General features: G+C 59.9%; 40 protein-coding genes (1 of these 40 cut by a window edge). 24 read left to right on the top strand and 16 right to left on the bottom strand.

What is annotated here, in order from left to right; all coding sequences use genetic code 11:
- From tolA to RVY79_RS09550, 5 genes are all read left to right on the top strand, one after another.
- Positions 1–576 (top strand): cell envelope integrity protein TolA (gene tolA / locus RVY79_RS09570; RefSeq protein WP_317463895.1); only part of this gene is annotated, 576 nt, incomplete at its 5' end.
- Positions 576–1,862 (top strand): Tol-Pal system beta propeller repeat protein TolB, encoded by a 1,287-nt coding sequence (tolB, locus tag RVY79_RS09565; RefSeq protein ID WP_317463894.1) that lies wholly within the window; start codon positions 576–578, stop codon positions 1,860–1,862. The genes tolA and tolB, both read left to right, overlap by 1 nt.
- A 42-nt stretch (positions 1,863–1,904) precedes the next feature.
- A complete protein-coding gene (pal, locus tag RVY79_RS09560) occupies positions 1,905–2,441 on the top strand; it encodes a peptidoglycan-associated lipoprotein Pal (protein ID WP_317463893.1) in 537 nt (178 codons plus the stop codon).
- Positions 2,442–2,459: 18 nt separating this feature from the next.
- Entirely contained in the window at positions 2,460–3,230 is a 771-nt protein-coding gene (gene ybgF, locus RVY79_RS09555; RefSeq protein ID WP_317463892.1) for a tol-pal system protein YbgF, read from the top strand.
- A gap of 23 nt (positions 3,231–3,253) precedes the next feature.
- Positions 3,254–4,033, top strand: a complete 780-nt coding sequence (locus tag RVY79_RS09550) for a YciK family oxidoreductase (RefSeq protein ID WP_317463891.1) — start codon at positions 3,254–3,256, stop codon at positions 4,031–4,033.
- A 9-nt stretch (positions 4,034–4,042) separates the two neighbouring features.
- Here RVY79_RS09550 and RVY79_RS09545 read toward each other — a convergent pair whose 3' ends face one another.
- Both RVY79_RS09545 and ubiG read right to left on the bottom strand, forming a co-directional pair.
- Entirely contained in the window at positions 4,043–4,732 is a 690-nt protein-coding gene (locus tag RVY79_RS09545; RefSeq protein WP_317463890.1) for an HAD-IA family hydrolase, read from the bottom strand.
- Positions 4,729–5,466 carry a bifunctional 2-polyprenyl-6-hydroxyphenol methylase/3-demethylubiquinol 3-O-methyltransferase UbiG gene (ubiG, locus tag RVY79_RS09540; RefSeq protein WP_317463889.1) on the bottom strand — a complete coding sequence of 246 codons (738 nt, stop codon included), beginning with the start codon at positions 5,464–5,466 and terminating at the stop codon, positions 4,729–4,731. The genes RVY79_RS09545 and ubiG overlap by 4 nt, the downstream gene beginning before the upstream one ends.
- 281 nt (positions 5,467–5,747) lie before the next feature.
- On the opposite strand from ubiG, the gene galU reads away from it, so the two are divergent.
- Complete coding sequence (gene galU, locus RVY79_RS09535) at positions 5,748–6,635, top strand: UTP--glucose-1-phosphate uridylyltransferase GalU (RefSeq protein WP_317463888.1); 888 nt, start codon at positions 5,748–5,750, stop codon at positions 6,633–6,635.
- A gap of 4 nt (positions 6,636–6,639) precedes the next feature.
- Positions 6,640–7,932, top strand: coding sequence for a nucleotide sugar dehydrogenase (locus tag RVY79_RS09530; protein ID WP_317463887.1), 1,293 nt, complete (start codon positions 6,640–6,642; stop codon positions 7,930–7,932).
- Between the two features lie 70 nt (positions 7,933–8,002).
- On the opposite strand, the gene RVY79_RS09525 is transcribed toward RVY79_RS09530, so the two are convergent.
- Positions 8,003–8,584: a superoxide dismutase gene (locus RVY79_RS09525; RefSeq protein ID WP_317463886.1), complete on the bottom strand. Its 582-nt coding sequence runs from the start codon at positions 8,582–8,584 to the stop codon at positions 8,003–8,005.
- A 159-nt stretch (positions 8,585–8,743) separates the two neighbouring features.
- Between RVY79_RS09525 and RVY79_RS09520 the strand changes: the two genes are divergently transcribed.
- From RVY79_RS09520 to RVY79_RS09510, 3 genes are all read left to right on the top strand, one after another.
- Complete coding sequence (locus RVY79_RS09520) at positions 8,744–9,526, top strand: hypothetical protein (RefSeq protein WP_317463885.1); 783 nt, start codon at positions 8,744–8,746, stop codon at positions 9,524–9,526.
- 135 nt (positions 9,527–9,661) lie between these two features.
- Positions 9,662–11,488 carry an autotransporter assembly complex family protein gene (locus RVY79_RS09515; RefSeq protein ID WP_317463884.1) on the top strand — a complete coding sequence of 609 codons (1,827 nt, stop codon included), beginning with the start codon at positions 9,662–9,664 and terminating at the stop codon, positions 11,486–11,488.
- Entirely contained in the window at positions 11,452–15,483 is a 4,032-nt protein-coding gene (locus RVY79_RS09510; RefSeq protein ID WP_317463883.1) for a translocation/assembly module TamB domain-containing protein, read from the top strand. Before RVY79_RS09515 ends, RVY79_RS09510 begins: the two co-directional genes overlap by 37 nt.
- On the opposite strand, the gene RVY79_RS09505 is transcribed toward RVY79_RS09510, so the two are convergent.
- Positions 15,452–15,934, bottom strand: a complete 483-nt coding sequence (locus RVY79_RS09505; RefSeq protein ID WP_317463882.1) for a YchJ family protein — start codon at positions 15,932–15,934, stop codon at positions 15,452–15,454. The two genes, RVY79_RS09510 and RVY79_RS09505, sit on opposite strands and share 32 nt — an antisense overlap.
- 14 nt (positions 15,935–15,948) lie before the next feature.
- On the opposite strand from RVY79_RS09505, the gene msrA reads away from it, so the two are divergent.
- A complete protein-coding gene (msrA, locus tag RVY79_RS09500; RefSeq protein WP_317463881.1) occupies positions 15,949–16,584 on the top strand; it encodes a peptide-methionine (S)-S-oxide reductase MsrA in 636 nt (211 codons plus the stop codon).
- Between the two features lie 26 nt (positions 16,585–16,610).
- Here msrA and RVY79_RS09495 read toward each other — a convergent pair whose 3' ends face one another.
- The 8 genes from RVY79_RS09495 to can all read right to left on the bottom strand — a co-directional run bounded on the left by RVY79_RS09495 (position 16,611) and on the right by can (position 25,398).
- Entirely contained in the window at positions 16,611–17,639 is a 1,029-nt protein-coding gene (locus RVY79_RS09495) for a hydrolase (RefSeq protein WP_317463880.1), read from the bottom strand.
- Between the two features lie 143 nt (positions 17,640–17,782).
- Entirely contained in the window at positions 17,783–18,700 is a 918-nt protein-coding gene (locus RVY79_RS09490; RefSeq protein ID WP_317463879.1) for a LysR family transcriptional regulator, read from the bottom strand.
- Between the two features lie 99 nt (positions 18,701–18,799).
- Positions 18,800–19,861: an oligopeptide/dipeptide ABC transporter ATP-binding protein gene (locus tag RVY79_RS09485; RefSeq protein ID WP_317463878.1), complete on the bottom strand. Its 1,062-nt coding sequence runs from the start codon at positions 19,859–19,861 to the stop codon at positions 18,800–18,802.
- Entirely contained in the window at positions 19,858–20,892 is a 1,035-nt protein-coding gene (locus RVY79_RS09480) for an ABC transporter ATP-binding protein (RefSeq protein ID WP_317463877.1), read from the bottom strand. The genes RVY79_RS09485 and RVY79_RS09480 overlap by 4 nt, the downstream gene beginning before the upstream one ends.
- A 4-nt stretch (positions 20,893–20,896) precedes the next feature.
- The gene (locus RVY79_RS09475; RefSeq protein WP_317463876.1) at positions 20,897–21,844 is read right to left on the bottom strand and encodes an ABC transporter permease; all 948 of its coding nucleotides are present in this window, start codon (positions 21,842–21,844) and stop codon (positions 20,897–20,899) included.
- Positions 21,841–22,887, bottom strand: a complete 1,047-nt coding sequence (locus tag RVY79_RS09470; RefSeq protein WP_317463875.1) for an ABC transporter permease — start codon at positions 22,885–22,887, stop codon at positions 21,841–21,843. Before RVY79_RS09470 ends, RVY79_RS09475 begins: the two co-directional genes overlap by 4 nt.
- 134 nt (positions 22,888–23,021) lie before the next feature.
- Positions 23,022–24,611 (bottom strand): ABC transporter substrate-binding protein, encoded by a 1,590-nt coding sequence (locus RVY79_RS09465; RefSeq protein ID WP_317463874.1) that lies wholly within the window; start codon positions 24,609–24,611, stop codon positions 23,022–23,024.
- Positions 24,612–24,759: 148 nt separating this feature from the next.
- Positions 24,760–25,398, bottom strand: coding sequence for a carbonate dehydratase (gene can / locus RVY79_RS09460; RefSeq protein WP_317463873.1), 639 nt, complete (start codon positions 25,396–25,398; stop codon positions 24,760–24,762).
- Positions 25,399–25,527: 129 nt separating this feature from the next.
- Here can and gorA point away from each other — a divergent pair, with 129 nt between their 5' ends.
- From gorA to yidD, 7 genes are all read left to right on the top strand, one after another.
- Positions 25,528–26,892: a glutathione-disulfide reductase gene (gene gorA / locus RVY79_RS09455; RefSeq protein ID WP_317463872.1), complete on the top strand. Its 1,365-nt coding sequence runs from the start codon at positions 25,528–25,530 to the stop codon at positions 26,890–26,892.
- 281 nt (positions 26,893–27,173) lie between these two features.
- Complete coding sequence (gene ectA, locus RVY79_RS09450) at positions 27,174–27,752, top strand: diaminobutyrate acetyltransferase (RefSeq protein WP_317463871.1); 579 nt, start codon at positions 27,174–27,176, stop codon at positions 27,750–27,752.
- Between the two features lie 20 nt (positions 27,753–27,772).
- Complete coding sequence (ectB, locus tag RVY79_RS09445) at positions 27,773–29,044, top strand: diaminobutyrate--2-oxoglutarate transaminase (RefSeq protein ID WP_317463870.1); 1,272 nt, start codon at positions 27,773–27,775, stop codon at positions 29,042–29,044.
- Positions 29,045–29,162: 118 nt separating this feature from the next.
- Complete coding sequence (locus tag RVY79_RS09440) at positions 29,163–29,558, top strand: ectoine synthase (protein WP_133696102.1); 396 nt, start codon at positions 29,163–29,165, stop codon at positions 29,556–29,558.
- 242 nt (positions 29,559–29,800) lie between these two features.
- Positions 29,801–30,250 (top strand): transcriptional repressor, encoded by a 450-nt coding sequence (locus RVY79_RS09435; RefSeq protein WP_317463918.1) that lies wholly within the window; start codon positions 29,801–29,803, stop codon positions 30,248–30,250.
- Positions 30,251–30,279: 29 nt separating this feature from the next.
- Positions 30,280–30,720, top strand: coding sequence for a phosphoribosyl-AMP cyclohydrolase (gene hisI / locus RVY79_RS09430; protein ID WP_317463869.1), 441 nt, complete (start codon positions 30,280–30,282; stop codon positions 30,718–30,720).
- Between the two features lie 2 nt (positions 30,721–30,722).
- On the top strand, positions 30,723–31,019 hold the full coding sequence (gene yidD, locus RVY79_RS09425) for a membrane protein insertion efficiency factor YidD (protein ID WP_317463868.1): 297 nt from the start codon (positions 30,723–30,725) through the stop codon (positions 31,017–31,019).
- Positions 31,020–31,062: 43 nt separating this feature from the next.
- Here yidD and RVY79_RS09420 read toward each other — a convergent pair whose 3' ends face one another.
- Both RVY79_RS09420 and RVY79_RS09415 read right to left on the bottom strand, forming a co-directional pair.
- On the bottom strand, positions 31,063–31,473 hold the full coding sequence (locus RVY79_RS09420) for a SufE family protein (RefSeq protein ID WP_317463867.1): 411 nt from the start codon (positions 31,471–31,473) through the stop codon (positions 31,063–31,065).
- A 27-nt stretch (positions 31,474–31,500) separates the two neighbouring features.
- Positions 31,501–32,736, bottom strand: a complete 1,236-nt coding sequence (locus tag RVY79_RS09415; RefSeq protein WP_317463866.1) for a tyrosine-type recombinase/integrase — start codon at positions 32,734–32,736, stop codon at positions 31,501–31,503.
- A gap of 212 nt (positions 32,737–32,948) precedes the next feature.
- On the opposite strand from RVY79_RS09415, the gene RVY79_RS09410 reads away from it, so the two are divergent.
- Positions 32,949–33,914 (top strand): DNA-binding protein, encoded by a 966-nt coding sequence (locus RVY79_RS09410; protein ID WP_317463865.1) that lies wholly within the window; start codon positions 32,949–32,951, stop codon positions 33,912–33,914.
- Positions 33,915–34,033: 119 nt separating this feature from the next.
- Here the strand turns inward: RVY79_RS09410 and nfuA are convergent, their stop codons facing one another.
- Complete coding sequence (nfuA, locus tag RVY79_RS09405; RefSeq protein ID WP_317463864.1) at positions 34,034–34,624, bottom strand: Fe-S biogenesis protein NfuA; 591 nt, start codon at positions 34,622–34,624, stop codon at positions 34,034–34,036.
- Between the two features lie 215 nt (positions 34,625–34,839).
- Here nfuA and metH point away from each other — a divergent pair, with 215 nt between their 5' ends.
- From metH to RVY79_RS09385, 4 genes are all read left to right on the top strand, one after another.
- Positions 34,840–38,577 (top strand): methionine synthase, encoded by a 3,738-nt coding sequence (metH, locus tag RVY79_RS09400; protein ID WP_317463863.1) that lies wholly within the window; start codon positions 34,840–34,842, stop codon positions 38,575–38,577.
- 74 nt (positions 38,578–38,651) lie between these two features.
- Complete coding sequence (locus RVY79_RS09395; RefSeq protein ID WP_317463862.1) at positions 38,652–39,968, top strand: MATE family efflux transporter; 1,317 nt, start codon at positions 38,652–38,654, stop codon at positions 39,966–39,968.
- Positions 39,969–40,092: 124 nt separating this feature from the next.
- Complete coding sequence (locus RVY79_RS09390) at positions 40,093–41,745, top strand: nitrite/sulfite reductase (RefSeq protein WP_317463861.1); 1,653 nt, start codon at positions 40,093–40,095, stop codon at positions 41,743–41,745.
- The gene (locus RVY79_RS09385; protein WP_317463860.1) at positions 41,738–42,235 is read left to right on the top strand and encodes a DUF934 domain-containing protein; all 498 of its coding nucleotides are present in this window, start codon (positions 41,738–41,740) and stop codon (positions 42,233–42,235) included. The genes RVY79_RS09390 and RVY79_RS09385 overlap by 8 nt, the downstream gene beginning before the upstream one ends.
- Before the next feature lie 95 nt (positions 42,236–42,330).
- Here the strand turns inward: RVY79_RS09385 and smrA are convergent, their stop codons facing one another.
- Positions 42,331–42,924: a DNA endonuclease SmrA gene (gene smrA / locus RVY79_RS09380; protein WP_317463859.1), complete on the bottom strand. Its 594-nt coding sequence runs from the start codon at positions 42,922–42,924 to the stop codon at positions 42,331–42,333.
- 160 nt (positions 42,925–43,084) lie between these two features.
- Here smrA and RVY79_RS09375 point away from each other — a divergent pair, with 160 nt between their 5' ends.
- A protein-coding gene (locus RVY79_RS09375; RefSeq protein ID WP_317463858.1) for a gamma-glutamylcyclotransferase family protein crosses the window boundary here: on the top strand, positions 43,085–43,217 show its start. It continues 287 nt past the right edge of the window; 133 of the gene's 420 nt are visible here — the first part of the coding sequence; its start codon is at positions 43,085–43,087; its stop codon lies beyond the right edge, outside the window.

Genomic DNA, 43,217 nt, shown 5'->3' with positions numbered 1-43,217 from the left:
CAGGCGGAAGCCGAGGCTGAGCGGAAACGCCAGGCGGAAGCCGAGGCTGAGCGGAAACGCCAGGCGGAAGCCGAGGCTGAGCGGAAACGCCAGGCGGAAGCCGAGGCCGAGCGGAAACGCCAGGCGGAAGCCGAGGCCGAACGGAAACGCCAGGCGGAAGCCGAGGCCGAACGGAAGCGTCAGGCGGAACTCGCTGAACGGGCAGCACGCGCGAACAATTCATCACTGGAAAACATGATCAGTGATGAGAAACAAGCCATTGCCAATGCCGAGCAAGCGAGAGAAGCCGCCAATGGCTTCAAGAATCTAGTGCGTCGCTACGTCGAACAGAGCTGGAATTTACCCTCCAGTATATCGTCGGACCTGCGTGCCATCGTGCAAATTCAATTACTGCCCACAGGCGAGCTGGTAAGCGCCACGATCATACAAAGCAGTGGCAATGCCACTTTTGACCGTTCTGCTCTCAATGCCGTCGAAAAAGCATCGCCCTTCCGTGAAATGAGCAGGCTCGAGGCTTCGGTAAGAGACCAGTTCCGTGAATTCAATCTGGACTTCAACCCAGAGGACATCCGCTGATGAAACGACTCAATCTTTGGGCAGCTGCATTGCTGCTGATGTTATGCACCAGCATGGCGCATGCCGAGCTGACCATCGAAATCACCCAGGGAAGCGACCAGGCCATCCCCATTGCCATCGTGCCGATGGAAGGAGGAGATGCGTTGCCGGAAAAGGTTTCGCGCATTATCGCCAATGATCTGGAACGAAGCGGTCGTTTCGATCCATTGTCGCGTGAATCCCTGATTTCAAACCCCAGCAGTAGCGATGATGTCTACTATCAAGACTGGCAGCAGTTGGGTAGTGATTACCTGGTGGTGGGCAAGGTCGAGAAACAGAATGGCCAATATCGCATCCAGTACGAGCTTCTGAACGTCAATGGCGAAGACCGCATGCTCGGCGAAGTCGTGACGTCCTCATCTGAGGAATTACGTGACAGTGCTCACTACATAAGCAATCAGATCTTCGAGAAAATCACCGGCATCCGTGGTGCCTTCTCGACGAGTATCGCTTATGTCAGGGCCAACGGCGTCGCTGACAACATCAAGTACACCTTGAACATCGCCGACGCCGATGGCCACAACAATCAAGTGATCCTCTCCTCGGACGAGCCTATCTTGTCGCCTGCCTGGTCACCCGACGGTCAGAAGTTGGCCTATGTGTCATTTGAAACTGGACGCTCCGCCATCTACGTGCAGAACATCGCCACCGGGCAGCGTGTGCGCCTGACGTCCTTCGAAGGCATCAATGGCGCGCCGGCTTGGTCACCGGACGGGCGCAAGCTGGCGATGTCGCTATCCAAGGATGGTCAGCCGGAAATCTATGTCATGGATGTCGCCTCGCGGGATATCAAGCGTCTGACACATAGCGAGGCGATCGACACCGAGCCCGAGTGGGCCCCGAGTGGGCGTAGCCTGATCTTCACTTCTGACCGGAGTGGTAACCCGCAGATCTACCGTTATAATTTAAGTAACGATCAGCCCCAGAGGATCACCTTCACCGGCAGCTACAATTCACGTGGCCGCTTCAGCCCGGACGGCGATACGATTTTCATGGTGACACGTGATGAGCAGGGCTTTCATATTGCGCGTCAGAACCTGGAAACCGATCGCATGACGATTCTTACCGATTCCAACTGGGATGAATCCCCCAGTGTCGCGCCGAATGGCACCATGGTAATCTTCGCCACGCAAGAAGGGACCCGTGGTGTGCTGGGACTGGTGTCTGCGGATGGTAGTGCATCCTTCCGTTTGCCATCGCCGGACGGTGATGTACGTTCACCCGCATGGTCACCTTTTCTGGACTAGCACCGCGTTAGCGTCATTTGACTTCCAAACAAGGAGAGAACAATGCAATTCAAACCATACGCCCAAGGGCTCGCCGTCGCCGTTTCACTCGCCGTTCTCGCGGGTTGCTCCAGCACTGGGGGAACTCAAGATGGCAGCATGGACGGCACCTCCGGAATGGGGGCAGGTACGGGGAGTGGCACAGCCTCTAGCCAAGGGATGGAAAGCGGGCAGGGCGTCTCGGGTAGCGAAATGGGCGATCGTAATGCGATTCCCGAACAGCGCACCATCTATTTTGCTTTCGACCGCGATACCATCCGTCCCGAGTTTGAACCGATACTCGAAGCGCATGCTCAATATCTCAAGAGCCATCCCAATACCCAAGTCGTTCTGGAAGGGCATGCCGACGAACGCGGTACCCGCGAATACAACCTCGGGTTGGGTGAGCGTCGTGCGCAAGCCGTGGAACAATATCTCAGTGTGGAAGGTGTCTCATCATCACAGGTCGAAATCGTCAGCTACGGTGAAGAGCGCCCTGCGGTACGTGGTCACAATGAAGAGTCATACGCCCAGAATCGTCGTGTCGTCTTTGACTACTAAACGTCGCCGGAGTCAGATATGAAACACAGTCTGAAAAGACTGTGCGGCACGGGAGCCCTGGTGCTCCCGTTGTCCGTATGGGCTCAGCCCTCGGTCGATGACTTGACCGATCAGTCCAGCAGCCTCTATAGCCAAACCGCCGTGCAACAAGAATCGGGCGGCGGCAATCTGGCCTTGTTCAATAAATTGCAGGATAACCAGCGCGAAATTAAACAATTGCGCGGTCAGCTCGAGGAATTGCGCTATCAACTCGAGCAAGAGAAGAAACTCTCGCAAGAGCGCTATCTGAATCTCGAGAAGCGCCTTGATGCCATGGCTTCGCGGCAACGTGAGGCGAGTGTCGATAGCGATGCCGCCAAATCGGTCACTGGCGGCGCTACTGACAATAGTAGCTCTGAAAATCAGGCAAGCGATCAAGGGCGGAATGCCTATCAAGCCGCCTTCCGAAAAGTGCAGGCACGCGATTTCGATGCCGCCATAAAAGCCTTTAAAGACTTCGTCAATGCGTACCCGAACTCCGATCTACGCCCCAACGCGCACTATTGGTTAGGTGAGCTGTATTCGGCACAGTCGCAATTGGATGCAGCCGCCCAGGCTTTCCAGACGGTCATTGATGACTATCCCGACAGCAATAAGGTCGCGGATGCTCTCTACAAGCTGGGATTGCTCAAGGCGCGCCAAGGTCATCCCGATGCAAGCAAGGAACTCCTGAACCGCGTCCGTAGCGACTATCCTGATAGCAATGCGGCTGATATGGCCCAAGATTTTCTCAACCAATCGGGCAATTGATGCGCCAAGATGGGGGATGACGCATGGAATGTCATATCGATTATCATCCGCCCGCGAACCTGCTCGAGGGGCGTGTCATCCTCGTCACCGGTGCGGGGGCGGGCATCGGGCGCGCTGCCGCGCGGTCTTTTGCTGAACACGGTGCTACGCTTGTCCTGGTCGGGCGTACGCTGGCCAAGCTCGAAGCGGTCTACGATGAAATCGAAACCGCCGGTGGCCCCCAACCCGCGATTTTCCCGCTCAACTTCGAGGGTTCGACGCTCAAGGAATATCGTGATCTGGCCGAGACGCTGGAGCGCGAATTCGGTCGCCTCGACGGCCTCCTTCATAACGCCGGTCTACTTGGCGAGTTGACGCCCTTCGCGCATTACGATCCGGAGCTTTGGGCGCGGGTGATGCACGTCAATGTCACCGGCCCCATATGGATGACACAGGCCTTGCTGCCATTGCTCGAAGCCTCACCGGACGCCTCGGTGGTGCTGACTTCCTCGAGCGTCGGGCGCAAGGGACGCGCGCACTGGGGAGCATATTCGGTTTCGAAATTCGCGACGGAAGGCTTCATGCAGATGCTGGCCGCTGAACTCGAGCCTTCCACCTCGATACGCGTGAACACCCTCAACCCCGGGGCGACGCGCACCGCCATGCGACAACGGGCATATCCTGACGAAGATCCGGCGACGCTACGCACGCCGCTGGACATCATGCCGACTTACTTGTGGTTGATGGGCCCTGCCAGTCGTGGACGTACGGGCCAGGCATTCGATGCCCAGCCACCCAAGGGCGCTGTGTCGGCATCCGTGTAAGCAGTGTCGTCAACCTGGTCGGCAAGCGGCTTCGTCTTCGCCGGGCCAAAGCGCCTGCGTCAGGCTTTCGGGCGTCTCGAACCAACGATCCACCGGCCAGGTGTCGGGCGTTGCCTCATCGCTGATGTAGCCATAACGTACCGCGACGGCGTGCATGCCCGCCGCCTGCGCCGCCTGCATGTCACGCAGATGGTCACCGATGTACCAGCAATCGCCTGGCGCGACGCCGAGGCGTCGCGCCGCCTCGAGTAGCGGCGCGGGATCGGGTTTGTTGAGAGGCAGGTCATCTGCAGCCAGCAATACGCCATGTGTCAGACCGAGTGCTTCTACCAAGGGCGCGGCATAAGCGCGCGGTTTGTTGGTCACGATCCCCCAGGGACGCTGTGTTCGGTCCCAGGCTTCGAGCAGGGGCGTCAGCCCGGGGAATACACGACTATGCACCGCGATGTTACGGCCGTAGGTCTCGAGCAGGTAACGCCGGGCCTCGCCATGATCGGCATGCGAGGGGGCCAACCCGAGCGCCAGCTCCACCAGAGCGCTGCCGCCGTTCGAGACCTGTGCGCGAATGGCTTCATAAGGCAATGGCGCGAGTCCGTGATGGGTTCGCAAGGCATTGGTGGCATGCGCCAGATCAGGCGCCGTGTCGACGAGCGTACCATCGAGGTCGAAAATCAGCGCCGCCGGTCGGGCATGGCTCATGGCGCTTCTCCCGCCCCCATCCATTCCGGTGTGCAGTGCATCATGTAATTCACGGACACATCGTTGGCGACCAGGCGATAGCGTTTGGTCACGGGGTTGTAGGTCAGGCCGGTCTGACGGCGCACGCGCAATCCGGCGTCACGGCACCAGGCCGATAACTCCGCCGGGCGAATGAACTTGTTGTAGGTGTGCGTGCCGCGGGGCAATAGCTGCAGGACGTACTCGGCACCGAGGATCGCGAACATGTACGCCTTGGGGTTGCGATTGATGGTCGAGAAGAACAAGTGGCCACCGGGTTTGACCAGTGCCGCACACGCCCGCACGATCGCCGCTGGATCGGGCACGTGCTCGAGCATTTCCAGGCAGGTGACGACGTCGAACTCACCAGGGTGCTGGACCGCCATTTCCTCGGCGCTGATCTGGCGGTAGTCGACTGATACCTCGCTTTCCTGCTGGTGCAGGCGCGCGACGGCAAGCGGCGCCTCTCCCATGTCGATGCCTGTGACCTGAGCCCCGCGATGCGCCATCGCCTCGCTGAGAATGCCGCCACCGCACCCCACATCGATGGCGGTCTTGCCGGCCAGATTGGCCTGCTCATCGATGAAGTTCAGGCGCAGCGGGTTAATCTCATGCAGCGGCTTGAACTCGCTTTCAGGGTCCCACCAGCGGCTGGCAAGCGCCTCGAACTTGGCGATCTCGGCATGATCCACGTTGTTACCGAACGTCTCGCTCATGGGCTGTCCTCTTGGAGAGATGATCGCACCGATGCCTTGGTACGCATCTCGAAATCTGGATGTCTTTATGTGTCGTCATGTACCGGCACATCGATCATACGCATTCTACAATGTTACGCGCAGATGTTGAGAGGCGAGTTTTGCTGGCCTCGATAGGCAAGACAGCGCGAACCTCTTTGCCTGAAGACCGTCAAAGGAATGCCGAATCGGTGACGCCGTCGTGCTTTTCACTATGGCATACTGCCGACACTCGACCCTAGAACGCTAAGGAAGGACTCCTCATGATCAAGAAGGCCGTACTCCCCGTCGCTGGACTTGGCACCCGTTGCCTCCCAGCCTCCAAGGCCATTCCCAAGGAAATGATCACTATCGTCGACAAACCGGTCATTCAGTACGTCGTCGAAGAGGCCGTGGCCGCCGGCATCAAGGAAATCGTGCTGGTGACGCATTCCAGCAAAAGCGCCATCGAGAACCATTTCGACAAGAACTTCGAGCTCGAGTCGATGCTCGAGGCCAAGGGCAAGGATGAATTGCTCGCACAAGTGCGCAACATCGTTCCCGAAGACGTGAGCATCATTGCCGTGCGCCAGCCGGTCGCTCTGGGGCTGGGGCACGCCGTACTATGCGCGCAGTCGGTGATCGGCGACGACCCGTTTGCCGTGCTGCTGCCCGATGTCCTGGTAGACGCCGGCGATCTATCGCAGAACGATCTGGCCGGCATGGTCGCCGCCTACGAAAGGAGCAGCCAGGCACAGATCATGGTCGAGAATGTGCCACAAGAAATGACTCACAAGTATGGAATCGTGGCCCTCGAGGGCGAGGCACCGGCCCCCGGCGATAGCGCGCCGCTGACCGGCATGGTCGAAAAACCCAAGGCGGGGGAGGCGCCTTCCAGCCTGGCGGTGATCGGGCGTTATTTGCTGCCGGCGGCGATCTTTCCGCTGCTCGCCGAAACCAAGCCTGGCGCAGGGAATGAGATCCAGCTGACCGATGCCCTCGAGACCTTGCGCCAGCAGCAGGGCGCCGAGGCCTATCGCATGCGCGGCAACACCTACGATTGCGGGCACCAGTTGGGCTACCTGGAAGCCACGCTGGCCCTTGCCAAGCGCCATCCCCAGTATGGAGAAGGATTCCGTTCCCTGTTGAGCCGTTACGCAAACGAGGGCTGAGACCATGCGCGTGAACGTGTATGGAAGCGAGCTATCGGCGGCCGTGGCGGCGGCAGCGCTCTCCTCGGTGGGGCACCAGGTCGACTGGTGCCCGCATCCCGAGATGCCCTGGCAACGTCTGGAACATGCCGAATGGCTGCTTCGCGAACCGGGACTCAAGTCCCAGATCGATGCAGGATGTCGCTCGGGTCTGCTGCGCCTGACCGAGACGCCCACGCGGGAAGATGTCGACATTCATTGGCTGGCGTTAGCCCCGGATCAACGCGATGCTGCCGAAGCCTATGTGGCCGATATTCCGGCAGCGCAAAGCACCCCGCTGGTAGTCGTCAATAATTCCACATTTCCGGTCGGCCACACCGAACGCCTAGAGGCGCTGCTAGGCCACGCCGGCCAATCAGCCGTCGCCTTGCCGGACATGCTGGAAGAAGGCCGTGCCTGGGAGACCTTCACCCGTCCGGCACGCTGGTTGCTCGGTAGCGAAGATAGTCAGGCCACCGCCCAGGTACGCGAGCTGCTACGCGCGTTCAACCGCCGTCAGGACGTTTTTCAGCTCATGCCGCGTCGCGCTGCGGAGCTCGCCAAACTGGCGATCATCGGCATGTTGGCGACACGCATCAGCTACATGAACGAGTTGGCCGGCCTGGCCGACTCGCTGGATGTCGATGTCGAACACGTCCGCCTGGGAATGGGCGCCGATAGCCGTATCGGTTTCGAGTACCTGTATCCCGGCTGTGGCTTCGGTGGCCCCAGCTTCTCACGTGATCTCATGCGGCTGGCCGATGTCCAGCATGCCTCCGGTCGCGAGTCACTATTGCTCGAGCATGTCCTCGACATCAACGAACAGAAAAAAGAGACGTTGTTCCGTAAATTCTGGCATCACTTCCATGGCCAGCTTTTCGAGCGCCGGGTGGCAATCTGGGGTGCGGCATTCAAGCCCGGCACCACGCGCATCGACCAAGCGCCGGTGCTGACCTTGCTCGATGCATTGCTGGCGCAAGGTGTGCATGTCAGCATTCACGACCCCGAGGCGTTGCCGGCACTGCGTGAGCTCTACGAGCAGCATCCTCGTGTCCGTTTTTGCGACGATGATTTCTATGCCGCTTGCGAGGGGGCGGATGCTCTGATGCTGGTCACTGAGTGGAAATGCTACTGGAACCCCAATTGGCGTCGGCTGAGCGAGCTCATGGCCACGCCGTTAATCCTGGATGGCCGCAATATCTTCGATCCCGATTATGTCGCGTCACGTGGCTTGATCTATCGTGGTATCGGTCGGCGGGCGGATCCGGCCAACGTCTGAACGACACACGCCCCATCAACGTGGGGCGTGCATGATACGTGTCGATAGCACCGCTTATCTCGACGGGCGATCAATCATCGAAGTTCTGGGCAATGAAGTCCCAGTTGATGACGTTCCACACGGCATCCAGGTATTTTAGACGAGCATTGCGATAATCGATGTAGTAGGCATGCTCCCAGACATCGATGGTCATCAGCGGCGTCTGGCCGTGCGCGATGGGACAGTCGGCATCGTCAGTGTTGCGGATGTCCACGCCGCCGTCCGCGGTCTTGATCAGCCAGGTCCAACCAGAGCCGAAGTTGCCTGCCGCCTTGGCATTGAACGTTTCCTTGAACTGCTCGAAAGAACCGAACGTCGCCGTGATAGCATCGCCCAGCGCGCCCTTGGGCTCGCCGCCACCCTGAGGGGAGAGGCAGTGCCAATAGAAGGTGTGGTTCCATACTTGGGCCGCCTGATTGAACATGACACCGGAAGCCGACTGAATGATTTCCTCCAGTGACTTGCTTTCGTCAGCGCTGCCTTGGATGAGTTCGTTGAGCTTGTCGACGTAGGCTTGATGGTGCTTGCCGTAATGATACTCCAGGGTTTCGGCGGAGATATGCGGTTCGAGCGCATTTTTCTCATACGGCAAGGCGGGCAGTTCGAATGCCATGGTGTTCTCCTTTTATCGTGGTAAACCTTACAATGCCAAGCATCTGCGTCCTCAACGGCGCCCGGTATCCTAGCACCGGCCCCGATAAGCGCCAATTTCACCACGCTCGTGTGATGCGCCTGGGTATTGACAAACAATGTAGCGAGACGAGAGCCGAGCATGTCTGAACGATCCGAAGGAACACGTCAGGAACCGCGTATCGTGCCTGAGCGCGATACCGACCCGATCGCCGAGGGACACCTCGACGATCGGCCACGTCGTCGCAGCAGCGGCACACGGCGTCGACGCTCCCGCGTCTGGCCGCTGTGGTGCTTGACGCTGCTTCTCTTCGTTGCCCTGGCTGGGGTCATCAATGTTTACTGGCAGGATCGCCAAGCTTGGCAGGTCCGGCTTTCCAATCTCGAGGCACGTCAAAGCACCTTCATGGACCGTCTCGAGGCCACCGGCAGTTCCCTGGACGCCTCCGGTGACAGCTTGCGTTCCGAACTGGACCGGTTGAGATCTGAACTGGGCGCTTCCCGCGCCGTGATCGGCAACCTGGAAAACAAGGTTGCCAAGCTGGAGGCGGGCACGGGGTCGAGCGACGCCCTGGCCTCGTTGCGTGAGACGCAAGACATGCAGCAAACGCTTATCGGTGCCCTGCAAGCCTCACTCAAGGCTCTGGAAAGTACCAGTGAGGATGCGCGTGCCACCTTGTCATCACGCTTGGAATCGCTTTCCGCGCGCCAGCAAGAATTCGACGCGCGGCTTTCCACACAGGGTGAAACACTTGACGCCCTGCAAAAGAACTTCGACGATCTGAGCGCACGTCTAGCGTCGCTATCCGGCGATCATGACAAGGTGGCCAGTGAGGTCGCTGCCGTTAAGCGTAACCTGAGGGAACTTCGTCAAGGGCAGGTGGCTCTCAATGCCAGTGTTGAAGCGCTTTCCACTTCTCAGTAATACCCACGCTAACTAACCACGCGATCTCTCGACAAGGATTGAGTCATTGAAAAGCAGCCGAGATCAACGCCCGAGGTTTATTGCCCCGTCGCGGGTGGACGTTGTCGATCCGCATCGCCAGGGAGGCTGACGTCGATGCGCCATTCCATGACACGGCGCATCCTGTGGGGCGCGACATTGAGTCTCGTCGCGTCTGGTGCCCATGCGCTGGATGCCTCTGTAGAAGGGCTCGAAGGGCCTGCCGCCGAGAATGTCATCACCTTCCTACGCTCGGTCGACACTCAGAACATCAGCGAGGAACGCTTGGATAGCGAGGTCCGTGATCGCACTCAGCGTGCACTGCGTGCCTTCGGCTATTACTCGCCGCAGATTGACACGGCATATCCCGACGGAACGTTCGATGCCGATGCCGTGATCACCATCGACCCCGGTCCACGGACGCACATCACACAGCTCGACGTGGGGATCGATGGCGATGCTTCTGATGATCGCGTCTTCCAGCAGGCGCTCGATCAAGTGCCGCTCGAAGAGGGCGACGCTCTGCGTCATGACCGTTACGAAAGCACCAAGAGCCGTTTTTCCACGTTGGCGCTCGAGCGTGGTTACTTCGATGCCGGCTTTACCCAGCAGCGAATGGAAGTACGCCCCTGGGAAGCTAGTGCCCGTATTTTCCTGAGGATGGACAGCGGGCCGCGTTATCATTTCGGCGATATCCATTTCTCAGGAAGCCAGATCGAAGAAGCTCGTCTACGCCAAATGTTGCCATTTGCAGAAGGTGATCCCTACCTGGCCGGACAACTCGCTGAGTACAACCAGCGTCTGGGCGAAACCGACTGGTTTCGCGGCATCGCCGTGCGACCGAATATCGACAGTGAAGGGCGCGGTGCGAAAAGTGGCCAGTGGTGGCAAGAAGCCACCGGGCGTCCCTCTTCCTTGATCAGTGGGCCGGGCGTTGCCGCCGTACGCCAACTCCATGACCAACAGCGCACCGACGTGCCGGTCGACGTCGACCTGATTCCCGCCGACCGTCACCAGTTCGAGACGGGGATCGGCTATGCCACCGACGTGGGGCCCCGCGTTCAATTCAGTTGGGAAATGCCCTGGCTCAATGATCGTGGCCACAGCTTGTCGAACGCCTTGTACCTTTCGGGCCCCGAGCAACGTTTCAACGGTGAGTATCTGATCCCGCTGGAAGACCCGCTGCGCGATAGCTACCGCCTTGGCTATGGTCTGCGCAAACTCGACAACGAGGACACGCAGAGTCTGGAGAGTTCGATCGAGCTGGCACGGCGTTGGGAATTCGACAACGACTGGGTGCAAGAACTTTATTTTCGCACCACCTACGAGGACTTCACCCAGGCGGATCAGGACGAACAAGTCTTGCTGCTTTATCCGGGCATCAGTTGGGCCCGTACCCGCACGCGGCAGCCCAATTTTCCTATGTGGGGCGATCGTCAACGGCTGGCGTTGGAGATCTCCGATCCCGCATGGGGATCGGACGCACGTTTTGTGCGCACTACGTTCGATTCGCAATGGATTCGCTCGCTGGGGCAGGACAACCGCTTCGTCGGCCGTGTGAGTGGTGGCGCCATCGCCACCGACACTTTCGACATGGTTCCGCCGTCGCTGCGCTTCTTCGCCGGGGGCGATCAAAGCGTGCGCGGTTATGACTACGAGAGCCTGTCGCCGGAAAACGAAGACGGCGAACTGCTGGGCGGTCAGCATATGCTGGCCGCCAGCATCGAGTACCAACGTCGGGTCACCGGCAACTGGTGGGGTGCAACCTTCATCGACACCGGCAACGCCTTCGACGAATGGTGGCCCAAGGAACTCAAGACCGGGGCCGGCATCGGCGTACGCTGGATCTCGCCCGTGGGGCCCGTACGCTTCGATATCGCCCATCCGTTCGACAATCAGGAGGACGCGTGGCGTCTGCACTTCTCCATCGGGCCGGAATTCTGATCCGAGCGCTGATTTACGTACCACTGTGGCTCTTGGGACTGGTGTTCTTGTTGCTCGGGGTGGCGCTGTCGCCTTGGGGGACCGCGTGGTTGGCCGATCAAGGCCAGGCACGCGGCTGGTACGAGGTCGACGAGGTAAAAGGAGCACCGCTGGACACGTTGACGTTGCGTGGCCTGCATGTCGATGTCGGCACTCTCACCATCGATGTCGAGCGCCTGCATCTGAGCTGGGCCGACGACTGTTTGCTCGACGGCAAGCTTTGTCTCCAGGGTCTGCAGGTCAAGGGAGCGCATATTGCCTTGGCCCCCAGCGAGGTCAGTGAACCTCGAGCCGACGCATCATCTGACGATGGGATGCCCGCGTTCTGGTTGCCGTTTCCCATCGAGATACGTGCCCTCGCACTCGAGGACGTACGCGTCGACCTGGCTGATGGCACGCAACTGCAATGGGATAATTTCACCACTGGCGCGCGCGTTGCCGGCAACGACCTCACATTACTCCCGACACGCTTGGAGGGGGCGCAGTTATCCTTGCCCATGAGCGAAGGACAGCGTCTGACCCAAGGGATGACATCGCCGACCATCTCCGGTGACACGATCGATGCGGCCTCACAGGCGGTGGAGAGCAGCTCTGACGCCTCTGCGCAGGGACTTGCCAACGCTGGCATCCCTGCGGCCGGTGAAGCGTCTGCACCCAATACAGAGACCACCGATGCCAAGCACCGTCTAGCATTGCCCGAGATCGACCTGCCACTCGATATTCGTGCACCCAGCGTGGTGGTAAAGGATTTCGAGCTTCAAGGTGCGACGCCGTATCACATCCAGCACGCTTCGTTATCACTGTCTGCTCACGACAGCCAGGTCGCTATCCATCGGTTGCACGTGCGTAGCGATGACGGTGAGGCGGAACTTGCCTTGAAGGCTACTCTGAGCGGCGACTACCCCCTCCATGGCAGCCTGGACACGCATATCGCGCGTCCCCCGTTGGGCGGTCAGCAGGTATCGTTGACGCTGGAGGGCTCCTTGGCCAACCTGGCGCTCGAACTCGATGCCAGTGGCCCCGTCACGGCAAGCCTGGATGCGAAGCTCGACGCCCTGGCGCCCGAGCTTCCATTCTCCCTCACGCTCAACGCCCGCGATATCGCTTGGCCCTTATCCGGCATGGACGGGCTTTCTTCATTGGCAAGTTTCGAGCCAGGGGCACTGGCAGCGTCGCAACGTTTGGCGCGTGACTCCGCCATGTATCGACTCGACGCCTTGAGTCTCGATGCTGAGGGCTCACTGGATAACTATCATGTTGCCCTCGACCTCAAGGCTAGGGGCCAAGGATTGCCTGTCAGCCACCTGACACTCGAGGGACGTGGCGACAGGACGCAATTCGCCTGGGCACCACTGACGCTGAGCGCCAAGGGGGGCACGCTCACGGGACGTGGGCACGTGGATTGGTCGTCGGCGCTGGCGGTGGAGAGCGACCTTCAACTCGACAAGCTGCCTATCGGTGCGTTCACCGAGGCCGTCGACGGGACGCTCAACGGCAAGGCGCGCATCGGCTTCGATATGCAGCCCCAAGGCTGGCGGCTGCGTATCCCCCAATTGGCTATCGACGGCACCCTACAAGGTAAAGCCCTGCGCTTGAATGCCAAGCTCCATGGCAACAGCCAGATGCAATGGACGATCGACCAGCTTAACCTGCGCCAGGGCGATAACCGCATCACCGCCGAAGGCCATATCGGGGAACGCCTGGCTCTGCACAGCCGTATCGAGGCACCGAAACTCGCTACGTTATGGCCTGGTCTAGGTGGCGCCTTGCAGGGCGAACTCGATGCCCAGGGCTCTCTCGCGTCGCCGCGTATCGACCTCAACCTGAGCGGCGAGTCGTTACGCTACCAGACACAGCAACTCCAGTCCCTGTCATTCACGGCTCATAGCGAAGGACTTGATGATCCACGCGTGAAGGCCAAGGTGAATATCGAGGGGCTTGAGGCCGGTGGACAGCGTGTCGACACCTTGTCCGCCACGCTCGAGGGGCGCTTGTCGCAGCACATGCTGGATGTCCAAGCCGAGCTGGGAGCGGGGATGCCGCTGTCTCGCGCGGCATTCACCCTCGAAGGAGGATACGACAGGACTGCGCAACGCTACCAAGGCGTGTTGGCCCCGCTCGAGCTTGCCACCGAGTACGGTGACTTTGCGCTCGATGATAGCTTGAACATCGCCGCTGATCTGGCCGCCAGTCAAGTAACGCTATCGCCGTTTTGCTTGGTCCGCGAGCAAGGTGGTCGTGTTTGCCTCACCGAACGTGCTCGCCTTTCCGCCGCGAATGGTGAGATAGCCTTGGCATTGCGTGATATTCCCATGGCGATGTTCGCCGACCGGTTGCCCACGGGATGGCGCCTGGGGGGAGAAACGCAAGGCGAGGCTATCCTGAGATGGCGTAATGCCGGTCAGTCCTGGAACGCCAAAGGGCAACTCAATAGCCAGTTGACGGTTACTGGAGAGGATGCCAGCGGTCACCCATGGCACCTTCCCGATAGCCGGCTGTCGCTGAGTTTCGACGCTACGCCGACGCGTGCCGATATGCAGCTGGCACTCGATCAAGGCGACGCGGGTCAGCTGAAACTCACGCTGGGGGTCGACGACCCGCTTGGCGAAGGCGCGCTGGAAGGGCGCTTACAAGTCGATGATATTGCCTTCACGCCGTATCGTCCGCTCGTTGAGGGACTTACCGAACTCAATGGCGTTCTCAATGGCGATGTTACGTTGGACGGCACCGTGCGCCACCCTGACTTGACAGGCCAGTTGGTCGCCGATGAGGTATCCATGCGCGGCACGGTGACCCCCGTAGCGATAAAAGATGCGCGTTTGGCGCTCGATCTCGCTGGCCAAGGAGGGCAGATCGAAGGGTTCGTGGCCGGTGAAGACGGACGGCTGAATCTGAACGGCGAGGTCGACTGGCAGGATCCCGCAGCGTGGCGCGCGCATCTTGAGGTCGAGGGCCAGAAAGACCCACTCCTGGTGAACCTGCCGCAGTTCGGAAGCCTGCGCATTGCGCCGGACCTCAGCATCGATGCCAGTCCGGAACGCCTGCGCGTGCGTGGCAATGTCGATGTTCCATGGGCACGCCTGGAGGTGGGCAAGATTCCGCCTTCCGCAGTCGCACCGAGCAGCGACGAGGTCATCATCACACGCCAAGAGGATGCCGCCCAGCAAGAAGCCGAGGCATCGGGCGAGCAGGGCGAAGCGACAGCCCAGGCACTGTCCGAAGCCGGTATGGCCCTCGACGTCAGGATCACGCTGAATCTGGGGCCGGACATTACCCTGGAGGCGTATGGCCTCACAACACAACTGGAAGGTGAGCTCGAAGTCCGGCAAGAAAGCGGACCGGTACAACTGTTCGGCAATGTCAGACTCATCGATGGTTCCTATACCGCGTTCGGGCAGGACTTGGTGATTCGTCAGGGGCAAATCCTGTTCAGTGGGCCGGCATCGCAGCCGCGCCTGCAATTCGAGGCGATTCGCAATCCCGACACCATCGAGGACAACGTGACGGCGGGGCTGCGCGTCACGGGCCCCGCTAAGAATCCTCAGTTGAGCATCTTCTCGGAACCCGCGATGTCGGAAAGCCGGGCCCTTTCCTATCTGCTCAGGGGGAGGGCGCCAGGCGATGGCGGCGGCGATGGAGCGTTGACCTCGGCATTGATCGGCCTCTCGCTGTCGCAGAGCGGCCGCGCCGTGGGTCAGCTCGGCCAGGCATTCGGAGTCGACGATTTAAGCCTCGACACCGCAGGCTCGGGCGAGGATAGTCAGGTCGTGGTCAGTGGCTATGTCTTCGAGGACTTGAAAGTTAGCTACGGTGTTGGCATTTTCTCCCCCATCGCCGAGTTGACACTGCGCTATCGTCTGATCCAGAACCTGTACCTGGAGGTCGTATCCGGCGCAGCTCAGGCACTCGACTTGATATATACCTTCAGCCTCGGGCGCAGCAGCGCTTCGCCTTGAGGCCACTGCCGCAAGGACACGCGGCATTGCGGCCGATATCGAGGCGATGCCACTGGGTGTCGCCGTCGACATAGAACCACTGGCCGGCATGAGTGACGAACCGAAAGCGGCTAGTTTCGGTAAGACGCTGAAAAAAGCCGTCGGCGTCTATGAAATCGGCACTGAACGTCACCGTGCCTTTCTCGCCTTGTTGGGTGCTGTCATGGACGATCAGCTTCAGCCAGCGTGCTCTGTTCGTGGCCAGTGAGTCACGAGTGGGGCATGTGGTGGGATCCCAGGTAGCGATCAACGCGTCGTGCGCACCGCGTGCGAAGGCGCTATAGCGTGCCCGCATCAGTGCCTCGGGCGTCTTGGCGCGGCGCGGGTCCTCGTGGACTGGCGCGCAGCATTTTTCGAAACGCTCAGGTTGCCCGCAGGGGCAGGTCTCGAGCGCTTTTTTACTCATCGTCATGCGAGATTTTTCCTATGTTGTCACAAGAATCGCTTGAGCTCCCCACACCGGCAACGGCACTCGAGGGGCGCAATACGCCCATACGTATCAGCGGCTCGCATTATGTCAATGGTCGCTCGATGTTGCCGCCGTTCCCGGAAGGGCATGAGGAAATCGTGCTGGGATTGGGATGTTTCTGGGGCGCCGAGCGTTTGTTCTGGGAAATGCCTGGGGTCTACGTGACGGCGGTGGGCTATGCCGGTGGCTATACGCCCCATCCGACCTATGAGGAAACCTGCACCGGGCGTACCGGACACGCTGAGGTTGTCCACGTCGTGTTCGACCCCATCGAAATCGGACTGCCTGAATTGCTGCGCGCATTCTGGGAGGCCCACGACCCGACTCAAGGCATGCGCCAAGGCAACGATATCGGCAGCCAATACAGAAGCGTCATCTACACCACGAACGAGCTACAGCGTCCGTTGGTCGACAAGAGCCTCCAGGAATACGATCAAGCCCTGCGCCAGCAAGACCTGGGGCATGTCACCACAGAAGTCGCGCCGCTCGAAGCCTTTTATTACGCGGAAGAGTATCACCAGCAGTACCTGGCCAAGAACCCGGCAGGGTACTGCGGCCTCAAGGGTACCGGAGTGGCCTGCCCGGTGACGTGAAGCGCCAAGCTAAAAGTCGACGAGCATCAGCCGTTGGGCCCCGCCGCCAGCGAGCGATGCGGCGCTAGATGCGCGGCCCAGCTTTCCAACTGCCAGGCGACACGCCGTGCCAACCAAGAGCTCAGTCGCCCGTGGCGTGACTCGACGAAGCCGACATGCCCGCCTTGACGGGCGATTTCCAGGCGCACGGAATCGGCCGGGGCCGGCAGCCTCGAGAACAGGTCGGCGGGCATGAAAGGGTCGTCCGCGGCATGCAGGATCAGGGTCGGTAGTTCGATGTCACCCAGCAGGCGGCCTGCAGACGCGCGACGATAATAGTCACTGGCCGATTGAAAGCCATGCAAGGGCGCCGTCACCGCGTTGTCGTATGCCCAGAACGTTTCCAGGCCCGCGAGTTGACGCACATTGAGCGCAATCGGCAATGGGCCAGCCGCCAGCTTGGTGGAGACTTTGCGCTTGAGGGCGTTGAGCAGATGGCGCTGATAAACGCGCGCAAAACCACGGTTGAGCGCATCGGCGCTGGCGGCCAGATCGAGCGGCGCGCTGATGGCGATGGCGCCGGCCAGATCGAGGCCGTCGCCGCCTTGCTCGGCTACCAGCTTGAGAAGCATGTTGCCTCCCAGCGACACGCCTGCCGCCACCTTGATGGCACGCGGATACCGCACCGCCAACTGCCCGATGACCCAGTAGGCATCTGCCGTGTCACCCGAGTGATAGGCTCGGGCAAGCCGGTTGGGGGCCTGCCCACAGCCGCGAAAGTGCATCAGCACCGCCCGCCATCCCAGTGCACTCGCCGCGCGCATCAACTCGCGTGCGTAGGGAGAGTCGAACGAACCTTCCAGACCGTGAAACAACACGAACACCGGGGCATCCGCTCGTGCGGGAGCCGGTTGGGCCCAGGCCAGCTCGACGAAGTCGCCATCGGGCAGATTAATGATTTCCGTTTCACGCGCCAGCGCGGGCAAACGGCGAACACGAGGTAACAGGGTCTGCACATGGCGATTACCCAGTCCTCGTGGTGCGCAGAAGTCGGCGGAAAACAGCGTGCGTGACATCGACGTGGCTCTTGCGAATCTATCTGTAGCTTAGGTGTTGTCTGAAAAGTCGGCGAGCGAAGGACAGACAAGGCAAAAATCGGCGAAAGAGCGGACCGGGCTGGCGCACCAGTTTACGCGTTGCGCTTGCTCGGCAAGTACATTCAAGCGTTGCCGTGCGCTTCTGCGAGCTGGTGCCATAAGTCGGGCAAGCCGGGGTGGCGTGAATCCTTGCGCGCGTACAAGCGCAGGTCGAGCGGGACATCCCAGTGTTCATCGCCGGCGCGTACCAGTTCACCGTTAGCCATCGGCGTGATGACACTGCGCTGCGGCAGCCAGCCAAGCCCATACCCCTGTATCACCAGCTCACGAATATTGGTGGCCTGTACGCTTTCGTTGAGCGAGGTGAGATAGACGGGGTCGGGCATACGTCCCAGATGTGCCGCGAGCGCCGCCGCCATCAGTCCGCGTGGATGAAAGGCGATCAACGGTTGGGGCTGGCGGCGCGTCCCCGGCAACGAGAAGCGCGGACGCCCCTCGGTATCGGGAGCGCTCACTGGAACGAGCCGCTCTTCACCCAAGGTCAGAAAGGTCAACTCACTTATTTCGAGATCGAGCGCGATCCGCCCGCGCGGCCAATAACACAAGGCCAGATCGCATTCACCGCGTTCCAGGCCATGAAGATAATCGCCGATCAACCAACTCGTGGCACGCAGGTAGGGGGATACCAACGGTGTCAGGGCATGCTGATCGAGCCAACCAGGCAAGAAGTTCGATAACAGACTCTGCGGCGCGGCGAGTAGAATGCATCTGGCTTCGTCGGCAGCAATCGATTGCAAGCGGTCACGCGTCGAGCGCACGCGCTCGGTAATCTGCTCGCAGAGCGCCAGAAACTCCTCACCGGCGGGGGTCAGGGTCAACGGCAGTGTCTGGCGGTTTATCAACGTGGTCCCCATTTCTTCCTCGAGCAGCTTGATGCGTCGCGAAAAAGTGGGTTGCGTCACGTTCTGGGCATCGGCGGCCCGGGAAAAATGGCGTTCCCTGGCCAGCACGATGAAGTCTTCGAGCCAGCGGATTTCCATCGTCAGACGCCATCCATCATCGTTGACGCCGCACGCATGCGGCGTCGCATGTCATCTTTTCGTCACGACACAAGTGACCGGGGCGATACCATAATACGCTCAGATACGACCTTCCTCGACCGCATGGCACGCCACCTGACTGCCTTGGGCCTCGATCAACTGCGGTATTTCATGTCGGCAACGGTCGTTGGCATGCGGGCAGCGTCCGTGGAAGACACAACCCGAGGGCAAGTTGACCGGAGTGGGAACTTCACCGGGGAGCTTGATATGGTCGGGTCCATCATCTTCAAGACGTGGTATCGCCGACATCAGCGCTTGAGTATAGGGGTGGCGGGGCCGATCGAACAGTGTGCGGGTTTCGGCCACCTCGCAGACCCGACCCAGATACATCACCACCACGCGGGTACCGAAGTGCTCGACAACCGCCAGGTCGTGGGTAATGAACAGATAAGTGAGATGATGGGCTTCCTGGGCGTCCATTAGCAGGTTGAGCACCTGTGCCTGGATCGACACGTCGAGCGCCGAGATCGGCTCGTCGGCGACGATGAACTCGGGTTCCACCGCCAGTGCCCGGGCGATGGCGATGCGTTGACGCTGGCCGCCCGAGAATTCGTGGCCAAAGCGCTTGCCCCATTCCGGATCGATGCCTACCGAAGCCATCACCTCGCCGATCTTGTCGAGGATCTGCTGGCGACTCCAGTCCGGATGGTGAAAACGCAGCGGCTCCTCGAGCGTCTGCTGGATGCTCATGCGCGGGTTCAGTGAGGCATAGGGATTCTGAAAGATCATCTGCATGCGCCGCCGATAGGGCAGCAACTGGCGCGGGTTGAGATCGTCGATACGCTGGCCGTCGTAGCGGATCTCGCCGGCGCTGGGGCTCAGCAGCCCCATCACCATGCGTGCCACCGTCGATTTGCCACACCCGGACTCGCCGACCACACACAGCGTCTCGCCACGCTTGACGTCGATGTCCACGCCATTGATGGCGTGGACGAACTCCTGGCGGCGCTTCAGCCTACCGCCCTCGAAACGTAGCTGCTCGAGAAAATCGCCGGAGAGCGGGAAGTGCTTCTCGAGTCCACGAATCTGCAGCAGCGTTTCGCCGGCCTGCGCCGAATCGCCATCCTGATGATGCTGAGGTTGTTGCAGCACCTTGCTCATAGGGCCTCCCGTTGTTCGCTCGCGTCGCTTTCGGACGGACGTGACTCGACAAGCTCACGCACCATGTGACAGGCGACATCACAGTTACCCGAGCGCACAAACGTCGGGATCACCTCGCGACAGTCGCGCCGACGTTCGCCGTTGGCATCGACCGAGAAACTGCAGCGTGGATGAAAGGCGCAACCGGGCGGGGTATTGGCCAGGCTGGGCATCGAGCCAGGAATCTGGTTGAGACGCTGCCCCGGCGTGGCCATCTGCGGCAGAGCATTGATCAGCCCTTGGGTGTAGGGATGCTGCGCGTCGTTGATGATTTCGCGGGTCGGTCCCTGCTCGATGACCCGACCGGCATACATCACCAGCGTACGTTGGGTGACCTGACTGACTACGCCTAGGTCGTGGGTGATCAGGATCAGCGCCACGTTGTGCTTCTCGCACAACTCCAGCAGCAGTTCCATGATCTCCGCCTGAATGGTCACGTCGAGCGCTGTGGTCGGTTCGTCGGCGACGATCACGTCAGGATCGAGCAGCAGGGCGATGGCGATGATGATGCGTTGACGCATGCCCCCTGAGAGCTCGTGGGGGTACTGATCCAGACGCCGCTCAGGTGAAGGAATGTAGACCTGGCGCAGCTTGTTGAGCGCGATCTCGCGGGCATCGCGGCTACGGATTCGGCGGTGCGCCTTGAGGCATTCGATCATCTGCTCGCCGATGGTCAACACCGGGTTGAGGGTCATCATCGGGTCCTGGAAGATCATCGAGATCTTGTTGCCGCGGATCTGCTGCAACTGGCGCGGCTTCATCGTGGTCAGTTCGCGGCCATCGAAACGGATGCTACCGTCGGCAATGTAGCCCGGTTTGGCGATCAGGTTGAGGATCGTGAACGCGGCCACCGACTTACCGGCGCCCGACTCACCGACGATGCCCAGGCGCTCGCCGCGATCCAGCGTGAAGCTGACGTCGCGCAACGCCTTGACTTCGCCCTGACGCAGAGCGAAGCGCACATCGAGATTGGAAACTTCGAGTAAAGCCATGCGATCAGCCCTTGTAGAGTCGCGGGTTCATGACGTCGCGCAGCCAGTCGCCGAGCAGATTGATCACCAGCACCAGCACGACCAGCACGCCACCCGGTATCAGCGTGATCCACCAGGAGCCCGACTGCAGATAGTCGAAACCGGACTTGATCAGCGAGCCCAGCGACGGCTGGGTTTCGGGCATGCCCAAGCCAAGGAACGACAGCGCGGCTTCCGAGATGATCGCGTTGGCGATCTGCACGGTGGAAATGACGAAGATCGGCGACAGGGTGTTGGGCAGGATGTGCCGGAACATGATGCGCTTGGCGCGAAACCCCATCACCCGCGCGGCATCGACGTACTCCTTGCTGCGCTCGGCGAGTACCGAGGCACGCACCGTGCGCGCATACTGCGGCCATTCGGCGAGGCCGATGATCAGCACCAGGATGAATACCGCGTATTCACTGTAGATGGCGCCACCGAAGCTGGCCTTGATCACCGCGCCGACGATGATCGCCACCATCAGCGTGGAGAACGATAACTGAATGTCGGCCATGCGCATCAGGAAGGCATCGACGCGTCCGCCCAGGTAACCCGCAAGCAGGCCGAAGGTTACCCCGAGCAGGGCTTGCAGGATCACCGCCCCGAAGCCGATGATCAGCGACACCCGCGCGCCGTAGAGAATCGTCGACAGCAGGTCGCGGCCCTGGGCATCGGTACCCAGCAGATATTGCGGGTCGCTGCCGTCGATCCAGAACGGCGGCAGTTCCGAGTCGAGGATGCGAATCTGCGCCAAGTCGTAGGGGTTCATCGGTGACAGCCAGGGCGCCAGGATCGCGGCCAGAACGAGGGCCACGAAAACGGCGAAACAAACTTGGGCTATCCAGTCGCGCTTGAAGCTGTAGAGCAGGTAGGAACTGCGAAAGCGAGCAAGCCGCGAGGGTGCCTTGGATGAAGTCGAGGCGGTAGTCATGCGGGCTTCCCTGTGAGTTTCACGGTGGGATTGACCAGGCCGTAGATCAGATCGACCAGCGTATTGGTGATCACGAAGATCAAGCCGACGATCATCAGGTAGGTGACGATCAGCGGGATGTCGGAGCGTTCGATGGCGTCGAGGAACATCAGCCCCACGCCCGGCCACTGAAAGACCGTTTCGGTGAGGATGGTGTAGGCAACTAGCGTGCCGATCTGCACGCCGCCCACGGTGATCACCGGCAACATGGTGTTCTTGAGGGCATGCAGGAAGTAGATGCGGCGCATGCTGATCCCCTTGGCCTTGGCGAACTTGACGTACTCTGACTGCAGCACCTCGAGCATTTCGGCACGAATCAGTCGAATGAACAGCGGCAGCATGATCGAGGCCAGCGATATCGCCGGCAACACCAGGTAACTCAGGCCTTCCAGTGAGGCGAAATTGGTGCTCCAGGTACCGAATACGTGGACCACGTCACCGCGTCCGTAGGCGGGCATGCCGCCATCGGTCGACAGTGCGCCGTTGAGCCAGCTGCCCCAGCCGGTATCGACTGGGAATGGGGTGAACTGTACGCCGATGGCGAATATCTGGATCAGCACGATGGCGGTGAGAAACACCGGTATCGAAATACCTACGATCGAGACACCCATGAACAATCGCGACAACGGCGAGCGTGGTTTGATGGCGCTATAGACGCCGATCGGCACCGAGAACAACATGATCAATAGCGTCGTGGCGAACACCAGCTCCAGGGTTGCCGGTAGGTGGCGTAGCACTACCTCAATGGTCGGCTCGCCATAAAAGTAGGAATAGCCGAAGTCGAACTGTGCGGCATTCTTGGCGAAGCGCAGATATTGCACCATGAATGGGTCGTTCAGCCCCAGTTCCTCACGCAGTTCGGCGCGCTCACTCTCGGGTACCGACTGACCGACCATCTGCTGGATGGGGTCGCCGAGGTTGTCCTGGATGGCGAAGCTGATCACGCTGATGATGAACATCACCAGGAAGGCGTGAAACAGCCGCTTGATCAGAAAGGCAATCATGGATTGCGGCCTCCGTTGGCAAGACGAAGGCGCCTGGGCGACCACCGACCGCCAGGACGCGCTTGCTTGGTTTGAAATTCGAAACGACTGACCACTCGCCGGCTCGATACCGGCGAGTGGTAGGTAGGTACGGCTTATTCCGGTTTGACGACCACGTCACCCAGGTAGGGGAAGTTCATGACGTTGAGTACCGGCTCAATCTGAACGTTGGTGTCGGCGGCCCAGGCCAGATCCTGCCAGTGCAGCGGGATGAAGGCGGCATCGTCGTAAAGACCCTTTTCCACCGCCTGGAGCATCTTGGCGCGCTTTTCGCGATCGGTCTCGAGGTTGGCCGCGGCGACCTTCTCATCGAGCGCCGGATTGCAGTAGTTGCCGGCGTTATATTGGCCGGCGCCGGTGTCAGCGTTGGGGCACTCGGTGAGGTACTGGAAGAAATTCGCCGAATCCTCGGTGTCGGCGTGCCAGCCGATCATCATCACGTCAGCGGCACGATTGTCGAATTCGGTCCAATACTGTGCCTTGGGCAGCGTCTTGAGATCCACCGTAACGTTGATTCGCGCCAGCATCGCTGCAACCGCCTGAGCGATCTGCGCATCGTTCACATAGCGATTGTTGGGCGCCATCATGGTGATGCTGAAGCCATCCGCATAACCGGCTTCTTCCATCAGTTGCTTGGCTTTTTCCAGGTCGTAGCGCGGCTCGAGATTCGGATTGTGACCATCATAGCCCTCTGGCGAGAGCTGCGCGGCCGGCGTGGCAAAGCCCTTCATCAGGCGATCGGCGATGGCTTCCTGATTGACGGCATAGGCGAAAGCCTTGCGAACCTTGGGATCTTTGAAGGCCTCGACCCGCTTCTGGTTCATCTGCAGCATGATGATGCGCGTACCCGACATGGTGACTAGCTTGACGTCTTTGGCCGCACGGACACGCTCCAGATCGTTGGGCGGTACCGGTGCGATGAAATCAACGTCACCAGAAAGCAAGGCGGCCACTCGGGTGGCGTTCTCGCTGATTGGCGTCATCACGATGCGATCGACATTGCCCGGCGACTGCTCATCCCAGTAATTGTCGAAACGCTCGAATTCAATCTTGACACCCTGCTGTCGTTCGGTGACCTGATAGGGACCAGTCCCGGAAACATGGCGCGACGCAAAGGAGTTGCCGTTCTTGACGATAGCGCTCTTATCCTTGCCACTGTCGGTCGTACCGGAATAGAACTCGCTATCCATCGGGAAGATGTAGGTAGCCAGGTTGAGCAGCAAGGGGTAGGGCTTTTGGGTGTGGAACTTGATGGTGTGCTCATCGACCACCTCGACGCGGTCGATCGGCTCGAAGATCGCCTTGAAGTCGGCGCTGCGCTTGAGGCGTTCGACGGTCCAGGCGACGTCCTTGGCGGTAAAGGCGTTACCGCTGTGGAACTCGACGCCTTCGCGGAGCTTCATCTGCAGCGTGGTGTCGTCGAGCTGCTTCCATTCGGTGGCCAGGCGCGGCTCGAACTCGAAGTCCTGAGTCCAGCGGACCAGCGGGTCGAAGATCAAATGGGAAAGCTGCAGTATTCCGCCGGAAAGTTGTTCGTGGATATCCAACGACACCGGGTCGGCGTCGTAGGCGACACGCAATGTCACGGGAGCACTATCGCTGGACGCGTCTTGTGCCAGCGCAGGCAGAGGAAGCACGACGGAAGCGCCGAGCAACGAGGCCAGGAGAGTCTTCTTGCTGATCATGTTGAAGCCCTATTGTGTATTGTTATGCGACGTGAATCGTCAGCTTCAACATAAAGAGCTTTGTGTGGCGACGACAATCGAAATCTTGATGGTCGCCATTCGTCAGATGAATAACACCGTCCTGGCCGCTTCTAATCCGTGGTCGATATCAGCGCGCGACACGGTCAAAGCGATGGATGTGCGAGGCTTCGTCGAGTTGCGATACCGTGCACTCGAGATCAGTCACGCAGCCGTCAGCCAAGCCGTAGACCCAGCCATGCACCGATAGCTTCTGTCCCCGCTGCCAGGCACGCTGCACGACTTTGGTGCGGCACAGGTTGGCCACTTGCGCACGCACGTTAAGTTCGCACATCCGGTCGACTTTCTCATCGAACGACAGTGGTGCCAGCGCTTCACGGTTGGCGCTGTACAATTCACGAACGCTGTGAAGCCAGTAATCGATCATGCCGTTATCGCCGTCGGCGATCGCAGCCCGTACGCCACCGCAGCCATAATGGCCGACCACCATGATGTGCTCGACCTGCAGCACATCGACTGCGAACTGCACCACTGACAAGGCATTCATATCATTGTGGTACAGCAGGTTCGCGACGTTGCGATGCACGAACACCTCACCCGGCGGCAAGTCGACGATCTGGTTTGCAGGTACGCGACTATCCGAACATCCGATCCATAGATAATCGGGGTTCTGCTGATGCGACAAGCGCTCGAAGAATTCCGGGTCACGTTCGCGAACGCCAGCGGCCCATTCACGATTTTGTTCCAGCAGCTTCTTGATATCGCTCATGTAAATCTCTTCATGCAAGGGGTATCCGAACAACTTTTACCCCCTGTGCTCCGAAGCGTCAATCAAGGCCCTCCCTGTGCGTTCTCTCGACTGGTATCATTCGCGCCATCGAAAAGTCAGGAGATTGACGTGGCTCAGTACGATTACGACCTATTTGTCATCGGCGCGGGCTCCGGCGGAGTACGCGCTGCACGCACGGCGGCTGCCACGGGAGCGCGCGTCGCCATTGCCGAGGACCGCTATCTGGGCGGTACCTGTGTGAATGTCGGGTGTGTGCCCAAAAAGCTTTATTCCTATGCGGCACATTTCCATGATGCCTTCGAGGATAGCGCCGGCTTCGGCTGGACGCTGCCCGAGGCACCACGCTTTGATTGGGCAACGTTGCGCGACAACAAGATCGAGGAGATCAAGCGCCTCAACGGCATCTATGGGCGCTTGCTCGAAGGCGCCGATGTCACGCTGCTCAATGGTCGCGCCCGAATTACCGGCCCGCACGGCATCGAGATCAACGGCGAGACGGTCTCTGCCGAGAAAATCCTGGTAGCGACTGGCGGCTGGCCCTGGGTTCCCGATATCGAGGGCGCGGAACACGCCGTGGACTCCAACCGCGTCTTCGACCTGGAAACCTTTCCCGAGCGCTTTCTGGTGCTTGGCGGCGGTTATATCGCGGTCGAGTTCGCCAGCATCTTCAATGGACTCGGCAGCGACGCGCATCTGGTCTATCGCGGTGAGCTTTTCCTGCGCGGCTTCGACCGTGAAGTGCGTGAATTCACCCGCGACGAGATGCAGAAGAAGGGCGTCAACCTGCACTTCGAAACCACCATCGAGCGTATCGAGCCGGTTGGCGATGCCTACCGTGTGAGCCTGACCAACGGCGAAACGCTGGAAGTGGACGTCGTACTGGCGGCCACTGGACGCCGTCCGAACCTTAGCGGCCTGGGGCTCGACGAACTGGACATCGCGCTCAACCCCAATGGTACCGTGAAGGTCGACGAGCGTTATCAAACCTCCGAACCGTCGATCCTGGCGCTGGGCGACGTAACCGGCGGCCCCGAACTCACGCCCGTGGCGCTCGCCGAGGCCATGCACCTCGTCCAGCACCATTACGGTGACGCCACGCCGCGCCCGCTGGATTACCAGGACATCGCCACGGCAGTGTTCTGTCATCCCAACATCGGCACCGTTGGCCTGAGCGAAGAAGAAGCTCGCGAACAGTGCGAAGGTGGGGTGCGCATCTATCGCACCGACTTCCGGCCCATGAAGCACACACTTTCAGGTAGCCAAGAACGTTGCCTGATGAAGCTGGTAGTAGACGACGCGACAGACCGCGTGGTCGGCGCCCACATGGTGGGCGACGATGCCGGCGAACTCATCCAGGGGATCGCCATCGCCGTGCGCGCACGCCTGACCAAGACCGACTTTGACGCCACAGTGGGCATTCACCCCACTAGTGCCGAGGAGTTCGTCACGATGCGCTCCTTGTCACGTCGCTAGCGATATGATTCAGTTTTGGATAGCAATGGGCCACTTCGGTGGCCCATTTGCATTGATACCCGAAATAAGGCCGCTCCACGCAATGCATGCATACGACTCATGATTGACTAGACTGAGAGCAGCCATGGTCACATAAGCATAGGATAGCGGCGCATCCATATACGCATATCCAGCTATAATGTGTGGTTATGAGATGGCGACATGACGATAATGCCTTATTTGATCAATGCATAAGCCGCTGTTATTATTGCGAACACATTCGCCATTAGCGAAAAATGGATATGACACCCACGACCGAGAACTTCACGCCTTCCGCCGATCTGGCGCGTCCTAGCGTCGCCGACACCGTGATTGGCAGTGCACAGAAGACTCTTTTCATCCGTAAGCCTACGACCGACGATGGGTGGGGAATCTACGAGCTCGTCAAGGCGTGTCCGCCCTTGGATGTCAACTCGGGATATGCCTATCTACTGCTCGCCACACAGTTTCGCGATACCTGTGCCGTCGCCACGGACGAAGAGGGGGAGATCGTCGGTTTCGTTTCCGGTTACGTGAAGCGCAACGCCCCGGACACCTATTTCCTGTGGCAAGTGGCCGTGGGTGATAAAGCGCGCGGAACGGGCTTGGCGCGGCGCCTCGTCGAAGCCGTACTGATGCGCTCCGGGATGCACGATGTTCGCCATCTCGAAACTACCATCACGCCCGATAATGAGGCATCGTGGGGGCTGTTCAAGCGTCTTGCCGACCGTTGGCAGGCACCGCTGAACAGCCGTGAGTATTTCTCCACGGGGCAGCTGGGTGGCGAGCACGATCCGGAAAATCTCGTCCGAATCGGCCCGTTCGAGCTGCAACGAACTTGACCCGCTTAAAGAGGCAATCTATGCAGACTGAGATTCTCGAACGTATGGAATCCGAAGTTCGGACCTATTCGCGTTCGTTTCCTACCGTTTTCACCGAAGCCAAGGGTGCCCGTTTGCACTCTGAAGACGGTAAGCAGTATATCGACTTTCTCGCGGGCGCCGGTACGCTGAACTATGGCCACAATAACCCTCAGCTCAAGCAAGCGCTGGTGGACTACATTGCGTCCGACGGCATCGTTCATGGCCTCGACATGTGGACCAAGGCCAAACGCGAATACTTGGAAGCCCTCGAAGAGGTAATCCTCAAGCCGCGTGGATTGGACTACAAAGTTCAGTTGCCGGGGCCGACAGGTACCAACGCTGTGGAAGCCGCCATTCGCATAGCGCGTAACGCCAAGGGCCGGCATAACATCGTCGCCTTCACCAATGGCTTTCACGGGGTCACCATGGGGGCGCTGGCCACCACCGGTAACCGCAAGTTCCGGGAAGCCACCGGCGGCATCCCGATGCAGGGCGGAAGCTTCATGCCCTTCGATGGCTACATGGGCGAAGGTACCGACACCCTGGGCTATTTCGAAAAGCTGCTGGGTGACAACTCCAGCGGTCTCGATATTCCCGCCGCCGTGATCGTCGAGACGGTGCAGGGCGAGGGCGGTATCAATCCGGCTAGCATTCCGTGGTTGCAGCGTCTGGAAAAGATCTGCCGTGCCCACGACATACTGCTGATCGTCGACGATATCCAGGCGGGCTGCGGTCGTACCGGCAAGTTCTTCAGTTTCGAGCATGCCGACATCACACCGGACATCGTCACCAACTCCAAGTCACTATCAGGCTACGGACTGCCATTCGCACACGTGCTGATGCGCCCGGAGCTGGATATTTGGAAGCCCGGCCAATACAACGGCACGTTCCGCGGGTTCAGCCTTGCTCTCGTGACAGCCGCCGCTGCAATGCGTCACTTCTGGAGTGACGATACGCTAGCGCGTGATGTTCAGCGCAAAGGCGGCATTGTCGAAGAGCGTTTCCAGAAGATTGCCGCCTTCATGACCGAGAAAGGGCATGCGGCCAGCGAGCGTGGACGTGGCCTGATGCGCGGTCTGGATGTCGGTGATGGCGATATGGCCGATGAAATAACGGCCCAAGCATTCAAGAATGGTCTGATCATCGAAACGTCGGGGCATTCCGGACAGGTCGTCAAGTGCCTGTGCCCGCTGACCATCTCTGACGAAGACCTCAATGAAGGCTTGGATATCCTTGAAAAAAGCGTCAAGGAAGTCTTCGGTCAAGCCTGAGCGCGTAATTCGCTAGTCCACTAAGTAAGTTGTCATCGTCACATGCGTTACAGTGGACATTGGATGCGGCCCGCGAGATCGCGGGCCCTGTATTGAGCCCCATGGAGGACTGCGCTACATGATCGTTCGCAACCTGGAAGAGTGTCGCAAGACCGAGCGCTTCGTCGAAGCCGAAAACGGCAACTGGGATAGCACACGCCTAGTGCTGGCCGATGACAACGTCGGCTTCTCCTTCAACATCACCCGAATTCATCCGGGTACCGAGACCCATATCCACTACAAGCATCACTTCGAAGCCGTGTTCTGCTACGAAGGTGAAGGTGAAGTCGAAACGCTGGCTGACGGTAAGATTCATCCCATCAAGGCTGGCGACATGTATCTTCTCGACCAGCATGATGAGCATTTGCTACGCGGCAAGGAAAAAGGCATGACCGTCGCATGCGTGTTCAATCCCGCCTTGACTGGGCGTGAAGTGCACCGCGAAGACGGTTCCTACGCACCGGTCGATGAGTGATCGTGTAGTCTAAGAAGTCCGTGAAAACGCTGCCATGAATAGGCAGCGTTTTCTTTTGTGAGTGAGATGGATAGCATTTAAAGGACAATGGGTAGCGCTGGTAATTGTCTCGTCTTGGGTGCATCGTGAGTTCGCATAATATATATTATGTTAAATACGGCCTGTGAAAGACGGAGTGCGTCTGGCCCCGTCCCGGGCAACGGCGTAGAATGCTCCGCACTACCGAGACCGATGGTGTTGCGATGCTCGACTCCCATGCGCTACTGACTCAGGCGGAACGCCAGTGCCACAAGCACGGTGCGCGCTTCACCCCGATACGGCGGCGTGTTCTGGAAATGATCGCCACTTCGCCTGGCGGCCTCAAGGCCTATGACCTGCTCGATCGTCTCGCCACAGAGCATGCCTCGGCGCGTCCCCCGACCATCTATCGCGCGCTGGAGTTTCTTATCGAGCAAGGCTTGGTACATCGTATCGAGTCGCTCAATGCCTATGTCGCCTGTCCCTGTCCCGAGCACGCGCATGGTTTCCAGCTGCTGATATGCCGTTCTTGCGGGCGGGTTGAAGAATTGCACCTCGACGACGTCAACGAGCAACTGACTCAAGTAGCTCGCCAACAAGGCTACCGGATCGAGCGGCAAACCATCGAACTGCTGGGCTTGTGTACGTCCTGCACCGAGCAGGCGTCCGCTTAACTCATCCAACGCCAAGACGACGACACGCCATGACTGATCTCTTCAAGCAACTCGAGCCGGCCACGCAAGGCACGCGCGAAGCGACAAGCGCTCTGCTCGATGACGCGCGTTGGAACGATGACGGGCTGATCCCCGCCATTGCGCAGCAACATGAGAGCGGCGAAGTATTGATGATGGCGTGGATGAACCGGGCCGCGCTGGAGGAAACGCTAGCCACAGGGCGTGTCTGCTACTGGTCGCGCTCGCGCGGCAAGCCGTGGCGCAAGGGCGAATCCTCCGGGCAGGTTCAACGCCTGGTGGCGGTACATCTCGACTGCGATGGCGATACCCTGCTGCTGAGCGTCGATCAGCAAGGTCCCGCATGCCACACCGGGCGACGCAGTTGCTTCTACATCGCGCTGGGTCAGGAGGCGGCGGAAATCGACAGCGCCCCGCTGATGGACCCTGCCGAGCTGTACGGCCAACGTTAGCCATGCGACTTCTCGGCAAGTGCTTTTCCGGCCTCATGATCGGCCTGCTGCGCGGCTATCAATACGTCATCAGCCCCCTGCTCGGCCCGCGCTGCCGCTTCTGGCCCAGTTGTTCGCAATACGCCGTGGAAGCCATTCAGTTTCATGGCCCCTTGAGGGGCGGTTGGCTGGCGCTCAAACGGATCTTGAAATGCCATCCCGGCCATCCCGGCGGCATTGACTTCGTGCCCCCCAGGCACGGCTGCTGCCATTCTCGGTCTGATCACGAGCGTCTAGATACGCAGCGTGATACACACTGAGCCCCGCTGGCTTCCCGCTAGTCGGGACTACGTAGCACTACGCCTAGGCGGCTTGTTTGGCCACCGTGTAGATGCGATCAAGCATGGCATGTAGTCCGTTGCTGCGCGTCGGTGACAGATGCTTGTCGAGCCCCAGCTCTGCCAGGAAGTCCGGCGGCGTCGCCTGAATCTCACTGGGCGGCCGATCGTTGTAGATCCGCAGCAGAACGGCGATCAACCCTGATACGATGGCGGCGTCGGAGGTTGCATCGAAATGCAGCCGGCCATCCTCCAGGCGGTCGTGAATCCAGACATTGGACTGACAGCCCTGAATCTTGGTGTCGTCGCTTTTCAACGACTCAGGGAATGCCGGCAACTGTTTGCCCATGTCGATGATGTACTGGTAGCGATCCATCCAGTTATCGAATATGGCGAACTCATCGACCAATTCGGCTTGTGCTTCGCGTGCTGTCATGCGCCCTCCTCGCAATTCGTTTGCCCATTATAACGTGCCATCGCCATGCGTGTCGGCGTCCGTGAGTCGGTGATACGCCAATTGACGATGCCACTCTTCGGCCTCGGCATGTAGATAGCGCGCAGTGGTATCCAGGCGTGCATGGCGGGCGGTACGCGCCAGATAGCGCAACTCCACACCGGCCTGCGCCTGATGCGTCAAGGCGGTGTGGCGCAGCCAATGGGGCGTGGCCTTTTGTAACGGCGCGCGTGTGGACTCGGGCAAGTCTTCAAGAGCTTGGTAACCCGCTCGAAATGTCTCACGAATCAGCCGATAGAGTTGGTTATCCCCTACCCCGCGCCGGCCATCCAGCGCGCGCAGCAACGGCGTAGTGTCGTCGGGTTCAGGCTGCGGCGACAAGCCCAGCGTCATCCGCCACTCCGCGAGCAGTGTCATCAAGTCCGGTGGCGCCGGCACCTCGGCAAGTTTGTCTCCCTTTCCCAGGACTCGCCACCACCAGCGCCCTTCACGCTGGACGAAATCGCCCATGCGCGCCTGAGCCATCTCGCCGAGTCGCGGTGCCAGCAGGTAAGCAAAGCCGAACAAGAAACGACGCCGCGCCCAACGATAATAGGCGCCATTACCGGCCTGCGGTGAAGGCGGCGTTTGCAACCACGCCCAGAAGGGCTGCCATAGCGTTCGCTCGAGATAACGCTCGAGGCGTCCGCTACGATTGTCCATGCGCCGACGCTTGTCACGCATCAGCCGAAACGGATTGTGTTCGAGCCATCCCGCTTCGACCAGCCAGGCGAACATGCCTTGCAGAATGACCAAAGACTGACGTCGACTGGCCGCCGATAACGGCTGCCGGAATGGCCGCCAATCCAAATCGGCACGTGGACGCGACGGCCCTACCCAGCGTGATGCCGGTTGTGGGTCGGCCAGGAATCGTTCGTAAGCATCCAGTGTGCCACGGCGCACGTCTCCCAACCCTTCACCACGCTGCTGAAGCCACAACAGCAAGCGCTCGGCTTCCTTGCGATAGGCGCGCCATGTCTGGGGGCTCGACTGGAATTCGTGCAACCAGAGTGCAATGGCGTCGACATCGGTACGGGCCGAGATATGCGCACTATGCCTCGCGCGCTGGCCCTCGATCTCACCTCCACTCTCTCCTGGCGTCGCTTCTGGTGGCGCCATGGCGACACTGGTTTCGAGGGCGACGATCGCCTCGAGCCGTTCTTCCTGCTGGTGTTCTTTCGGCTTCTGCCCGCGCTCGTCCTGCATGACGCCTGATGCCTTCTCTGTGTCTATTGCCGAGCAGTGTCCGGTGTTACGCTCAAAAATTCAAGATAATGCGCGTAATCTTGAATTTATAGCCAATTCCATAATGTATTTTACGTATTACGTTTAATGTAATATTGCCATTTACGAGTAACGAGGTATGCTGTGAGGAGTAATCCAACGCCCTGTGTGGCGCCCGGTACAGAGGACTCGACATGGCCCGCAACGGCATTCAATACGAGGACGTACAGCGCGCGATCGATACGCTGCTACGTCAAGACGAAGCCCCCACCGTTCAGAAGATCCGCGACATCCTGGGCACGGGAAGCTTCACGACCATCAGCGATCATTTGCGGGAATGGCGATTACGGCGGGAGCGGAACCGGGATGTCACGGCGAGCGATACTCCGCCGGAGGCGCTGCAGGCATGGATGACGGATCTCTGGGAAAAAGCCCAGGCACTGGCGGCTGAATCCCTGGCGCATTACCGCCAGGAGGCCGATCAGCGTGTCGAAGAAGCCCAAGCAGAGGCCCAATCCGCCGCCCGCAAGGCAGCAGACGCCGAGGAGCGCTTAGCGGCGTTGAACACGCACTTCGAGCAGGCCCAGGCACGGCTGGAAGAAAAGACAATGCAGCTGGCCAACGCGCAAAGCGAGCTGCAAGCGGCCCATCAGCAGGAAACCCAGCAAGCACGACGCGTGCAGCAGCTCGACGAGGAATGCCAGAAGCATCAGCGCCAGTTGGAAAGCACCCGCAACGAGCACCGCGATGCCATGGCGGAACTTTCACGCGAGCATCAAACGCAGCTAAAGCAAGAAGAGCAACGCCACGAAGCGGCAGAAACACGCCTGATGGGGCTCCTCGATGATGCGCGCCAAGAGCGTCAGAATATCGAGAAGCAGGCCCAAAAGCGCACCGCGTCGCTGGAACAAAAACTCGAGCGCATGCAGTCCGAGCTCGCCGAGCAACGCCGCCAGTACACGACGCTGGAGGAAAAGGCGCGCAGCGAAACCTCGCAGCGACAGGCCTTGGAAAGCAAATTGCGGGAGAGCCAAGGTCAACTACAGCAAACGCAAAGCGACAGCCGTCGCGCCGAGCGTGAGCTCGAGCAACAGCACGCCATCAATCGCGAGCTGCGCGAAAAGCTGGCGCGCCTGCCATTGCCGCCCTTCGTTGTCTGATCCGAAACGCGGATACTTCTCAACCGCCGGACCTCAAAATGACGAAAGCCCGCACAAAGCGGGCTTTCGATGCTGGTCCAGAACTGTCGCAACCAAGAAGTGGTCGCGACTAGCGTCTATCAGCGATAATAGGCGTTGGTATCGTCGGTATGGTCGGTGACGTCACGGATACCGACCAGTTCGGGGATGCGCTCGACTAGCGTCTTCTCGACCCCGTCCTTGAGGGTTATATCGACCGCAGCGCACCCTTGGCAACCACCACCGAACTGCAGTATGGCTAAGTTTTCCTCGGTCAACTGCATCAGACGAACTTCCCCCCCATGCGCCGCCAGGCCGGGATTGATTTCGCTGTAAAGCACGTAGTTGACGCGATCTTCAAGCGGGCTGTCGGCGTTGACCTGCGGCATCTTGGCATTGGGCGCCTTGATGGTCAGTTGGCCGCCCATGCGGTCCGAATTGAAGTCGACCACCGCTTCTTCGAGGAACGCGATGCTATTTTTCTCGAGATACACGGTGATCTTGTCCAGGTCGAGCCGCTCGTCGCTCGGCTCTTCTTCACCCGGCCGGCAATACGCCAAGCAGGTTTCGGCGTATGGCGTCCCCGGCTGGGTGATGAAGATACGTACCGCGATACCTTCGACGTTCTGCTTGGCCAACAGCTCGGCGAGATATTCCTGAGCGTTGTCGGTGATTTGTATGGGCTGGCTCATAAAACGTTACTCTCTAACTGAGATGTTGCCTTCATGGTATGAAAAAGCGTCGCCCGACACAATCCCGAGTATTTTGCTGGGTCTTGGCGGCTGCCCACATTGCGGTGCTTCTGGTACCATCCCCGCTTTGTATACCGCCTGCGTGACATCGGTCTCGTGCCGGTCTCGCTGACGTTCACCCTATCGCTCGGATCCCGCTGGAGAAATACGCTGACATGCCTGCTGCCACTGCTTCGTCATTAACACTCGCCGCTTCGTTCTCGTCGCTTCACGAACAGCTGGCACGGCGCATCATGATCCTCGATGGTGGCATGGGCACCATGCTGCAGGGCTACGAGCTGAATGAAGATGACTTTCGGGGACAACGCTTCGCCGACTGGCCGAGCGATCTCAAGGGCAACAATGACTTACTGGTGCTGACGCGTCCTGATGTGGTGCGCGACATTCATCGCGCTTATCTCGAGGCCGGCGCGGACATCGTCGAGACCAACACCTTCAACTGCACCCAATTATCGCAATCCGATTACGGCATGCAGGCCCTGGTGCCGGAGATCAACCGCGAAGCGGCACGCTTGGCCAAGGAGGTCTGCGAGGCGGTGGGCTCGGAAACCGGCGTGCCCCGCTATGTGGCTGGCGTGCTGGGGCCAACCTCGCGCACGGCATCACTTTCACCGGATGTCAACGACCCCGCCAAGCGTAATGTCACGTTCGATCAGTTGTTCGACAACTACTACGAGGCGGCCGACGCCCTGATCGAGGGCGGTGTCGACCTGTTCATGATCGAGACCATCTTCGACACGCTCAACGCCAAGGCCGCCATCTATGCGCTCGAAACGCTGTTCGAGGCGCGTGGCCAACGTTGGCCGGTGATGATCTCGGGCACTATCACCGATGCCTCCGGGCGCACGCTTTCCGGACAGACCACCGAGGCGTTCTGGAACTCGATCCGTCATGCTCAACCGCTGTCCGTGGGGCTCAACTGTGCCCTCGGCGCGGCGGAGCTGCGGCCCTATCTCGAAGAACTCTCCCACAAGGCCGATACTTTCGTGTCGGCGCACCCCAATGCGGGGCTTCCCAACGAGTTCGGTGAATACGATCAGACCGCCGAGGAAATGGCAGCGATCGTGCGTGAATTCGCCGAAAGCGGCATGGTCAATATCATCGGTGGCTGTTGCGGTACCGCCCCGGAGCATATTGCCGCCATTCGCGAGGCGGTGAGCGGGCTGGCGCCCCGTCACGTCGTCGAGCGCCCCAAGGCCTGCCGTCTCGCAGGGTTGGAGCCGTTCAACATCGAAGCGGACTCGCTGTTCGTCAACGTCGGCGAACGTACCAACGTCACAGGGTCGGCGCGCTTCAAGCGCTTGATCAAGGAAGAGGACTACACCACCGCCCTCGAAGTCGCGCTGGAGCAGGTCGAGAACGGCGCCCAGGTCATCGACATCAACATGGATGAGGGTATGCTCGAGTCCCAGGAAGCCATGGTGCGCTTCCTGAACCTGATCGCCTCGGAGCCGGATATCTCGCGCGTGCCGATCATGCTCGACTCTTCGAAGTGGGAGATCATCGAAGCGGGGCTCAAATGCGTCCAGGGCAAGGCGGTGGTCAACTCGATCTCGCTCAAGGAAGGCGAAGATGCATTTCGTCACCAGGCCCTAGCTTGTCGCCGCTACGGCGCCGCCATCGTCGTCATGGCCTTCGATGAACAAGGCCAGGCAGACACCTTCCAACGCAAGACGCAGATCTGCGAACGCGCCTACCGCCTGCTCGTCGACGATATCGGCTTTCCCGCCGAAGACATCATCTTCGACCCCAATATCTTCGCCATCGCCACCGGCATCGAGGAGCACAACAACTACGCCGTCGATTTCATCGAGGCGTCGCAGTGGATTCGCGAGAACCTACCGCATGCCATGCTCTCGGGTGGGGTTTCCAATGTGTCATTCTCGTTTCGCGGCAACAACGCAGTGCGTGAAGCGATCCATTCGGTATTCCTCTACCACGCCATCAAGGCCGGTCTGTCCATGGGCATCGTCAATGCCGGGCAGCTTGCGGTCTACGACGACCTCCCCGCCGAACTGCGTGACGCGGTCGAAGACGTGGTGCTCAATCGGCGCGATGACGGAACGGAGCGCCTGCTCGACATCGCCGACAAGTACAAGGGCGACGGCAGCAGTGGCGAGAAGAAGGAAGACCTGGAATGGCGTAGCTGGGAAGTCGAGAAGCGCATCGAGCATGCCTTGATCAAGGGCATCACCGCCTACATCGAGGACGACACCGAATTGGCGCGGCAACGTGCCGAGCGCCCCATCGAGGTCATCGAAGGGCCCCTGATGGACGGCATGAACGTGGTCGGCGACTTGTTCGGCGATGGCAAGATGTTCCTGCCCCAGGTGGTCAAGTCGGCCCGCGTCATGAAACAGGCGGTCGCCTATCTCATCCCCTACATCGAAGCCGAGAAGAGCGCGGGCACCCAGGCCAAGGGCAAGATCGTCATGGCCACGGTCAAGGGCGACGTGCATGACATCGGCAAGAACATCGTCGGCGTGGTTCTGCAGTGTAACAACTATGAGGTCATCGACCTCGGCGTAATGGTACCGGCGGAGAAGATCTTCGCCGCCGCGCGCGAGCACAACGCCGATATCATCGGCCTATCCGGGCTGATCACGCCGTCTCTGGATGAGATGGTCCATGTGGCCAAGGAAATGCAGCGTCAGGAATTCACGATCCCGCTGCTGATCGGCGGTGCGACGACCTCCAAGGCCCATACCTCGGTCAAGATCGCGCCACAGTACGAACAGCCGGTCATCTACGTCAGCGATGCCTCGCGTGCCGTCGGCGTCGCCAGCCGTTTGCTCTCGCCGACGCTCAAGCCAAGTTACGTCGAGGAGATACGCGAGGAATACGACAAGGTCCGCGAACGTAATGCCAAGCGTCGCCCCAAGGCCGCCGACTTGAGCTATGCCGAGGCTCGGGAGCGCCGCCCCGCTCTCGACTGGGCCGATTACACGCCGCCCGAGCCGACCTTCAGCGGGCTCAAGGTATTCGACGATTATCCGTTGGAAGAGCTGGTCGAGCGTATCGACTGGACGCCCTTCTTCATGAGCTGGCAGCTGTCCGGCAAGTATCCCAAGATCCTGGAGGATAAGGTGGTTGGCGAGGCGGCCCGTAGCCTGTTCGCCGATGCCCAAACGATGCTTCGCAAGCTGATCGATGAGCGCCATATAACAGCGCGGGGCGTGATCGGCATGTGGCCGGCCAACAGCGTCGACGACGATAGCCTCGAGGTTTATGCCGACGCCTCGCGCCGCGAGGTCGTCGAGCGCCTCCATCACATTCGCCAGCAGACCACCAAGAATCGCGATGGCGTCTGCCAAAGCCTCGCCGACTTCATCGCGCCGCGTGATTTGGAAAACGGCGAGCCCAGCGGCAAGCAGGACTGGATCGGCGGCTTCGCGGTGACCACCGGACACGGCGCGGACGAGTTGGCAAAGCAATACGAAGCGGCCGGTGACGATTACAACGCCATCATGGTCAAGGCCCTGGCCGATCGCCTCGCGGAAGCCTTCGCCGAACGCATGCACGAGCGTGTACGCAAGGAATTCTGGGGCTATGTGCCCAATGAAACCCTGGACAACGATGCGCTGATCGCCGAGAAATACCAGGGCATTCGCCCTGCCCCCGGTTACCCCGCATGCCCGGACCATACCGAGAAGGCCACGCTCTTCCGACTATTGGATGCCACAGCCAAGACAGGCATCGAGCTGACTGACAGCTACGCTATGTGGCCCTCGGCGGCGGTCTCCGGCTGGTACTTCTCGCATCCGCGTTCGAAATACTTCTCCACCGGCAAGATCGGGCGCGACCAGGTCGAGTCGCTGGCGGCGCGCAAGCAAATGCCGTTGAAGGAGCTCGAGCGCTGGTTGTCGCCGGTGCTGTCCTACGATCCCGAATAAGAGATATCAGCCAACGATGACAGCTCGGGGACACTAGCACCTTGCTCGGGGCCATAGACGTTTCCAGAGTACCGATGCCACGCTTTGCCATGCTTCTGCGCCTGGCATTGCCGATCATGGGCGGCATGCTCTCACAGAGCCTTCTCAACCTGATCGATGCAGCGCTGGTCGGCGCCCTCGGTGATACGGCGCTGGCCGGCGTGGGAATCGGCGGCTATGGCATGTTCATGGTCACCGCGCTGCTGTTCGGCCTGTCCTCGGGCGTACAGTCACAGACGGCGCGCCGACACGGCGAGCGCCTCACGATGCAACGCGCCGAGGCACTCAACGCTGGCCTCATCATCGCGCTATGCTTGGCCATTCCTCTAAGCCTTGCGGGGTTCTGGCAAGCGCCGCGTCTAATGGCATGGCTCAACGATACACCCGCCATTCGCGAGATCGCGACGAGTTATTTCCGCTGGCGCATTGTGGGCCTTTTACCGGTCGCGTTGACCTTCTGTTTTCGCGGCTATTGGTACGGCATCCAACGCACCGATGTGTACTTGCGTATCATGTTAGTCACCCAGGTCGTCAACGTGGCGGCCAGCGCGGGACTCATTTATGGCTGGGCCGGCCTGCCGCGCCTGGGGCCTTCCGGTGCGGGAGCCGGTACCACCTTGTCCCTTCTCCTCGGCGTGATACTGTGGGCCTTGCTCAGCGTGCGCCAGGCGCGCGCTAGCGGCTTTCTGGCCCGATGCCCGTCGCTGCTCGTGGGGCTCAACACCTTGCGCCTGGCGGCGCCGCACTCCCTGCAGCAATTCTGCTTCGCGGCGGGTTACGCCATGCTGTTCTGGATTCTAGGCCATATCGGTGGCGCGAGCGTGGCGGTGGGCCATGTACTGGTCAATCTTTCATTGCTGATGATCCTGCCCGGTGTCGGCCTGGGGCTTGCCGCGATGAGCCTGGTGGGACAATCACTGGGGCAAGCCTCTCCCGAGGAGGCGCACCGCTGGGGATGGGACGCCGTGCGTCTCGCCTGGCTATGCCTGGCACTGCTGGCACTCCCCATGCTGGTAGTGCCCGAATTGCTGCTGGGGCTATTCTTCCATGACGATAGGCTGGTCGCCTTGGGCAGTTTCCCACTGCGCTTGACCGCCATCATGATCGTACTCGATGCAGCCGCCATCGTACTCGCGCAGGCGCTGCTGGGCGCAGGGGCTCATCGCGCGGTGATGAAAACCACGTTGCTGCTGCAATGGCTGGTGTTCTTGCCACTGGCATGGTGGATCGCCGTCACGCTAGACTACGGTCTGGCCGGGATCTGGTGGGTTCAGCTAGGCTATCGATGCGCAAATTCCCTATGTTTCGTGGCAATTTGGCAACGTCGGCGCTGGCAATCGCTCGCGGTTTGACCGCGCGGCCTTTTTAATAACATAAATGCAATAAGCTATTATTATTTATTCTTTCAAAGAATATAGAAGGCAGGGTAAGGTGCCCTGCTACGGCAATCCATGTGACTAGCAGGACACCGCCTGTATGTATCGGTACGACACGTACGACCAAACACTCGTCGACGAACGCGTCGCCCAGTTCCGCGACCAGATGCGCCGCTATCTCGAAGGCAAGATCAGCGACGATGAGTTTCTGCCGCTGCGCGTGCAGAATGGCCTTTATATTCAGCGCTATGCGCCGATGCTGCGCATTGCTATCCCCTACGGCATGCTGGCCTCCTATCAATTGCGCAAGCTGGGTGAGATCGCAGCGCGTTACGATCGCGGCTACGGTCATTTCACCACGCGCACCAATCTGCAACTGAACTGGCCGAAGCTTGAGGACGTACCAGATATTCTGGCGGATCTGGCCAGCGTGCAGATGCATGCCATTCAGACCAGCGGCAACGACATCCGCAACACCACTACCGATCAATTCTCCGGCATTGCCGCCGACGAGGACGTCGATCCACGTCCATGGTGTGAGCTGATTCGTCAGTGGTCGACTTTCCATCCGGAATTCGCCTACTTGCCACGCAAGTTCAAGATCGCCGTGACCGGTGCCGAGGAAGACCGCGCAGCCATTCAGGTGCACGACGTCGGCCTGCGCTTCTGGCGCAATAGCGATGGCGATGTCCGCGTCAAGGTGCTCGCCGGTGGCGGTCTGGGCCGTACGCCGATGATCGGCGCCGTAATGTGCGACGACCTGCCGTGGCAACACCTGCTGACGTATCTCGAAGCCATCTTGCGCGTCTATAACCAGTACGGTCGGCGCGACAACAAGTTCAAGGCACGCATCAAGATTCTGGTCAAGGCGCTGGGCATCGACGAGTTCCGGCGCCGCACGGAGGTGGAATGGGCCCATATCAAGGATGGCCCCCAGACGCTGACCGACGAGGCGATCTCCGCCGTAACCGGTCACTTCGTCGAGCCGCCTCGTCGCGACGTTGCCGAGGACGCCATCCAGGCCTACGAGCGCCTGCGTGGAGAAAACCGCGCCTTCGCCCGCTTCGTGACCAATAACGTCACCGATCACAAGGTCCCCGGTTACAAAGCCGTGACGCTATCGCTCAAGCGTCACGACCATTCGCCCGGCGACGTGACCTCCGAAGACATGGCTGCCGTTGCGGACCTGGCCGACGAGTTCGGTTATGGCGAGCTACGCGTCACGCACGAGCAGAATCTGGTGCTGACCGATGTGCCGGTGGACCGCATGGAAGAACTCTGGCAACGGCTCGAGACGCTGGGCATGGCCAATCCCACTGTGGGTACCCTGGCCGACCTGATCTGCTGCCCGGGCGGCGACTACTGCTCGCTCGCTAATGCCAAGTCGATCCCGGTTGCCCAGGAAATCCAGCAGCGCTTCGAGAACCTCGACTTCCTGTATGATCTGGGGCCGCTGGAACTCAATATCTCCGGCTGCATGAACGCTTGCGGACACCACCACGTGGGTCATATCGGCATTCTTGGCGTCGACAAGAAGGGCGAAGAGTATTACCAGATTTCACTGGGCGGTAGTCAGGGCAACGAGTCGTCACTAGGCAAGATTCTGGGTCCGTCTTTCTACCGGGAAGACGTGACCAACGTGATCGACAAGCTGTTGAAAGTCTATGTCGGCGAACGTACGCCCGACGAGACGTTCCTCGATACCTATCGTCGCATCGGCTTGAAACCCTTCAAGGAGCATGTCTATGCCTGAGCAGTCGCGTACCCTGATCGCCGATCGCCGGGTCCTGGAAAACAATTGGGTACTGCTTGAAGAAGGTGCGCCACGTCCCGAGAACGCACGCATCATCGTTGCGTTGCCGGAGTGGCAGGCAGCACCCGGCGATGATGTCGCACCGCTGCTTGCCAGCGATACCGAGCTTACGCCCGAACTCGCCGAGCAGCTGCTTGATGCACCGCTGATCGCCATCGACTTTCCCAAGTTTACCGATGGACGCGGCTACAGCATTGCGCGTCAGCTTCGGGAGCGCTATGGATATTGCGGTCAGATCCGCGCAGTCGGGGATGTGCTGATCGACCAGTTGTATTACATGTCGCGTTGTGGCTTCGATGCTTTCTTGCTGCGCGAGGATCAAGTCGTTGAAGACGCACTCAATGCCCTGGACACGTTCAGCCTAAGCTACCAGCCTGGCACCGACACACCGGAGCCCTTGTTCAGACGGCGTATGCGCGAAAGCGCTTGATACTGACCAGATACTGGCCGACGCATGCTTAAACGAGAACGCCGTCGGCCTTTTCCTCGCTTCTTTCTCGATTTTCTCCCTCGATAGAAAGGGAATCAGCCTCGCCGTTTCTGCTGACGTTCGCGATTTCTGGCACGAGCCCGCTCCGACTTGCGCAACATGGCATACGTCGCACCCAAGCCGCCGTGACTTTTGTGCGCCGATACATAGGCCTGCACTTCATCAAACTGCGCCAGCCATTTGCCGACGTAGGAGCGGGCGACATTGGCGGGTCCTTCAGCGTCCTTACTGCGGCCATGCACGATCAACACACAACGCAGTTCATGCTCGCGTGCATCTCGTATGAAGCGAAACAACTCACGCCGACAGGCTTCAAGCGGCATTTTCTGCACGTGCAGATACGCCTCCGGGGCATACCCGCCATGACGCAAGCGTTCAAGCACGCCGATCTGGATGCCATCCCGACGATACTCGATGGGATCGGCAGGCCCTGCCAACTCGACGAATTCATCGGATAAGAAATTACTCTCCGCCTCGTCGGCCTCGGCCTGAGCACGGCGGGCCAATTGAGCCTCAGAGGGAGTGGAAGGTGAGTGTTCGAAATCCGCCTTGTCACGTCCCTTGGTCAGGGGTTGGACATCGTCCCCCAATGCTTGCCGAAATAGATCGTCTCGCATGTGCTGACTCATTGGCTTGCTCTCCTATGCCCCATAGTCTCGGGCAGCCTCGTCGGTTCCCAAGCTAACGAGATAATGCCACACTCCCCGACCCTGGCGGCAAGCGAAACGCGGGCGCCCTTACTTCACCATTCGTCCGCCGCCTCGCGCTTCAAGAACTAGGGAGATGTCTATGCGCTGGGTATACAGAACCGGGCTCGTCGTCATGATCGCTATTGCGATCGGATTCGGCTACTTTTGGTACACTTTTCAGAGCCCCTATGGCTATGAAGCGCCCACCAATCCGCCGATCGTGGATCGTCGCC

Origin of the sequence: Chromohalobacter sp. HP20-39 (genome assembly GCF_033052815.1) — a bacterium.
In the GTDB taxonomy this organism is placed as follows: Bacteria; Pseudomonadota; Gammaproteobacteria; order Pseudomonadales; family Halomonadaceae; genus Chromohalobacter.
This window is presented reverse-complemented; position numbering and strand designations above follow the sequence as displayed.

Bases quoted from the DNA above. Each gene is read 5' to 3' on its own strand.
- tolB (WP_317463894.1), top strand. From the start codon at position 576: ATGAAACGACTCAATCTTTGGGCAGCTGCATTGCTGCTGATGTTATGC.
- pal (WP_317463893.1), top strand. From the start codon at position 1,905: ATGCAATTCAAACCATACGCCCAAGGGCTCGCCGTCGCCGTTTCACTC.
- ybgF (WP_317463892.1), top strand. From the start codon at position 2,460: ATGAAACACAGTCTGAAAAGACTGTGCGGCACGGGAGCCCTGGTGCTC.
- RVY79_RS09550 (WP_317463891.1), top strand. From the start codon at position 3,254: ATGGAATGTCATATCGATTATCATCCGCCCGCGAACCTGCTCGAGGGG.
- RVY79_RS09545 (WP_317463890.1), bottom strand. From the start codon at position 4,732: ATGAGCCATGCCCGACCGGCGGCGCTGATTTTCGACCTCGATGGTACG.
- ubiG (WP_317463889.1), bottom strand. From the start codon at position 5,466: ATGAGCGAGACGTTCGGTAACAACGTGGATCATGCCGAGATCGCCAAG.
- galU (WP_317463888.1), top strand. From the start codon at position 5,748: ATGATCAAGAAGGCCGTACTCCCCGTCGCTGGACTTGGCACCCGTTGC.
- RVY79_RS09530 (WP_317463887.1), top strand. From the start codon at position 6,640: ATGCGCGTGAACGTGTATGGAAGCGAGCTATCGGCGGCCGTGGCGGCG.
- RVY79_RS09525 (WP_317463886.1), bottom strand. From the start codon at position 8,584: ATGGCATTCGAACTGCCCGCCTTGCCGTATGAGAAAAATGCGCTCGAA.
- RVY79_RS09520 (WP_317463885.1), top strand. From the start codon at position 8,744: ATGTCTGAACGATCCGAAGGAACACGTCAGGAACCGCGTATCGTGCCT.
- RVY79_RS09515 (WP_317463884.1), top strand. From the start codon at position 9,662: ATGCGCCATTCCATGACACGGCGCATCCTGTGGGGCGCGACATTGAGT.
- RVY79_RS09505 (WP_317463882.1), bottom strand. From the start codon at position 15,934: ATGACGATGAGTAAAAAAGCGCTCGAGACCTGCCCCTGCGGGCAACCT.
- msrA (WP_317463881.1), top strand. From the start codon at position 15,949: ATGTTGTCACAAGAATCGCTTGAGCTCCCCACACCGGCAACGGCACTC.
- RVY79_RS09495 (WP_317463880.1), bottom strand. From the start codon at position 17,639: ATGTCACGCACGCTGTTTTCCGCCGACTTCTGCGCACCACGAGGACTG.
- RVY79_RS09490 (WP_317463879.1), bottom strand. From the start codon at position 18,700: ATGGAAATCCGCTGGCTCGAAGACTTCATCGTGCTGGCCAGGGAACGC.
- RVY79_RS09485 (WP_317463878.1), bottom strand. From the start codon at position 19,861: ATGAGCAAGGTGCTGCAACAACCTCAGCATCATCAGGATGGCGATTCG.
- RVY79_RS09480 (WP_317463877.1), bottom strand. From the start codon at position 20,892: ATGGCTTTACTCGAAGTTTCCAATCTCGATGTGCGCTTCGCTCTGCGT.
- RVY79_RS09475 (WP_317463876.1), bottom strand. From the start codon at position 21,844: ATGACTACCGCCTCGACTTCATCCAAGGCACCCTCGCGGCTTGCTCGC.
- RVY79_RS09470 (WP_317463875.1), bottom strand. From the start codon at position 22,887: ATGATTGCCTTTCTGATCAAGCGGCTGTTTCACGCCTTCCTGGTGATG.
- RVY79_RS09465 (WP_317463874.1), bottom strand. From the start codon at position 24,611: ATGATCAGCAAGAAGACTCTCCTGGCCTCGTTGCTCGGCGCTTCCGTC.
- can (WP_317463873.1), bottom strand. From the start codon at position 25,398: ATGAGCGATATCAAGAAGCTGCTGGAACAAAATCGTGAATGGGCCGCT.
- ectA (WP_317463871.1), top strand. From the start codon at position 27,174: ATGACACCCACGACCGAGAACTTCACGCCTTCCGCCGATCTGGCGCGT.
- ectB (WP_317463870.1), top strand. From the start codon at position 27,773: ATGCAGACTGAGATTCTCGAACGTATGGAATCCGAAGTTCGGACCTAT.
- RVY79_RS09440 (WP_133696102.1), top strand. From the start codon at position 29,163: ATGATCGTTCGCAACCTGGAAGAGTGTCGCAAGACCGAGCGCTTCGTC.
- RVY79_RS09435 (WP_317463918.1), top strand. From the start codon at position 29,801: ATGCTCGACTCCCATGCGCTACTGACTCAGGCGGAACGCCAGTGCCAC.
- hisI (WP_317463869.1), top strand. From the start codon at position 30,280: ATGACTGATCTCTTCAAGCAACTCGAGCCGGCCACGCAAGGCACGCGC.
- yidD (WP_317463868.1), top strand. From the start codon at position 30,723: ATGCGACTTCTCGGCAAGTGCTTTTCCGGCCTCATGATCGGCCTGCTG.
- RVY79_RS09420 (WP_317463867.1), bottom strand. From the start codon at position 31,473: ATGACAGCACGCGAAGCACAAGCCGAATTGGTCGATGAGTTCGCCATA.
- RVY79_RS09415 (WP_317463866.1), bottom strand. From the start codon at position 32,736: ATGCAGGACGAGCGCGGGCAGAAGCCGAAAGAACACCAGCAGGAAGAA.
- RVY79_RS09410 (WP_317463865.1), top strand. From the start codon at position 32,949: ATGGCCCGCAACGGCATTCAATACGAGGACGTACAGCGCGCGATCGAT.
- nfuA (WP_317463864.1), bottom strand. From the start codon at position 34,624: ATGAGCCAGCCCATACAAATCACCGACAACGCTCAGGAATATCTCGCC.
- metH (WP_317463863.1), top strand. From the start codon at position 34,840: ATGCCTGCTGCCACTGCTTCGTCATTAACACTCGCCGCTTCGTTCTCG.
- RVY79_RS09395 (WP_317463862.1), top strand. From the start codon at position 38,652: ATGCCACGCTTTGCCATGCTTCTGCGCCTGGCATTGCCGATCATGGGC.
- RVY79_RS09390 (WP_317463861.1), top strand. From the start codon at position 40,093: ATGTATCGGTACGACACGTACGACCAAACACTCGTCGACGAACGCGTC.
- RVY79_RS09385 (WP_317463860.1), top strand. From the start codon at position 41,738: ATGCCTGAGCAGTCGCGTACCCTGATCGCCGATCGCCGGGTCCTGGAA.
- smrA (WP_317463859.1), bottom strand. From the start codon at position 42,924: ATGAGTCAGCACATGCGAGACGATCTATTTCGGCAAGCATTGGGGGAC.